The following is a 50,737-nucleotide window of genomic DNA, read 5'->3' as shown; positions in this document are numbered from 1 at the left end:
ATTGCTTGCGGGTTGCTCGGCGGATATCCTTCACCACCCGATCAGCGGGGGCTTTAGAATTTTTCTGTTTTGGTCTCATCTTCGTTCCTTACGTCACTACGATGATACCAAAACACTCACATCCTACATAATCTCAATCTGGCTATCGATCGCTGACGCGGAACAGGCATCTACAACAACTTACGCGCCTCAGTTATTTGGCTCCCGATATCATCACCGCTATTATTGATGGAACTCAGCCGGTTGATCTAACGGGCCGGAAGGTATTGCGCATAGGAAGCATGCCTCTTTGCTGGACTGCCCAACGCGCTATGCTTGGGTTCCAATAGACCCCAAAACCACGTAATTCTAAAAGTGCATCTGGTGCCAGCGTTTCGGCCTATCGAGACAAATGATCATTTCAACCACGTATCGCCGCAGACAAATGATCTCTCGTCATCAGTCGTAAGGGCTTAAGCCAGTTAACCCACGGAAATATACGGATTAAGTTAGCACAATTCGCTGAAACTTGGAGACACCGAAAACTAAGGAAAAAAGTGGTGCCCGAAGGCGGATTCGAACCACCGACACAGCGATTTTCAGTCGCTTGCTCTACCAACTGAGCTATTCGGGCAACAAGCAGGAACGTCGTTCCCGCCAGATTAGAAGCGCCGCTATAGGCGGGGCTTGCATGGCTTGTCTAGCCTAAAAATAGCTGTTTTGTTGCTATCGCTTACGACTCTCCATCACGTCCAGAATCTCCTGCGAAATGATCGGCCAATTCATCCGGGGAAACTGCTGGTCCAGGAACTTTATACCCCTCTCCAAGCCATTGCAGCAAATCCCGGTCTTTGCATCCAGCGCTACAAAATGGCGTGAATTTCGGGTCTTTCGCTTTCTGGCAAATAGGACAGGTCATGGCTTGCGGATTGCGCGCGATCAACCTTGCCCGATCAAGTTAGGGAAAACAGCGAATACAAAGATCATCGCAACCGCCAACGGAGCCAGCCATGCTATCAGAAAACGCCACAGGCCGAACATGGTGCCTTCCAGCCCGGTTTCCTCTTCAACCAGTTTTTTATCCGCTCGCCAACCGATAAAAACCGCTGTCAAAAAGGCGGTAACAGGCAGCAATATTTTAGAGACAAGATCATCAATTGTATCGAAGATATTCTTTCCTTCGAACAGCGGGATAAAGCCCAGCGGGCTGATGCCGCTCCAAATGTTAAGCGATAACGCGCAGGCAACTCCGATGAGAAAGATCACCCCGCCGACCAACCAAGCTGCAAAGCCACGAGTCCATCCAAACCGGCGCATTGCCCAGGCGACAACTCCTTCTAGCAGGGAAATAGAACTGGTCAGCGCGGCAAAAAAGATCAGCACGAAAAACAGCAAACCAACCAGTGAGCCGGCTGGCATGTTGTGAAAGGCAATCGGCAAGGATTGGAAAACCAATGTCGGTCCTTGGGCGACATCGAGGCCGACGGCAAAAACGATTGGGAAAATCATCAGACCCGCCAACAAGGCCACGCCTGTATCGGCAAAAGCAATCATTCCCGCTGTCGGCGCCAATTTTGTTTCGCGCGAGACATATCCGCCATAAGTTATCAGGGCGGCGGAAGCGACACTCATGGAAAACAAGGCCTGCCCTAGTGCATCATTCACTACCGCTGGCGACAATTTAGAAAAATCAGGAGTGAACAAAAAGACCACCGCTTTGGCAAATTCACCGGTAAAGGCACCATAAAGCGTAATGAGTACGAGCAGCACGAAAAAAGTGGGCATCAAATAGGTAGCCGCTTTTTCAATTCCGTCTGTGACCCCGCGCGCAACAATCCAGATCGTGATGATCATGAACAAGCTATGCATGCCCAAAAGCAGCGGAACATTTGCGAATAAATCGGCCATCCGGCCAGGGATGCTATCCGGGTTTTCGCTCGCTAAAGCGCCAGCGAACGGATTGCCGGAGAATATTGCACCCAAGAAATCGGCACTCATCACACCAACATAATAAAGCACCCAGCCCGCTACGACGCTGTAAAAGGTCAAAATGAGAAAGGCATTTAATATGCCGATACCGCCGAATATTCCCCAATTTTTGCTGACTTTGGAATCTTCCGCAACTTTAACGACACTATGATAGGCATCGCTGCGACCATGCCGGCCGATTAAGACTTCAGACAATACCATGGGCAAGCCGATCAAGATGATACAGCCAATATAGACCAACACAAATGCTCCGCCGCCATTTTCGCCAGCCAATGTTGGGAAGCGCCAAATATTTCCGAGGCCAACCGCGGCCCCGACTGCGGCCAATATAAAAGCGGTGCGCGACGACCAACCTTCGGTGGTTGGTGCTGCTGGTCCTGCCATAATGATACTCCCCTCAATACAATCCTGCCGTCTCAGCGGCCCGTTAGCCCTTACCTAGCCTCTCACCAACATGGGGCCAAGTGGTTTTCCAGCAAATATATGAACGTGAAGATGCGGTACTTCCTGGTGCCCATCCTGACCAATATTGACGAGCAATCGATAACCGGGCACAACCCATCCAGCTTCTCGAGCGACATGTCCAACCGCTCTTGTAAATCCTGCAATTTCAGCATCGCTGGCGGTAGCGGAGAAATCATCCCAGCTAACATATTTGCCTTTCGGTATCACCAAAACGTGATGGGGAGCCTGAGGATTTATGTCATGAAAGGCCAATGCATATTCATCTTCATAGACTGTTTTATTGGGAATTTCGCCTCGCAGAATCTTGGCAAAAATATTGTTGTCATCATAGGCTTGAGTCGCATCAACAGCCATAGTTCAATCCTTTCGGGCGGCTTTTTCAGATATTCCGGACAAACCTTCCCGGCGTTGCAGTTCCGCTAATATTTCATCAATGGTCAGGTTCATATCATCCAGCAATACAAGTAAGTGAAACAGGACGTCCGCGGCCTCACCGGTCATTGCTGCCCGATCATCCTGGACAGCGGCAATTACCGCTTCAACAGCCTCTTCTCCCAGTTTTTCAGCCATTTTGGCCCGCCCCTTGGAACGCAATTGGGCGACATAACTATCGTTTGGATCAGCGTCACGGCGGTCGCGGATCGTTTCTTCCAGTTTTTGCAAGATATCGGTCATAGAAGCTCGTTTGCGCGAGCAAGGGGACAGGCGTCAAGCCTTTGCAAGGATCAAGGTCTATTTATCCAGAAGAAAGGGCCGTCTAATCCCCCGATGACGGCCCTTTCATGACACGACAAGATCTACGATCTGCGCGTCAATCCCGAAAAATTCTCACAATTTGTTCTTCTTTTTTCGTGCAACCAACCGTCCGGCAACCAATCCAGCAACACCTAATGCGAGCATGATGACATTGGATGGTTCAGGAATCGAAGTTACCTGCGCAACAAGATTTGGCGCCGGGGTCCCGGCAACGACTGGCGAAACTCTCTTCACGTTAGACTCATGCTTTCCAACTTCCGCGATGGCAGCGGTTTTGCCTTGAACGGACTCTAGTTGGGCTTCTTCTATGGCCATAGCGGCCGTCAAACTGGTTAGAAACAAGCTTAACAACAGCGTTTTTTTCATGAGCATCGTCATATTATTATACTTTAACTCGCATGAAAATCTGTCCCAAAATGAAACAAGTTGGCCAGACTTCCCATTGCAAGGCTGGCTGGCCCGCCTTCTTGAAAGAAGTCCGTTCGATCAAGATCAGGTTCTAAACTTCCGCTTGGTTGGATTTGCGCCGACGCATGATGCGCCGCGCTGCCAATCCACCGGCTCCGAGACCGAACAGAACCAAAACACCCGGCTCCGGCACAGGTGTTCCACCCGTTGAACCCGTCGATCCACCGGTCGAGCCACCAAAGCTCGAAGAGCTGCTCGATGAGCTACTGCTGGAGCTACTGGAGCTACTGGAGCTACTGGAACCCCCAAAGCTCGATGACCCGCCAGTGGAAGTGGAAACACCTCCGGTAGAAGTGGACACGCCGCCAGTGGACGTCGACACACCACCGGTTGAGGTGGATACACCGCCCGTTGAAGTTGAGACACCTCCGGTTGACGAAGAAATCGAGCCAGATGAAGTCGAAGTTGAACCGCCAGTTGATGTGCTCGAAAAACCGCCAGACGACGTGGAGGTCGATCCCCCGTTACCGCCGGAACTGGTGATGCCACCGGTTGATGTCGAGGTTGATCCGCCGGTAACGACACCTCCGCCAGTTGAGGTCGAGGTCGACCCACCGCTGGTGGAAGACCCACCCGAAGAGGTGGAAGAAGACCCCCCGCTGCTGGTGGAGCTCACACCACTCGATCCACCGCTCGTGCTGCCAAAGCTCGAAGAGCCACCTTTGCTGCCCGACGATCCACCGCTGCTAGAGGATCCAAAGCCACCACTGCTCGAAAAACCACCGCTGCTTGAAGAGCCGCCTTTGCCGCCTTGTGATGTCGTGTTCGATTGCGTGGGATAAATGGCGTGCGCGGGCACGGCCGATATTGCCAAAACCGAAATGGTTCCGATCGCAAGTTTTCGCATATTGCTCATATAACCCCTCATTTGCCCTTTGGGCCTTTTCTAATTTTACTGCAGTCCGTTCCTGCAACTCGATCAATTAGTTTATAAAAGGTTAATCGGAAATCGAGGTTAAAATTCTGTAAAATTAAATGGTTAACGGCCTATATTTTGAAACTGTCTCAGTTTGGATCAATTTCAGACAATATGTTAACTATGTTGCCTAGCTGGCAATCCGGCATCACGCAGCGCTGCATGTGCTTCGGCAATGGTATGATGCCCAAAGTGAAAAATCGAAGCGGCCAGAACCGCATTGGCACCGCCTTGCGTTACCCCTTCTATCAAATGATCTAGGTTACCGACACCGCCACTTGCGACAACGGGAATGGACACGGCCTGAGAAATGGCCTGGGTCAAAGCGAGATCATAACCATCGCGCGTTCCATCACGGTCCATTGACGTGACCAGCAGCTCTCCCGCTCCCAATTTCGCCATGCGCTCAGCATGATCCAATGCATCTATTCCGGTCGCGGTACGCCCGCCGTGGGTAAATATTTCCCACCGCCCCTCAGCGACTTGGCGTGCATCAATAGACGCAACCATACATTGACTACCAAATCGTCCAGCAATTTCGCTGACCACTTCCGGCCGCGCCACAGCAGCACTGTTCACTGCCACTTTATCAGCGCCCGCCATGAGCAGCGCTCGGGCATCATCGGCAGTTCGTACGCCGCCTCCAACCGTTACGGGCATGAAACAGACTTCGGCCGTGCGCCGAACAACATCAATTATCGTATCGCGCTTTTCGTGACTGGCTCCGATATCAAGAAAACACAGCTCATCTGCGCCGGCCTGATCATAAGCGCGCGCCTGTTCTACCGGATCTCCGGCATCTTGCAGATCAACAAAATTGACGCCCTTTACAACACGGCCATCAGCGACATCCAAACAGGGTATCACGCGAATTCGAACCGCCATCTAACGCCTCGCCATTGCGATAGCCGTAGCGAGATCCAAGCGCCCATCATAAAGCGCGCGGCCCGTAATCACACCTTCAATTCCATCTTGGGTAAATTGGCTCAACATGTGGACATCATCCAATCCTTTTACACCGCCGCTGGCGATTACGGGGATATCCACGGCACGAGCCAGATCGACTGTAGCGTCAATATTACATCCGGTGAGCATGCCGTCGCGGCCAACATCGGTGAACAATAAAGAAGCAACACCAGCATCTTCGAAACGCCGCGCCATATCGGTCACACTTACTTGGGATACATCAGCCCATCCCTCGGTAGCGACCATACCATCGCGCGCATCCACAGCGACTACTATTCCGCCTTCATATTCTTTAGCCATGTCTTTGACGAAATCCGGATCCTTGAGCGCTGCCGTTCCGATAACAAGTCGAGCAATTCCCAAAGCGAACCATCGTTCTACCGTTTCCCGATTTCGAATCCCGCCGCCCAGTTGCACATAGCCGGAGAAACCGGAGATAATGGCTTCAACAGCTTCAGCATTGCGAGGGGAACCGGCAAAGGCTCCATCCAGATCGACGACATGAATATGTTCGGCGCCTGCTTCCGCAAACAGACCCGCTTGTTCTGCTGGATTGTCCCCATATACTGTTGCGCGATCCATATCGCCTTCAGCAAGACGGACCACTTCTCCAGATTTAAGATCAATGGCAGGGAATACGATCATGGTTTCCACTCCAAAAAGCGTTGCAGGAAAGCCAAGCCATAAGATTGGCTCTTCTCAGGATGAAATTGCACACCGATAATATTCTCATGGCCGATCGCCGCCACCAAGGCCTGGCCATGGTGACTGGTTGCTAGAATATCCTCTGGATCCGTGGCGTTGAAATGATAGCCATGAAGATAATAAGCCTCTCCCGATGAGAGCAATGGATGATCTATCGATGGCGTGACATCATTCCATCCCATATGCGGTATCTTGATATCCGGAGATGGTGCTTCAATTGCGCGAACCGTTCCACCGATCCAACCCAATCCCTTGTGCGTTCCAAATTCAATGCCTTTGTCGGCGAGCAACTGCATGCCTACACAAATACCAAGAAAGGGAACGGATTCCTGCCGTACGCGCAATTCTAACGCCGCAATCATTCCGTCAATCGCTGCCAGCGCTGAACGACAGGCCCCGAATGCACCAACGCCTGGCAATATTATCCTATCTGCTTGAGCAACGATTTGGGGATCAGCAGTAACTTGCACACCCTTTGCTCCCGCAGCGATAAGTGCATTATGCACACTATGCAAATTCCCGGCGCCGAAATCTATAAGCGCGATGGATTCAGCCACCAAGCTGGCCCTTTGTTGACGGGATAGCATCACCCTTACGGGGATCACGCTCCACGGCTTGTCGCATAGCGCGGGCAAAACCCTTGAAAATGCTTTCCGCGATATGATGATTATTTTCACCATAAAGAAGTTCAATATGCAGGGTTATTCCAGCCGCGTCGGCTACGCTATGGAACCAATGTTTGAACAATTCTGTGTCCATTTCACCCAGTCTTTCCTGAGAGAAAGCCGCGCTCCAAACCAGCCAAGGGCGGCCCGAGATATCAAGAGCCACGCGGCTCAAAGTCTCGTCCATTGGCGAATAAGCCGTGCCGTAGCGAACAATTCCTGCCTTGTCCCCCAGCGCGTCCCGGATCGCTTGACCGACGGCAATGGCGCTATCCTCAGTGGTATGATGTTGATCAACATGCAGATCGCCTTTGATTTTCAATTTCAGGTCAATCAAGGAATGGCGTGAAAATTGCTCGATCATATGATCGAGAAAACCAATACCTGTGGCTACTTCATAATGCCCGGTTCCATCGAGATTTAATTCGACGAAAATCTCGGTTTCCTTGGTGTTTCGCTCTATTGTCGCTGTTCTCATAGGCCAAGCCTATAATGGCTGAATTTGATCAAGCAAGAATTTCACTACAAAATCAGAAATATCACAGTCGGTGAAAATTGTGCGAATGCCCTTGACCCTGCCCCGCGTTCGCGCCACCAAGTGCATATGAACGATAGTGCCCCGGACAGCCTGATTCCTTATGATGAAATCGTGCAAGAAGCATTGCGCGCGGTAGTGGGCCGGGTATTGGGCGAAGTGGAAGCCCATGGCCTTCCGGGCGAGCATCATTTCTATATCACATTCAAGACGCGAGCGCCGGGTGTTGATATTCCTGACCATCTCATCGAAAAATTTCCCGATGAAATGACCATCGTTCTACAAAATCGCTATTGGGATTTGTCCGTGAACGAAGATCGTTTTCATGTTGGTCTGAGTTTCAATCAGATTAGTTCAATGCTCCATATTCCATTTGCCGCCATTACGTCTTTTGTTGATCCCGCTGTGGATTTTGCATTGCAATTTCAAGTGGATGAAATTGAAGGCGATCTGGAGCCGCACGAACCGGCGCAAAATGACGGTGATCAAGAAAAAGTCGAAACGGTCGATGATGGATCCAACGTGGTAACGGTGGACTTCGGCAAGAAAAAATGACCGGCTAATGGCCGGCACCCGCACAGAAACCGACAGTATCGGTCCTATTGAAGTGCCCCAGGATGCTTATTGGGGTGCTCAAACCCAACGGAGCATTGAAAATTTTCCCTTTGCGCGGCATGAACGGATGCCGATCCGGCTCATTCATGCTTTGGCCGCGGTGAAACAGGCCGCGGCACGGGTTAATGGAATCCATGGATTGGATCCGGAAATTGCCGGTGCCATTGCCAAAGCGGCCGAGCAAGTGCGTGCCGGAGCATTTGACACCCAGTTTCCATTGACCATTTGGCAAACCGGATCGGGCACACAATCCAATATGAACGTCAACGAGGTCATCGCCGGTATTGCGAATGAAAGTCTAACCGGAACGCGCGGGGGCAAACATCCTGTCCATCCCAATGACCATGTCAATCGCAGTCAATCATCCAATGATAGCTTCCCGACCGCTATGCATGTGGCTGCTGCACGGGCATTGGAAGTGGAGTTATTTCCCGCACTCGAGCAGCTCCACGACGCGCTTGCCGAAAAAGCTCAGCAATGGAAGAAAGTCGTCAAGATCGGACGCACCCATTTGCAAGATGCGACGCCATTGACGCTCGGACAGGAATTTTCCGGCTATGCGGCACAGCTGCTGGTTGCGAGAGATCGGATCGAGGCAGTTCTGCCTCGACTTTATCAACTCGCTCAAGGCGGAACAGCCGTGGGCACAGGCCTCAACGCCCCGCCCAATTTCGGCAAACATATGGCCCGCGAGATTGCGAAGATTACCGGATTGAAGTTCACAACCGCGCCCAACAAATTTGCCGAGATTGCAGCGCATGACACGATGGTCGAGCTATCGGGCGGTTTGAATACCCTGGCAGTATCGCTAACCAAAATTGCCAATGACATTCGGTTGCTCGGTTCAGGGCCCCGCTCCGGCCTTGGGGAACTTAACCTGCCCAGCAATGAACCCGGTAGCTCTATCATGCCAGGTAAAGTCAATCCGACGCAATGCGAAATGCTGACCATGGTGGCCGCACAGGTCATTGGTAACCATCAAGCGGTTACGGTTGGCGGCATGCAAGGCCATTTGGAGTTGAATGTCTTCAAACCATTGATTGCCGCAAATGTGCTGCGTTCGATCGAAATTATTTCGATCGGCATGTCAAGTTTTGCGCTCCGGGGAGTTGATGGCCTCAGCGCCAATATGGACCGCATCGGACAACTGGTCGATAATTCTTTGATGCTCGTCACGGCTCTGGCTCCCGTCATCGGCTATGACCAAGCGACGCAAATTGCCAAACATGCGCATCAGTCCGGTCTCAGCTTACGAGCAGCTGCGCTGGAATTGGGGTTAATTGATGAAGCAACCTTTGATTTGCATGTTAAACCAGAAAATATGATATAGATTTTAGCGATATAGCTTGGTTTCAAACGGAAAGCCGGATGAGGATCTAATGGATAGCTCAATCGATGAATCACTCAACGCGTTCGACATTCTAGTCCGCCAATTGTTGAGCATGTGGGAACAGGCAATATCCTTGTTACCCAGCTTGTTCATTGCCGGGTTTGTGCTCGTTATCACCTGGATCATTGCGCGCTTTGCTACACGGATCGCTGACCGGCTAACCGACAAGACCAATATGCGCGCATCTCTGCAAGAGCTGGTCGAAACATTGGTCAGGCTGGGCATTTGGATTGTCGGTCTCATGGCGACGTTCACGATCCTATTGCCTGGACTAACGCCATCCAGTCTGATCGCTGGCCTCGGCTTTGGCGCCGTTGCCATCGGCTTCGCCTTTCAAGACATATTTGAAAATTTCATGGCAGGCATTTTGATCATGATCCGCGAGAAAATGCGCATCGGGGACTATATCGAATGCGAAGGCGTGGAAGGTATTGTTGAGAGCATTGCCTTGCGGGAAACCCATGTGCGGCGAAACAATATGGAATTGACGATAATTCCCAATTCAATCTTGTTCAAAAACCCTGTGAAAATCCTTACGGATCAAAAAAAGCGGCGCCATGAAATTATAGCAGGTGTTGCCTATGATACAGATCTCGATATCGCTCGGGAAGTCATCTTAAAAGCGGTAGCGTCGGCAGATCAAGTGAACAAAGCCGAGCGCATTGATGTTTTTGCTTGTGAATTTAATGCCAGTTCCATTGATTTTAAAATTCGCTGGTGGTCCGGCTCGAAACCGCGTGCGATGCATGAAAGCCGGGACAATGTCATTCGCGCAATCAAACGCGCTCTGGATGATGCGGGTATCGAAATTCCCTTTCCTTATGTTACACATACTTTCAAGGAACCCATGCCATTGGCGCAAAAGGAATAGAATATGTCATTAATTCGCAACGTTGCTACCGCCCTTGTTGGGAACGAGGCGCGCAAACGCGGAAGAGGCAATGGTTTGCTAGGATTTGGCGTTGGTATGATCGCAGCAAGAATTGCTACACGATCATTACCGGGCGCCTTGCTCGTCGGTGGAGCAATGGTTGCCAAGGCCTTATATGACCGGTCGCAAGAAGAGAATGACGATATTCCCGCAGCGGATCAGGTTATCGATATTCAAGGCACTCCGGCTCCATCGGAACCGGTTAAAGAAAATAGCCAGTGAAGAATATTGGCAATTAGCGCTTAGCCCCTCTTATCGACAGACACAAAAAACCCCGCCTGATTGCACAGACGAGGCTTAATGATAAATTTGGTTGGTTGGTTAAGCGTAGCTAACTTTTACGTTCGCTTTACGCTGACGACGCATTGCACCGCCAATGGCACCAAAGCCAAAAATCATAAATGCCCATGTTGCTGGCTCGGGAACCGCGGCAACTTCAAATGCCAATGTTCCGGAGTAAGAACCGTTGCCGCCGGATGTACCGGAAATTAGCAAAGTTTGGATACCGCCAGAAACAATCGCGTTTTGAATGGTTTGAAATTCAATCATACCAGCTTGAACAATGTCAAAATCTACACCGTTCAACGTGACAGTTGTGAAATCAACGTTCGAAGCAGGATCGCCCGATGCAATAGAAGAAAGCGTTGCTGAGAAAAGGCCGGCATCGACCCCGACATCAATCAGAAACGTGTCAGAAAACGTGCCCGAGGTCACATCGTCATTGCCGAAGACGCCATCCGAGCCGTCAAAAGTCAAAAACGTCGCCGCATTTGCTGCGCTAGGAACACCCAAGGCCAAAACTGAAGCCATGGAAATTGCGCGGATACCAGTAGACAAATTCATCAAAAACATCCTTACTAAACGAATCGAAACGATCCATTGGAAACTCAATTGACTGGGATATAACGCAAAAACGGTAAACCCCATAGTAATTATTTACGAAATTATGAACAGTTCGTCCCAATTTGGGAACGCGAATGGGTTGGACACCAGATTGTCAGCAGAATTCCGGCCTTTTTTAGTCAATTTACAGATTGGCACGAATCAAGAGAATCTTGGTAAACTAGTACGGATATCAGCGATTTCTGCTTGAACGCGTTGATTTCATTGCGGTTAATGCGCTTCATCCCAGGATTGTCCGGTGCCGATGTCCACTTCGAGAGGTACCGATAGTGTAACTGCCGGTTCTGCAGCTCCCGCCATGACCGAACGTATAACTGCCGAAGCGGACTCCACATCGCTATCCGGGACTTCAAACACCAGTTCATCATGAACTTGCATCAACATTTTGACTTGGGACAATCCGGCTGCACCAAGCGCGGGCCCCATTCGGGCCATAGCGCGCTTGATTATATCTGCGCTGGTGCCTTGAATGGGCGCATTAATCGCTGCCCGTTCACTGCCTTGCCGTTCATTCTGATTGGCTGACCGCAAACGTTCAAACCAGGTTTTGCGACCAAAAAGCGTCTGGGTGTAACCGCTTTCCCGCGCCGCTTGCAGCGTTTCGGAAATATAGCGATTTATGCCGGGGAAACGCTCAAAATATGTATCAATCATCTGCTGGGCTTCATCTGCATCCACTTCTAACCGCTTCGCCAGCCCCCAACGGGAAATACCGTATAAAATTGCAAAGTTGATCGTCTTAGCCCGTGCCCTCGTATCGCGTTCCACAACTCCAAATAACTCCTGGGCGGTGCGATTGTGAATATCTTCGCCCGCAGCAAAAGCTTCCTTTAACGTCTCTACATCGGCAATATGCGCTGCCAGCCGCAATTCGATTTGGCTATAGTCCGCAGCCAAAATAACATGGCCGGGAGCAGCCACAAAAGCCTGCCGGATTTGCCGCCCGATATCGGTGCGAATAGGAATATTTTGCAAATTCGGCTCTGTGGAAGATAGGCGACCAGTTTGTGCCCCACTTAACGAATAGCTGGTGTGCACGCGCCCGGTTTTGGGATTTATTTGTTCCTGCAGGGCATCTGTATAAGTTGACTTAAGCTTCGACAACTGCCGCCAGCTCACGACTTTCTGCGCTATCGGCTCGCCGTCTCCCGCCAACCGTTCCAGCACCGTAACATCTGTCGAAAATTGACCGCTCTTGCCTTTTTTGCCGCCCTTTAGTCCAAGTTTGCCAAACAGAATTTCACCCAGTTGCTTGGGACTACCAATTGAGAAGGGTTCACCAGCCAGCGCGTGAATGTCTTTTTCCAGACTTTCAATATTTTCAGCAAAGCTTTGCGACAGGCGCGCCAACTCTTCGCGGTCAACCAAAACCCCGGTTTCTTCCATTTTGGCGATAACGGGAACCAATGGCCGGTCTACCATCTGATACACTCGGCTGGCTTGCTCTGGTGCCATGCGCAAACGCAATATTTCCCAAAGACGCAAGGTAACATCCGCATCTTCTGCTGCATATTCCGTCGCCTTGTCGAGCGGCACTTCTGCAAAACTAATCGCCTTTTTGCCGGTACCGGTCAGCGATTTGAAACTGATGCATTCATGCCCCAAGTGCAGTTTGCTCAATTCATCCATCCCATGACCGTGCAAGCCCGCATCGAGATTGAAGCTCATCACCAATGTATCGTCAAAGGGGGTGATTTTCAGATCATGCTGCGCCAAGACCGTCATGTCATATTTTAGATTTTGTCCAATTTTCAGCACCGCATCATCTTCTAATAGCGGCTTCAAGCGAGCCAACGCATCATCGGTTGCGATCTGCTTAGGCGATTCTGCGAACATATCTCCGCTGCCGTGACCGAGCGGGATATAACATGCTTCGTTGGGCGCGATTGCCAAGCATAAACCGACCACGCGTGCGGTCACGCTTTCCAAACTGTCCGTTTCCACATCCACCGCGATAACCCGTTTGTCGCGCGCGCGTCCGACCCAGCTGTCCAGAGTCTCTAAATCCTGAACACATTCATATTGCGTGCGATCAATAGCTGGAGCAACTGGAGGAACAACGGCTGCAACGGAACTCGAATTTTCACTATCACCCGCAACATCAGGATTTTGGGGTTCCGATTGGCCGCCGCTCAATTTTTTGATCAGCGAATTGAAACCATGATGTTCCAAAAAGCTACGGAGCGGACCATCGGGAATATCCTGCAAAGCAAAACTGTCCAACGGATCGGGTAACGGACAATCCTCTTTCAAGGTCACCAGCACACGCGATAGCCGTGCCTGTTCGATATTGTTGAGAATATTCTCCTTCATCTTGGACTTTTTCATCTCTGGCGCCGCAGCCAATACCGCTTCAATATCACCATATTCATTAATCAGCTTGGACGCAGTTTTGGGGCCTATGCCCGGGACGCCTGGAATATTATCCGCACTATCCCCCATGAGACCAAGCACATCGCCCAATTTTTCAGGACCCACGCCGAATTTCTCTTCAACCGCTATTTTGCCCATGCGCACATTTTTCATAGTATCGAGCATATCGACCCGGCTATCGTCCGATGGTTCGATCAATTGCATGAGATCCTTATCAGACGAAACAATTGTGACCTTCCAGCCTTCCGCAACAGCCGCTTTGGTATAGCTGGCGATCATATCATCCGCTTCCACATTATCTTCTTCAATAAGCGGCAAAGAAAAGGCGCGCGTCGCGTCCCGGATCATGGGAAATTGAGGGCGCAAATCTTCCGGCGGTTCCGGACGATGCGCTTTATACTCGCTATATAATTCGTTGCGAAAGCTTTGCGATGATTTGTCGAGCACCACCGCCAAATGGGTTGGACCATCCGCCTTGCGTAATTCATCCGCCAATTTCCACAACATGGTCGTATAGCCATAGACGGCTCCGACCGGTTCGCCGTGAATATTGGTCAGGGGTGGTAGGCGGTGATAGGCTCGGAATATATAAGCCGATCCATCCACCAGATAGAGATGTTTTTGGTTGTCTGGCGACGCGCCAGTTGATGCTGTTTGAGAAGAATCTGTATCGGTCATGGCCACAGCACTAGCAGCGAGGACCAGCGGCGTCATCGCTAATTTGCTATGCTGATTTCACGAGATTTAGTGCGGTGGTTTCAAGCCCGCATACGAACGGGGCCTTGCACGTTTCCATTTTCATACATGGGTCGCGGCTTCTCGCGCATCCCGGCTGTATATAAAACACATCGATTGCGTCCCCGGCGTTTTGCCTCAAACAAAGCGCTGTCCGCATTGCGCATCGGAACAGCCCGCTCTTCCTGGGGTGAGACACCGGTCAATCCGATGCTGACGGTCATACGATGCGGAACGCCTTCTTGCGGTTCAAACAATGTATTCTCAATTTCGTGACGGATCATCTCTCCGATAATTTCGCCTTCGGCTTCGCTGGTGCTCGGCAATAAAATACCAAATTCTTCGCCCCCGATACGACCAACCAAGTCATCTCTCCGCAAGATGCGTTTGAAGACTGAAGACAATAAGACGAGCGCTTTGTCGCCGACCGGATGGCCATAGCCATCATTGATGTTCTTAAAATGGTCCGCATCTACAATCATCAGAACATTATTCTCAGATTTCATCCGCCGCTCATCAAAAAGCTGGATAAAATGTTCTCGATTAGCCAGTCCGGTGAGACCATCAATATTTGCCCGACGCTGCAGATCAATATTGACTTGCTCAAGCATTTCTTGAGTTTTTTTCAACTCTTCGGCTGTTTCAATATATATTCTACGCTGTTTGGTTACGTAGAGATTGGCCGGCACGCAGATTACCCACGGCACCAGAAATGCCATGGTCATGACATTCCAGAAATTTTCATCAACACCGAAAAAGATCAAATAGACAATGGCGCTCACGGTAAAGGCAATTAAAGCCTCAGCCGCTGACAACATGCCCGCTTGGCGCGTCGGTGACAATTTCCCAATTTCTTCGTACATGCCGATCAGCATAGTCGGATTTAATTGCGCGCCAGTTCAATTTAATGGTTAATGTTCCGATCAAAATTTCGCGTTTTTCTGAGAAAATTTAGCAAATCATGGTTAATATCGGGGGTGCCAGATGCTAGTCCGGTCGTTGGCCCGTCAACATCGCCTGATTATCGCGCAAAACCGTTTCTGCAAAATCCATAAACGCTTTTACCCGCGCCGTGCGCCGCAAATCATCATGAGTGAGAATCCAAATATCGCGCGAAGGCTGGGGCTCTTGTTCGGTTGCCCGCACCAAGGAGGGTTGATTATCCCCCATGATACATGGAATCATGATCAACCCCATACCAGCCTTGGCCATTTCCAACTGCAAGGCGATACTGGCGAAATTCCCCCACACCGGAACGCGTGAAAATTCTGTATCTTGGGTCCAATCGGGAAACCGGCTCTCTTTTTCCGTCCAGCCCAACCAACGCGCTCGTTCTGGATGATTGATAAAGTCTTGCTGTGCGAGATAATCAGGGTGCGCATAAACGGTCGTCGTATATGCAAATAGCCTTTTACCAACGAGTGTATCGGGCGGATTATTGTCCATCCGGATAGCAATATCCGCCTCCCGGCGCGCGACATCGAGCAAGTCGAAGCTGGTCAATATTTCCAGTTCCAAGCCAGGATAAGCCGCACAAAACTCTGGCAATCTTGGTGCAAACATCCCTGTTGCAAACGGTTCCGCCATGGTCACACGAAGGCTCCCGGACAGTTCATTGTCGCGCCCGGCAATATGCCGTTCGACCGTATTGAGTTCATCGGCAAAGGAACTGGCCGCAACGGCCAAATCTTCACCGGCTGATGTTGGAAAATAGCCTTCCGGACGCCGTTCAAACAACGTCACGCCAAGGGCTTGTTCGAGCTGCTCAATCCGGCGGCTCACGGTGCTATGGTGAACCCCTAGGGATTTGGCCGCGGCTCTCACCGTTCCCCCATTCATCACCTCGCGAAATGTTTTAATATCTTCCCAGTCCATCGGATTGTTCCTTTTGTCGCACCGCTTGCAATTAGCGTATTATTGGAAAAGATGCATGGCTCAAATTTGCACCACCAATGTGCAGATACTCTTTTAGACTTTGTATTTTTCCACCGGTAAAAAGAAACAATAAGGCGCAACAATAGCGCTTTTTTCATAAAGATGAACCGGAGGATCCCAAATGACTGTCCCCATTATTTCCGCCTCAGCGGGAGCCATTTTGATCATTTTGCAAGGCATATTGATGGTTCTAACAGGCTTGCACCGCGGCAAAGCCGGTATCAATATTGGTACTGGTGGTGATCTGGCTATGGAACGCAAAATCCGCCGTCATGGCAATCTTGCTGAAAATGCCGGCCTGTTCGTCGCCGTACTGGCTTTGGCTGAAATGACTGTTGTGCCGCATAGCGCGATCTTGATGATCGCCATTGCCTTTGTGGTGGCGCGTTTTTCTCATGCCATTGCTTTGTCTACTGCAGCGGGATCGCATGGTGCTGAAGGCGGAAAAATATTTGTCCTTGCACGGATTATCGGCGCTCTTGGCACGTTGCTCAGCTTTCTTGCGCTCGGCGTGTTAATGCTTATCAAGCTAGTTTGAAATTCAACATTTGTCACAATTTTTGAGGGGATCCCGAAATGTCCATAGAACTTGCCGATATTTTCAAAGGTTCAACCGCCCAAGCCTTTCGCGGTTTGACCACTGTTTTGATCAAAGCCAAAGCCCATGCTGAAGCGACCGGCGCGTCAGAACAGGCTTTTCTCGATAACCGCCTGTTTCCCGACATGAACGATATGAAATGGCAAGTGCAGATGATCACCGAATTTGCAGTGCGCGGAGCAGCGCGGATGACTGGTGTAGCCACCGATGATTTACCGAACTTACCGATGGAAGGCGACACATTTGACGCCTTGATTGCGCGCATTGAGGAATGTGGAGCAACGGTTGCTCAAGCGGATGATGCGACAATTAATAGCAATGCCGAGATGCAAATTTCCATGCCTATAGGCCCGGACCAGGCATTAGATATAGATGGCAAAAGTTATGTCCTGAGCTTCTTCCTACCCAACCTATTCTTCCACGTCACAACCGCTTACAACTTGCTCCGCATGCAAGGCGTAGCCGTCGGCAAGAAAGATTATATGGGGATGTGAGGAAATAGTAGGCCGTTAAACCATCTTCATAGTCCGTTGGATATTGTTTCAATTTGATACAATGCACGGCAGCATTTTTGGTTTGTTGCGAAAATCCGCAAATTCCGTTAATGATTCGTTAGGGTTCGCAAAACTCGGGGATGTCTTTATTCCCGCTGGCATCATGTCCAGTAAATCAAAAGGGCTTATTTCCATGAAAAAATATCTTTTTGCAGGTAGCGCTATCGCGTTACTTTCGGCCGTTCCGGCGCAAGCTGCGGAAGTCATTTTCACCGATCGAACAGCGTTTGATGCAGCCACTGGTGCCGGCCTGACATTTGAAAGTTTCGAAACCGAACAATCGGGCGCTACGGTAAACTATCCTGGTTTTTCGGTAACGGAATCAAACGGATTCGATTTCATTACACATACATCGATCAACAGCTTTTTCACCTCTGCTACATCAGATGGCGCCAATTCCATCTGGTTTGATGACAATGGCAGCAGCTTGGCAACCTTCGTATTTGATGCGCCAATAAATGCATTTGGATTTGACGTTGCGGCGGCGGCGGCTGGCACGATGACTTTTTCAGGCGGTGCGGCAGGATCCTTCGCGCTCGGCGCAGATACACCCACATTCTTTGGTCTCATTTCGGATACAGCGTTTACAACATTGCAATTCGACATGTCTGGCGGACCGGAAGTAGGTTTTGATGCCCTGTCATTCGGAATCGCTAACGTGGCCGCGGTTCCCGAGCCAGCAACATGGGCATTCATGATCTTTGGCTTTGGCGCCATTGGCGGCGCGCTTCGTCGCAACCGCAAAGCCAATGTGAAAGTCAGCTACGCTTAAGCGATTTTGACCGAACAAGTTTAAAAAGCCTCGTTGGTGCCGATCCAGCGGGGTTTTTTATGGCTTTGCTTCAAACGTTTACCGGCGCGCCAAACAGATCATGGGCGTCGGCTTCTTCAATCACCGCGTCGATAATATCGCCAATCACAACATCCGCACTAATATCGCGCAGAAAGACATTGCCATCAATTTCTGGAGCATCAGCCTGCGATCTTGCGGTTGCGCCTATGTCACCATCTTCATCCGGTTCGCCAATTTCATCGATGATGACGGGAAGCGTCCGGCCGACCTTGGCTTGTAATCGCGCAGCGCTAATCGCTGCGGTTTTTTCCATCAGTCGCTGATAGCGTTCTTCTTTGACCTCTTCCGGCACAGCGCCATCCAGGGCGTTAGCAGCAGCCCCTTCGACCGGTTCAAAACGAAAGCCGCCCACCCGGTCAAGTTGCGCTTCGTCCAACCAGTCGAGTAGATATTGAAAGTCTTCTTCGGTTTCACCTGGGAAACCGACCACGAAGGTAGAGCGGATGGTCAGATCTGGGCAGATATCGCGCCAGCTCTTCACCCGCTGCAAAACCTTGGCTTCATTGGCCGGCCGCTTCATGCGCTTTAATACATTAGGAGCGGCATGCTGAAAGGGAATATCGAGATAAGGCGTAATCTTACCCTCGGCCATTAACGGTATGACCTTGTCGACATGCGGATAAGGATACACATAGTGAAGACGCGTCCAAACGCCTAGTTCACCCAGTGCAACGGCCAGATCCGTCATATGTGCGCGGACTTCGCGGCCCTGCCCGATCGGTCCATTCCATATCTGCGGCTGATGCCGGATATCGACGCCATAAGCCGAGGTATCCTGACTGATGACCAGCAATTCCTTGGTGCCATTGGCAACAAGCTTTTCCGCTTCACGGAGAATTGCATCGGGTCGCCGCGACACGAGATCGCCGCGCAAGGATGGAATGATGCAGAAGGAGCAGCGGTGGTTGCAGCCTTCGGAAATTTTCAAATAGCTATAGTGGCGGGGCGTCAGTTTCAGCCCCGCATCGGGGACCAGATCAACAAAAGCGCCGCGAGCAGCGGGAGCCGCCGCATGGACCGCTGTGACAACATCTTCATATTGATGCGCGCCGGTGACGGCCAATACATCAGGAAAGCGATTCATGATCGTGTCGACTTCATTGCCCATACAGCCCGTGACGATCACACGGCCATTTTCGGCCATGGCTTCACCAATGGCTTCCAACGACTCTTCTTTTGCACTGTCGAGAAAGCCGCAGGTATTGACCAAAACCACATCGGCGCCGGCATAGTCAGCCGACATGTCATAGCCATCGGATCGCAACTGCGTCAAAATGCGTTCGCTATCGACAAGCGCCTTGGGACAGCCAAGGGACACCATGCCGACTTTGGGCGGAGAAGGAATTGCGGTTGCCATGATGGCAGCGCCCTTACCTGCTATTTTCCGATGAGTCACGCCTCCAATGCCCCGGTAATTGCCCAGAGCCTTGCGCCGACCAGCCGCCGGCTGGTTTTTTCGGCAGTTTCAGTGTAAAAACAAGCTGTTCACAAAACCAGGGAGGATGGAATGAATTTATTGGATGTAAATTGGATTGCAATTGTCGTTGCGGCCCTAGCGGGATTCTTCGTTGGCGGTATCTGGTATGGTCCAGTGATGGGCAAGAAATGGATGGGTGCCGTTGGCCTTACGGAAGAACAGATAAAGGAAGGCAATATGGGCGTTATCTATGGCGGTGCCTTTGCCTTCAGTCTGGTGGCTTCCTGGACATTGGCCCATACATTTTCAAGCTATGGCACCGACTTAACCGTCACCGTCAAAATATTAACAGCCCTTGGCGTGGCGCTTGGCTTTATTGTACCAGCTATCGGCACCAACTATCTTTTCTCGCAAAAGGGCAAGGCGCTGTTTTTCATCGATGCCGGCTATTGGTTGCTATTCTACACGGCCATGGGCGCGGTTCACGCTTGGTTGCCATAGACGCTTAGACAGACTCACTGGAGCGCTGGCTGACGCTTTTATAAAGATCGTCTCCATCGCTCCAGTCTGTCACTTTTCCGGAAAATAAAAACTCGGGCGGCACCACTTCGGGACTTTCGCCTGGGCCCGTAGGCGGTGTGTAATAGCCAAGCGCATAGCTGCCCATGCAATAGCCGAGCAAGTCCCGCAATTCCGGATCAAAATCTTTGGCAATATGCGGTGGACAGGAAAGATACTGATTCTCCTCTTGCCGCAACCACCCCAATGCATAGGTGATGTTGAGGCCCATTCGGTCATGATCCGCCGTATTGGCACCCCCGCTATGGATGACCGAACCCGAATAGATGAGAACAGATCCGGCTTTCATTTCGGCATATTGGATCTCATCAGGCGTGGCTTCGCGCCCGGATTTCCAGTGATTGGAACCTGGAACAACCTGCGTTGCGCCATTTTCCTGGGTAAAATCGGTTACTGCCCAAATCGTATTAAATTGGGGCTCGATACTTTCCTGCAGAAAGCCTCCCCAAGCGAGCCGGTCGCGATGCAGTGGCTGCTTCACCTGCCCCGGCTGAATACGAATAAGCTGCGTCAGATGAAGTTGGATCCGTTCGCAAAATGGTTTGAGAAAAAGCTTAGCCCCATCCAAAATCAAGCGGTCCATCACCAGATTGCGGCACATTTCTGAACGTGCGACCAAGGCGCCAGTGCGCGTGGTATGACGACCAGTAAAATCATCGCGCCCCAAATCGGTGGCCTCGACATAGGGCATAATTTCAGACTTTAGCTGTGCCAGAGCGGCAGAATCGATCACATTTTCAACAATTGCCGCACCGTCGTCATGTAAGGTTTGCGCCAGTGTTTCCGGTTTTTCTGCGGCAGATAGTCTTTTCAATTCAGCCATATGTCTCTCCTGTTGGAAGGATATGACCAATTTTCTATTGTGACAAGTCTGGCCGACCAGCACCGGTAATGTCAGGCACGTTCGGCTAACGTGTCCGCGATGATGCGCCAGATTTTGGGATTAAAACCCAATCCGAGATGTCCGCCGTCAACTTCAATGTTCCGCGCTTGGGGATTGTAAATATCTTTTGCGATTTCGGGTCCGACAATCCCATCGCGTAAGGAATAAAATACAGTTAGTGGTTGATCAAATCCGATGCTGTTGCGCGCGTGCACTTCCGCTTCGAAACTGTCGAGATCAATTTGCGCGGATTGGGCGTAACGTTGACCCGGCGTGGTATATTTGGGACCGCCGATTATCGGGGTTCCCATTGTGATCACTTCGCGCACGATGTCCGGCGACAAACGGGCCAGTTCACGCGCGATAATCCCGCCCAGGGACCAACCAATTAGCGTGAGCGGCTGTTGATCATTGCGCTCATATTGCGCCCGCGCAATGGCAGTAAACAGTTCGACATCGCGGTCAACCGAACCTGTATTACGGCCTAAACCCCAATCATAGACAGTATAATCAAGCCGATCGAGAAACCCTTTCAGCGGCGCCATTGACAATGCACTGCCGCCATAGCCGGGGATCAGAAAAATGGGCCGACCATCGCCTTTTGGCGCGGTCACGACGCGCGGCCATTGCAAGCCAAATCCCAGAAGATCGAGTGGCAATGCCAATTCACTCAATTGCGTCAGACGATTAGGGGGCCGCAAGCCACGCGGCATTGGGATCGCATTGGCCATCAGACTACTCCTACAAAAATGCTGATTTACGCCCTACACGAAACTTGTTCGCAGGTGCAACATTTCTGCTTAAAAGTTTTCTGTTCCTTCCTTCATGGCACCGTTTCCAGGCATGATTTCCACAATAATATCGCCCGCTTCAAGCTTTTTGGTTTCTTCTTCCCAAAACCCATACATATTATTGTCCCGATAAATGCGCACGCCAAGACCATCTTTGACAATATCTTTCATGGCCATGCCCACTTCCTTGTCTTCCACGGGGCGCTGGACGAGTTTGACGCGGCCCGTTGCCGATGCAAGATCGCTCAAATAGTCCGATATTTTTGCGCCTTCACAGCTTCCCGCCAGCAGCAAGCCAGCAAAGCTGACAGGATTGATCACGGTGGTTGCGCCGGCTTGGCGCGCCAAAAGCTCATTGTCTGATGCGCGAACCGAGACGCTAATAGGCAAATGATAGGCAAGATGGCGCGCGGTCAAAACAATCAAGATACTGGTATCGTCGCGCCCAGCCGACACAATCATCGAGCGCGCGCGCGATATTTTGACGTTCATCAAGGTCACGTCCCGCGTCGCATCGCCGTTTATCACCGCGCAGCCCATTTTCTCGGCCTGCGCCAAGGCTTCGTCCAATGGATCGACAACCACGATTTCTTCGGGATTAGTCCCGCGCTCGATCAGCTCCTGTACGGCTTCTTTGCCGCTGGTTCCGAAACCAGCAATTACAATATGATCGTGCAGATTATTCTGGATGATTTTCATACGCCAATTATCCCAGGTTCTCTTAAATACGAAATTATAGGCTGTGCCGACAAAGATTAGCACAACAAAAATGCGGATCGGCGTCACCACCAACGCATCAAACATCCGCGCGCGTTCGGTGACCGGTGCAATATCGCCATAGCCCGTTGTTGTAATCGAGATCATGGTAAAATAGACCACATCCAGAAAACTGACATCGCCGTCATAGCTGTCTTGCAATCCGTTGCGATCAAACCAATGCACCGCGACAGCCATAGCAATCAGGCCCAATACAAACATCACACGCCAGGTAATGTCCAGCCAAATAGGAAGGCTGGATTGGCGCCGCAGCGTCAAATAGCTAGAAAGATTGCGAGGAGCGCGGCCGGCCATAAATGGATCAGGTCCGTTTCGGCAAATGCGAGACGGGGTTTACCGGCTTTCGATTTTTGCGAATTTCAAAATGCAATTGCGGTTCCTGTACATAGCCGCTGTCTCCAGCCAGGCCGATGATATCACCGGCGGCAATCTTTTGTCCACGCGTAACATGTAATTTGTCGGCATGGCCATAGGCCGTGACCCAGCCATCGCCGTGATTGATCAAGATCAGACCACCAAAAACGCCTATTTCATCACCGCTATAGGCGACAACACCATCAGCAGCAGCCTTGATCGGTGTGCCTTTGACCACGCCAATATTGAGCCCGTCATTGACTTTACCGCCGCCTTTGCTGCCAAAACTGGACAGCAATTTGCCTTCAAGCGGCCAGTTAAAACGCCCCGTAAAAGCCGCAGGTGTGGCAATTGCTTTGGGTGTTTTTTTCTCGGCAATGGCTTTGCGCCAAGCCGATGGTTCTGGCTGGTCACCAGCGGCAGCCATTGCCGGTTGGCTGCCGGTGACAATATCATCAATATCAAGATCAAAGGCCGCGGCGCGTTCTTCTATGGTCATGGCTTGGGGATCAACCGGCGCCGCAGCCGGCAACATGAGATTTTGTCCAACCCGCAAAATAAAGGGTTCTTCTAGGTCATTTAGCGCAACCACATCCCGCCAAGGTACGCCATATGCCCGTGCGATCGCTATCCCGGTTTCGCCGCCATTTACGCGGTGATACCGGCCGCCGGTAATATTTAATTGTTGGCCGGGCTGAATTACATAGGGGGCAATCAGATCATTGTTCGCCGCAATAACTTGTGCGCTCGCGCCGGTTATATTCGCGATCCCACCAAGTGTGTCTCCGGCTTTAACAATATAGGTGCCGCTGTCGATCGTTACGGCATTGGGCGTCACTGGCTGCGCGGTCCAGACGGGCGGCGGCGCTTGAGATGGGCTTTGACCAAAGACCGAGGCATCTGTTTCAAGGGTTGGAACAGGAGCGTTGGCCGCGTCATTTTGGGGCCAGCTATAGTCGCGGCCTGGAGGAATACAGGCAGACAGCGAACATAACAAAATACCAACAAAAATCTTACGCATCTTAGGCCCCATACGCTGACTCTCACCCCTGAAAGACGGCCCTTTCTAGCATCTATTCCGTTGCTGGCTAGCCCTGCCGGCCACAAGTTCCAACAATTGGCCTTTTCTCCTTATGCTCAGAGCGTATGGCATGAGAAGGTCAATTTGATCTCACAAGCCCAGATAAAGATAATATCGCCATCATTTGAAAGATGAACTGCTTGGCGTTCAGGCTTGCGATTTTCGCCGGGATACCATGAAAGGTAGGCCGCAAAGGAGGCTGCGGCGAATTTATCCAATCCAGCGTCGGATTGACGCGCTATCGTCACACATTGCCGGGCAAATCTGTTTCAATTGCGTGGCTATTTTCCTGACTTGAGAGTAGGAACCGGGGCATGACAGCACGCAAATTAGGCAATCCATCGGGCGATCCCGGCGCGAACTCAGCCTTTTTTGAACCGGAACAGACCGTGCGTTCGGATATGGATGATCAACAATATTCTCGTTTTTTGACCTCCTTGTTGGACGCCCGCCGTTATGTCGACGAATTTTTCTACAATAAATATGGATTCCCTGCCTATCCCTATCTCGACATATTGCTCATGGGGTCGAACACCGATGATAAAATAGCGATCGAAACTATTTCCGATAGACTGTCTCTGACGAGCAGCACCACAAAACGCCATTTAGATCTGATGCAAAGTTGCGATCTGTTGGCGCCCAGCGATACAGGTTATTTGCTGACCGATTCAGCCAAGCAATTGCTGGTCGATTTTATCGAAAGCAAATTATCGGTCTCGTTTACCGTAGCAGATTAACGCTTTTTCGCGACTGGTCCTCTTTATCGCTGAGGTGAATGCGATTATGGCGAACTAGAAAAAAATTTTGGCAATCCCCAAAGCGGTCCAGATCCTATCTGACTAAGCAGCGTAAATTCTGCCTGAAGCGGCGGCTTCCCGATCCGCTGGCGCCTTTGCTCCGGATTTCTCAATCTTCATCTCATAAAGGCTCAAGTCTGTCTTCGATATCAGTTCGATGGCTTGCATATCGTCATTAGGGCCAATGCTTTTTAAGCCATAGCTAGCGCCGATCGACAGCTGATTGCTATCAATATGCACGGGTTCTTGCAATTTCTGAACCGCCGCCTCAACCAGCTGATGGCAGACCAGAGGTGGCTGATCGACAAACAGCGCCGCAAATTCATCTCCCCCGAGGCGCGAGATCATGGCAAATTCACCGATGGTTGCCTGAAGGCGCTCTGCAGTAATCTGCAAAATTTGATCGCCTGTCATATGGCCATGGCTGTCATTTATATGTTTAAATTTGTCGAGGTCAAACATCGCCAAGCTTAGACCATGTTCGCTGTGATGTTGCCTCAAGGCATTGTCTAGCTGCTCATGAAACGCCCGCCGATTATACAGATTCGTCAAAGCATCGGTATGCGCCATGTCATGCATTTTGCGCTGCAAATCGATCATTTGCACCATTTGACGATGTTGCCGTCGAACTAGGCCAACCAGGAATAAAGTGGATGCAACCATCGTCGCGCCCAAGGCAATATCAATCATCATGCCTGAGGTTAAAAGCAAAGTACAAATCGGCAGGATACCGATGGAAACATTCAATATCGCAGATCGCGGCATAAGCGAAAAACAATAGGCCGTGGAAAAAGCACCCAGAGCCATGAAGGCTGGGATATAATAACGGAAACTGCTGGTTTCCGATTGCCAGGCCAATACGCTCCAAAATGCACAAAGCGATCCGATAATAGCAGAGGCCACCGCAACGCTGCGCAATAATTTTAGCGCGGTTTCCGGTTCAAAAATGTCATGGCGACGACGCACCCACAAGATCATGCGCCCGATCAAGGCGGTGGTTACCACAATCGGAATGATAACCCGCAGCCAGATGGACGAGGAATCTGTGACGGCATAAATACAGGAAAATATGTCGAAGACCATGACCAGATAGAGCCATGGAATTCCCTTTTTCAAGGCACGGAACTGCACTTCCAACACCTTGTCACCGGCATCACCGGGTTGGTGTACAAGTCCGAATAAATCCCACAATTTATCAGTTTGGCCCATGCCAAACAGGGTTAGGAAAATATACTTAATTTCGGATTAAAATCAACGTCCCCATCTTGTCCGGTCTTGCGGTCTATCCTATCGCTACAATTTACTGTTCTTTCTGAAAGTCCCTGGCGTTCAGCCCGCTTTTGAAGCGGAAGATATCCAGCACCAAGCCTCGCGCCTCGATTCTAATCCGCATTTATCTTAATATCATTTGCAACCGCCCATTTCGGATCTTAGGGACGATAATAATATTCTATTTTCGGAGACAAGTGATGCGCCTGTTCGCGATCTTAACAATGATCCTCACGACCGCCACCCTGGCGGCGTGTTCGGCCGATAATGCTTCAGAGAAATCCGACAACGAAACATCAATCATCTCTCCCATTATTTCCAGTGAGGATGCTAAAGACCCTTATAGCTATGCCCAGCCCGAAATCGCGCGAGTGACCCATGTTGATCTCGATTTGGCGCTCAATTTCGAAAGCAAGAATGTGAGCGGCACGGCGTCGCTGGACATATTGGCAAATGATGGTGTCGATACGGTCATTCTCGACATTTTGGATTTGGAAATTTTCTCTGTTACCGATGCTGACGGCACTGCTCTCTCCTATGCGTTAGGCAAAGCTGAAGAGGGCAAGGGATCGCCGCTCGAAATTGTCATGGGCGACAAGCGGCAGATAGTAATCACCTATAAATCAGGGCCCAATGCAAAAGCGTTGCAATGGCTCGTTCCCGAGCAAACCGCCGGCGGTCAACATCCCTATCTGCTCAGCCAAGGACAACCAACTTTGAATCGTACCTGGATTCCGACACAAGACAGCCCGGGTATTCGGCAAACATGGAAAGCGAAAATTTCCGCACCCGAGCCATTGACCGTGGTCATGTCCGGCCTGTCTAACCAAGAACCGGAAGATGTTGGCGAAGGGCGGCGCGCCTTTCATTTTGAAATGGACAAACCGGTCGCGCCCTATTTGATTGCCATTGCTGCAGGAGACATTGTGTTCAAGGCGCTGGGACCGCGTTCCGGTGTGTGGACAGAGCCTGTCATGCTCGACAAAGCGGCGGCCGAATTGGTCGACACCGAAAAAATGATCGACGCGGCCGAAGAGTTGTACGGTCCTTATCGCTGGGGCCGCTATGATATGATCGTCTTGCCACCGAGCTTTCCATATGGTGGCATGGAAAACCCGGTCATGACATTTTTGACGCCAACTTTTATCGCCGGTGATCGCAGCCTGACGGGCCTCGTGGCGCATGAATTGGCGCATAGCTGGTCGGGCAATTTGGTAACCAATGCCAATTGGTCGGACAGTTGGTTGAATGAAGGCACGACCAGCTATTTCGAGAACAGGATTATTGAAAAGTTATATGGCGAGAAACGCGCCAACCAAGAGCGCGCGCTAAATTTTGCCGGAATGGAAGAAACAATTGCCGAAAACGGTTCGGATTCTAACATAACCGCCTTGCATCTGACCGGCGAAAACGCGAGCCCTGAAGGCGGTGTAAGCGGCGTCATTTATGACAAAGGCGCGAGTTTCCTACACACCGTCGAAGCGATAGTCGGGCGAGAAAAATTTGATATATGGTTGGAAAGCTGGTTCGATCGACATGCTTTTCAACCGGCGACATCGGCCTTGTTTCTTGCTGATATGCGCAAAAACCTGGTCAAGGGTGATGCAAAATTGGAAGCAAAACTCATGCTTGATGCCTGGATCTATCAGCCCGGTCTGCCATCCAATGCGTTACGCCCTGATCCTGCGGCTTTTGCCGAGGTGGATGCTGCTGCTAAAGACTATGCCAGCCGCCGTTCACTGGACAAAAATTTGTGGCGCAATTGGACCAGCGCTGAACGCCTGCGATTGCTGAATAAATTACCGGAAAAATTGTCAGCGAAAGAGTTGGCCCAGCTGGATAATGATCTTGGTTTGACAAATTCAACCAATAACGAGATTCTCTTTGCCTGGCTTAATCTGGCACTGCAGAACCGCTATGCCCCTGCCGTACCTTCAGCAGAAAAATTCCTTGCGACCGTAGGCCGCCGCAAATTTGTGGCACCATTGTTTGAAACACTGATGGAACAGGACAATTGGGGCACACCCATTGCCAAACGCATTTACGCCCAAACCCGCGGCGGATATCATTCTGTAACGACAGGAACCGTTGACGAGCTGGTGCTCGCTGACCGTTAAAATTTCTGCCCGCGCAAAAGCTTATCCGTTATCACGGTGCGATACGCGTGGCACTGATGCGCGCTTTGGATCAGGCCAGGAAGGATTTAGAGCAACCAATTTTGACTGCGGTTCCGAGAAGCTATCGTCCAGCCGCTGTTCTTCTGCATTTTCAACACGGTCCCGGCCTCTCGACTTTGCCCGATATAATGCTTCATCGGCTCGCGCGAACAGTTGCTTATAGGTCTCGCCTTCGCGCGCCGTGGCGAGGCCAAAACTTGCCGTCAATCGGATATCTTCACCGAGATCAGAATGCTGCAAGCTAGCAAAGCCTTGTCGGATCCGTTCGGCTAGTCGATGAGCAGGATCATTTTCGCAATTCCAAACCGCGATACAAAATTCTTCTCCGCCGATGCGACCAGCTTTGTCGCACCCGCGCACCATCTTGCTAATCAGCGCACCAAAATTACCAAGCGCTTGATCGCCAGCTTGATGCCCCCAAATATCATTAACCTGCTTGAAGTGATCGATATCAGCCACGACCAAACTCAGCGCCCGTCCTTCCGTCTGCGCACGCGGCAGAAGATTGCGCATGGATTGTTCAAAAGAACCGCGGTTGTACAAACCAGTTAAACCGTCGCGCTCGCTGCTTTCTCTCAATGCCGTAGTCCATTCGGCGATGGAAGCACCGATCAGGACCATGGCGGTAACCACGCCTTTCACACCAAGCACCAACCCGATCAGCGAATAATAGATCGATTCTCGATACGCCTCGGCCGGAATTGAGCGCTCAAACATCAAGGTTATACTGGGCCTGACCAGAAAGTCTGCCGCCTGAAAGGCGATGACAGCAATGATGGCGACATCAATCACGTTACGACGGCGGGCGGTAAGAAGCGCGGTCATTCCAATAATGAACATGACACCATAGCCCATATTTACAATCACCAGTCGTGGGCCGACATCATTGGAGAGATTGACGGCCAAGGCCAATACCAGCGCGCTAACGACATAAACTGCGGCAAAGCTTGTAAGATGTAGCTTTTGTCCAGCCCGCTCGCAAACCGAAGCCAATAAAGCGATAGACCCCATCGTGTAGAATAGCTGGGTCATATGGAAGAGATAAAAACCGTCAGCTGGAAAAAAGTGGGTGATCAGAAATCCGATGGCAGAAAAGGCATAGGCCAAACCAAAGCCCAGCACATGTCGCTTTAGTCGGCCTACGCGCCAAAGCACAACAAATGTCGCCGCGAAAAACAGCGCCATAATTGGTGTCACCAGTCCAAGAATCTGAGTTTGCATCTACCCCCACGCGCTTCTGCCCTTTCGGGTTAGGTCAATAAGGTTAAAGGCGTCTTAAGGAATTGCTTAGCGTTGCCCGCTTATTTTTCGTTTTTCATCTGGATGATGGCGGCAAAGATTCCGTTGGACATCAGGCCATCGGAGAATAGTACCAAAGAAAGACATCCAATCGCGAATATGAGCAAGCAAAATATGGCGAAGCAATCCAAAAAAAACGTTCATAAATTGGTTGCCAGACTTGGGCCCTATTGGAAAATGGAAGCATCCGCAGTGATCTTAATCCCGGCGACAATGGCTTTGATAACCAAGGCCAATCTTGGTTGGGCGACAATTATTTCCAGTTTACCCATGATGCTGATGCTGGGGATTGGTGCCCTTTATTGGCGAGGCAAGCTGCTCCGCCTGGTGAGGTCCGATTATGATTTTGCAAGCTTAATTCATGCCATTGCAAGAATAAGAACTCCGGTCCAGATACTGACCCTTATCGCAATCATATCAACCGCCTTCGCTTGGATAATACCAGGCTTTGCAGTAGGACAACCCGATAAAATATGTGCCACCATTGCCGCTGTGCTGGCAGTTCTGGAATATATAAATTACTATCACCGGCAATTACAACATTTCGACAATGTCGCAGATTTTCAAAGGCTACTGACCGGAAAAGGGTTTCGCCAATCCCAAATGGCGCGCGATATCAGAGCAATTAGCTTCAATCGGAAATAATGAGCATATTGCGCATCCAGCGGAACGTTGGGCATTTGCAGATAATCGCTCAACAGAATGGAAAAACCAACCAGAATCGTAAGCGTGAATTCTTACTTATAGAGCTTGCCGAGCATATCCATGGATTCATAATGGGTCAGGTCGAGATGCAAAGGTGTGATCGAAACATAACCATCGGCAATGGCTTCCAAATCTGTACTATGAGCCGGGGTTTCAACCATCGGGCCGAGACCGAACCAATGATATTCAAACCCGCGGGGATCGCGATTGGTGACAATTTGTAGACGTCCATAATCACGGATGCCTTGGGAAACCACGCGAATGCCTTTTACATCACTGGCCGGCACGGCAGGAAAATTGATATTGATTAATGTGCGATGGTCCATACTTTTCTTGATCAACGGCCGCAATACCCGTTCGCCCCATTGCAATGCTGCTTCGAAGGGCACATCGTCGGCCATGTCACCGCGCGCATAACTTTGACTCAAGGCGATAGACGGGATCCCGGCGAGAGCACCTTCCATCGCCGCAGACACCGTCCCGGAATAAGTGACATCCTCACCCAGATTTGCACCGCGATTCACGCCAGAGAGAATAAGATCCGGCGGCCCGTCTTTCATAATTTTGGCAACGGCGAGCATCACGCTATCGGTTGGCGTACCGTCGACCGAATATTGCTGATCCCCGCGTTGGCGGATCCGCAAAGGCCGCGTCAGCGTCAAGGAATGGCCGGCTCCTGAATTTTCATCCGAAGGGGCGACAATCCATATATCGTTCGAAAAATGCTGTGCAATATCGAGCAGCACCTTCATCCCCGGGGCATCAAATCCATCGTCATTGGTCAGCAAAATACGCATCAGTTTGCAGGCTCCAACTTTTCAACCCCGCCCATATAGGGCTTGAGTATGTCAGGGATAAGAACGCTCCCATCTTGTTGCTGATAATTTTCCAATATCGCAACCAACGTCCGGCCTACGGCGAGGCCAGAACCGTTCAGGGTGTGAATAAAATCCGTACCCTTGGTTTCGCCCTCGGCCCGGAACCGTGCATTCATCCGGCGGGCCTGGTAACTGCCGCATGTAGAAACGCTGGAAATCTCACGATAAGCACCTTGACCGGGTAGCCAGACTTCCAGATCGATGGTCTTGCGAACCGTCGCACCAAGATCACCCGCACACAACATCAGGTTACGATAGGGCAGCTCCAACGCTTCCAATATCGATTCAGCCGAATGCAGCATATGCTCAAATTCGCTTTCGTCTTGATCCGGTTGTGCAACCGTAACCATCTCAACCTTTTCAAACTGATGCTGACGAATATAGCCTTTTGTATCTCGGCCTGCAGAGCCAGCCTCAGATCGAAAACACGGCGTCAACGCCGTCATCCGCAACGGTAAATCAGCACCATCCAAAATTTGCTCCCGCACACTATTGGCAAGACTGGTCTCGGCGGTGGGAATCAGCCAACGGCCATCAGTGGTCTGGAAAAGATCTTCGGCAAATTTGGGCAATTGCCCGGTGCCAAATACAGCTTGTTCGCGAACCAATAGCGGCGGCGCGCATTCGGTATACCCGTTTTCCATTGTCTGTTTGTCAATCATGAATTGACCAATGGCGCGTTGTAACCGCGCCATTTGACCGCGAAGAAAGGCAAAGCGCGCGCCAGACATCCGGGCGGCTGTTTCAAAATCCAGACCAAGAGCGGGTCCAATATCGCTATGTTCGCGTGGCTCGAAATTAAACTCTCGCGGTGCGCCCCAGCGCTTAATTTCAACATTATCGTCTTCATCAGCGCCATCTGGCGTTTCTGCGCTAGGAATATTCGGCAAAGCATTGACCACATTTTGTAGCTTTTCCGTTGCAGCCCGCGCCTGCTCCTCTAGCGCCGGCAGGCTAGTTTTGAGTTCAGAAACCTCGGCCATGAGCGCCTGGGCGGTTTCTTCATCCCCCTGGCCTTTTGCCTTACCAATGGCTTTGGAAGCTTCGTTGCGCCGCGCCTGGCCTTCTTGCAATCGGGTTGCGAGACTCCGATTCTCTTCATCCAGCGCCAAAATCGTAGCTGCCACCGGTTCAATCCCTCGGCGGGCCAAGGCGGCATCAAATCCAGCCGCATCTTCTCTTATCATTCTCAGATCATGCATGGCAAGACGCTATGCCGAGACACGCGCTCCGGTTCAAGTGCTGAGCGGAGCAAGTGTCACAAAAAAAGCGACCCAAATTAACGGGCCGCTCTTTTTATTCGATAAAGACCGTGGCTATTTAAGCGGCGACAGCTTTCTTAGCTTTGCGGCTTCGCGCGAACAAAGCCGCTGCGGCTGCGCCGAAGAGCAAGACGACTGGTGGCGCGGGAACCGGAGTTCCGCCCGTTGATCCACCGGTTGATCCGCCGCTGCTCGCGCCAGAAGATGTACTCGAACTGCTGCTCGAGGACGTCGAACTGGAGGAGCTGTTGCCACCAAAGCTCGAAGACGTGCTGCTGGCCCCGGATGAGGTTGAAGTCGAGCTAGACGATCCGCTGCTACCAGTCGAACCGGTGCTGCCGTTTGAACCACCGTTGCTGGACGAACTGGAGGAGCTAGAAGAACTCGAACTGGATGATGAGCCGCCGGATGATCCGCTGCTGCCGGTTGAACCAGTGCTTCCGGTTGAGCCCGTGCTGCCGGTTGAACCTGAGCTGCCGTTCGATCCACCACTACTGGAACTGCTCGAGCTGCTTGATGAGCTAGAGCTGCTCGATGAACCGCCGGAAGAACCCGAGCTACCGGAACTGCCTGAGCTACCCGAGCTACCGGAAGAACCGGTGCTTCCTGTGCTGGTGTTTCCGCTACTGGTCGACGTACCGGGATGACCACTTGACGTGTTGCCGCTAGAGGTCATGCCACTGGACGTATTGCCGCTCGAGCTCGACGAACTGGAACTGCTCGAAGAGGACGAACTGGAGCTGCTCGATGAACTCGAAGAACTGCTGCCTCCGGTTGAGGTGCTGACACCGCCGGTGGACGTGCTAACGCCGCCGGTAGAGGTACTGACACCACCTGTCGATGTACTCACTCCACCGGTCGAGGTGCTGACACCGCCGGTGGACGTGCTGATATTGCCAGAAGAGGTGCTGGTCGAACCGCCGGTCGAGGTGCTGGAAAAGCCGCCCGTGGACGTGCTGGACGAGCCGCCCGTACTGGTTAACCCACCGGTTGATGTGCTGGTTGAACCGCCAGTGCTTGAAAAACCGCCGGTTGATGTACTGGTCGAACCACCGCTGGTCGAGCTACCACCCGAAGATGTGCTGGTCGAACCGCCACTGCTGGTGGACGAAATGACAACGGAACCGCCGCCTGATCCGCCGCCGCCGCCGAAAAAGCCGCCAAAGAAGCCGCCGCCAAAGCCGCCGCCGAAACCGCCGCTGCTACCGCCGATGACAACTGGGACTGATCCACCGCCGCTTTCCAAAACTGGAATCTCAGGCAGAGGAGGCGGGATGTAAGCAGGAGCCGGAAGAGGTATAGGCTGTTGAGGAGCCTGCGCAATGGTGACCACCGATGGCGCACAGGCTGTCACGGTCTTCGTCACCGTCCGCCGGATGCGTTTCACCTTACGTGCCGACTGGCCGCGTTTCAGAACACGCGCTCGAACGTTCTTTTTCTTGGTGACCTTTTTGATATAAGGAGCCGCTGGTGCTTCTGAAACATGCACCGCACCGCCTCCAATTAACGCTCCGCCGCAAGTGCAGGCGCATAATTTTGCTAAAGCCATCCGTACCGACATAGTATTCACTCTCTTCCGCTTTGGAACCGTTGCTAGGGGCCAGCAATTATCTGCAAGGTCTCTGTTCGGGGTTCCGACAGACACCAAAAGCGCAGAAGACAATGATCATCACAATTGCGTTAACCTTGATTCCAGAAGAAAAAGCACAAAAATCCTTACCAACCTCTCTTCAAGCAGAGTTAATGTCCCGAATTGGAACCCTTTACACAGCATATATTATATTGGCGGCGGCAAATTTGCGGAAAAAGCCCTTCTTTTCAATGGGAGTGAGTCGCAGGGATTCGCGCCATGATAGCGGCGAAAAGGCTCTTTTTTTCTCTAGATCGCTAGAAAAGGGGAATTTGTTCAGCTGCGACAAATTGCATCTTGTCTAAGGTGAAAGCCGAGTTTATAGGCCCGATTCATGACCGCGCTTTCGGCGCCCCATATTGGGCCGCCGGGCGAAAGTTGGAGAGTATATTTGGCGTCCACAGCGAACAAGAAATCCGCCTCCGACGGTGGTTCCAAAAACGACATAGTGCTCGATGATGGCTATCGTCCTAGTGCGGACGAAGAATTTATGAACGAGCGTCAACAAGCCTATTTCAAGCGTGCATTGGAACGCTGGAAGCAAGATATTATTGAAGAATCCAAAGAAACATTGGCGCATTTGCAAGACGGGCCGATCCAAGAAGCGGATTTAAACGATCGCGCGTCCAGTGAAACCGATTGGGGCCTGGAATTGCGCACACGGGACCGGCAGCGCAAGCTCACCTCCAAAATTGATGCGGCCTTGCGGCGACTGGAAGAAGGCGAATATGGTTATTGTCAGGTTACTGGCGAACCCATTTCCCTCGAACGGCTCGAGGCTCGCCCCATCGCAACCATGAGCGTCGAAGCGCAAGAAGCGCATGAGCGGAATGAGAAAATCTCGCGAGATCAATAGCTTTCGCTAATTTGCTATACGCCTGATATGTCTGTTGGCTTCATCCCCGGTTGCGTCGAACAGCGTTAACAAGCGCGATAGGGCCTTTATCCTATCAGCCACATTGTTTGCGAGCGATGGCATCTCCTGCGCAAACAAGTCGAACTATATTAACCAATTTTCCACCTTTTCTGCTCTATTATCCGTGGCGAGCTACAGAATTTTACATTTAACCCGCGGGATTCACATGAGAGAACCTTTTGACGATAATTTGGGAAAAAACAGCCAAACCAGTGGCCAACCCAAACGTGAACTCGATCGTGATAGCCTGTTTCTCAAGGCGGTTCTTCGCTTTGTAAACGGGGACGATTGCGGTGAAGTTCGCATTCGTAATTTGTCGGCAGGCGGGTTAATGGCAGAGGCTCCTGTCATTGCGAAGCGAGGCGACAAAGTCCAGTTGGAACTGCGCAATATTGGCCGTGTATCCGGTTATGTCGCTTGGGTTGCACAAGGCCGTCTCGGCATTGCCTTTGATCATCCGATCGATCCAAAATTAGCCCGCAAACCTGTCGGACAAACCAAGGTAGAATTGCCGCATTATTTAAAGCAGCATAACAAACAGACGCCCCTCCGCCATGGGCAGCGTCCACGCTAAGACATAGCATAATCTGCTTGATTAGAATCTGGCACCTGCATAGGACTGTTTAATCGTTTGATTAAATAGGAGCAGAACATGGCCGGACCTCTGGCAGGTATTAATATCATTGAATTTGCAGGTATTGGCCCCGGTCCTTTTTGCGGGATGATGCTAGCAGACCAAGGCGCGACGGTGACGGTGCTCCATCGCCCCGGCGGCGCACCGGATGGACGGCTGGCCTTGTCACGTTCACGCAAGCTGGTAGAGATAGACCTGAAATCTCCAGAAGGTATCGCGCAGGCCCGGCAATTGGTGCAACAAGCCGATGGCTTGATTGAAGGCTTTCGACCCGGTGTCATGGAACGCTTGGGCCTGGGACCAGATGTGCTTTTGAACGATAATCCCAAATTGGTGTACGGACGGATGACCGGTTGGGGGCAATATGGTCCGCTGGCTCATGCTGCTGGCCATGACATAAATTATATTTCCATTTCTGGCGCATTACATGGCTATGGCCGAGCGGGCGATAAACCAACACCGCCAATAAATATGGTGGGAGATTTTGGTGGTGGTGGGATGATGCTGGCCCTCGGCATGGTATCCGCTTTGCTGCACGCCAAAACCGGAGGCGTGGGGCAAGTTGTTGACTGCGCCATGACCGACGGATCCGCGGCATTAATGGCGATGATATTTGACTTCCACAATATCGGTCAATGGCGAGATGACCGCGGCGTCAATTTGCTCGATACCGGCGCGCATTTTTATGACAGCTATGAAACGTCGGATGGAAAATATATCTCAATTGGTTCCATCGAACCCCAGTTTTATGCCCAATTGCGTGATGTTGCCGGGCTCAAGGACGATGCTGACTTTGATGCTCAAATGGATCCGAAATCTTGGGGGCCATTGAAGGATAAACTGACCAGTTTGTTCAAAACCAAAACTAGGGAAGAATGGTGTGGATTGATGGAAGGAACGGATATTTGTTTCGCTCCAGTATTGTCATTGGCAGAAGCAAAACAGCATCCGCATAATATGGAACGGGAGACATTTGTGGATGTAGGTGGGCATTTACAGCCCGCTCCGGCGCCGCGCTATTCCGTCACCCAATCGGACAAGCCCAAGCCCCCGGCTTAGCCGGGCGCGGCGGGTTAACATGCGTTCGGTCACCCGCTAATCGCGCCCATCACAGTGGGAACATAGCTTGGGCCGATGGTCAGTTCGGTATCATCTTGCAAAATTACATATTTGCGGCGGCCTCTGCGGCGAATATCGCGGATAAAATCCCGGCGCACCGCCGCCGAACGATGGATGCGCAGAAACATTGCCGGCGGCAATCGCTCCAACAAAGATTGCATGGCTTCATGCACCATGTAATTTCTGTCTGCTAAACATAAGCGCATATAGTCACGGTCGGCAGCGATCCATTCAATATCAGCGCTGCTGATCTGGACCGTTCCGCGGCCGTCTTGTACCCAGATCCGATGCTCGGCCTTTGCTCGGCGTCCGCTATGCATTTGCCGCTTCAAACTTACCCGGTCAAACGCTTCGATCAATTCGCATTCTTTGACCGGTTTCAGCAAATAATCGGCGGCGTTGAACCGAAATGCATCCGCAGCATATTTGCTATGGGCTGTGGTGAAAATAATTTCTGGCGGCTGGCTAAACTGTCGGCATTGATCGGCGACCTCCATGCCAGACAAATCCGGCATATCAATATCGAGCAGCATGATTTCAGGCCGATCGCGCGCAACTATGTCCAACGCCTCCCGTCCACCGCCTGCAAGATCAATATGATTGACATTGGGCAACCGTCCACAAAGCGATTGAATCCGGGTGCGGGCCAGCGGCTCATCATCGACAATCAGAACGTTAAATTTTTCTTCCGCAATCATAAGCAATAATCTCGGAAAATCTGATTTTCATCGGGAATGATGATGGTGGCAACAACTTTCTTATTCTTGTCATTGCCAGCAAATAATGCCGCTGCCGGACCATAAAGCGCTGCGAGCCGTTCCTTGATATTCGCCAGCCCTGTTCCGGTACTGCCATTCTGTTGATAATCCGCCCGCATTTTTCCTTCATTGGCCACGGATAGTTTCAAATGGTCACCATCGCGAGCCGCAACAATGCGGATACAGACGGGTTCACACGACCGCGCCACCCCGTGTTTAATGGCATTTTCGATCAAGGGTTGGATGATCAAAGCCGGGATTTTCCATTTGCGCACATCCGGATCGATTTTCACATCGATACTCAATCTATCGGGAAAGCGGACCTGTTCAATCTCAAGATAGCGAATTTGCTGCGCAATTTCCTGCTCGACGGTGATCATGTCAGCGCCATAATCATTTAGCACCGCACGCATATATTCAGCGAGACCATCGACCAGATTTTCAGCTGGGCCATTTTTCTTATCGATGATCAAACTGCTAACCGAATTGAGTGCGTTAAATACAAAATGCGGATTAAGTTGGTAGCGCAGCGCCCGCATTTCACTCTCGCGCGTGGCCCTTTCAAGATTGCGGCTGTGGATCAATGCCACCTGGCTTTTTCGGCTATTGGCCAGAGCCAAGTAAATGCCGCCCCAACCCACCAACATGAGATAATCGACAAAGGCCGTATCGAAGAAATGCGACAAAGCCTGATGTTCTGAAACCCCATGTACGGTTCCAATATATTCCAGAATCGGTCGCGGATAGGCCAAGAAAAGATCGGTTAAATACGCTATTCCCAGGGCGAGAAATATTGTTGGGATGGTCAAAATGAACACCATCGAGGCGGTTCGCTCACCGACCATGATCAACAATCGATAGAGCGCCCAGGTCACCGTCACGGCGATAATCGCGGTCACCATATGTACGATTAAATCATGACTATGATCGGGCGCGCCCCACAAGAGCGCTCGGATCGCATTGACGATAAAATAAGCGCTCCAGACGCCCAAAATGGTCTTTACTGCCAAATCTATATTGACCGGAAAAATCTTGTGCCAGAACGGCGATACGGTGGGAGCCAAATTTTCCGGAACAGGAAGAGAGCGGGCAGCCATTTTTTATTCCGTTGCCGGTTTCTTTTCAGTCAGTTCAGCTGACGCCGGATCGGTTGCTTTAGCCGATTCCTGAGAAGCGGTTGGACGGTTTAAGCCGCGTTCGGTTCGCCAATAGGTCGCGAAACTGGCCAGCCAATGGCTTCCTGCATAATGCGGCGTCCGCACCGATTTTTCTCCCGCATCGCCATGCGCTTTGGCCGCCGCCAGCAAGGCCGATTTCCGTGCATCTCCCGCGGGCAAAGCCGTTGCTATGCCTTCCAACGCCCAAGCCCGGGACAGATTAACCCCGTCCAGATGAACCAACTTTCCATCCGTGGGGTCGTTAACAATGCCGATAGACAACCACTCATCGCTGCCATCTTCTGGAATTTGCGGCAAAAACCGTGTGAGCCAATCGGCAAATTCGGCATCCGTCATCACCCGCCGTATCAAGTCTGCTTCCATCAAACATGGCGACAGAAAATCTTCCCCGGAAGGCTCATAAGCCAATGGGCAATTCCGATCCTGTTGATGAAAAGCGAGGCTTTTATCGGTGATTAATCGTTCCATTTGCGTGTCTTCTTGGGTCCGCGCCCAATCCAAAATCAAACCAAACGCGAAAGCCGATTGGTTATGCGTTCCCAAGCGAATGGGATAAGCCAGTTTCGGAACCCAAGTCTTGATCCGGTTCGCGATTATCGTTTCTAGCGGCGTCAAACGATCAAGCCAGATTTGCGCTTGGACTGCCTTGTCGTCCTCACGCTGCGCGATTTCTGTAAGCTCGGCGGTGAGTTGCAAAAACCAGGCAAGACCATAAGGCCGTTCAAAGGAGGCGCGTCCCTCCTGATTAAAATAGGCCAATTCACCAGCTATTTTCTCTGTTGTGAAATTATTGTCGAGCGCAGCTTTAATTTCTGCATCCATTTCTGGAACAGCATCCTGTCCCCACAGCCGCGTCAGCAACCAATGGCCGTGCACCGCGCTGTGCCAGTCAAAGCAACCATAGAAAACCGGAGTGAGTTCCACGGGCTGCTGAACATCATTAGCGCTGTTCATCACATGACTGATTTTGTTGGGAAATTGTTTGTTGATACAATCCAATGCGATGCGGGCATAAGCATGTTCGGGTTTTCGGGGGGCCTGAACATTGTCCGCTGGATCCGGCGCAATATTTTTCCTTTCAAAATATCCTTGCTCAGACCGATCTGATTGTCCTTCCTCTTCATTGACGGAACAGGCCGATAAAATTGTTATCGTCAAGAAAAACGCGAATAGACGTGCAGGCATAGAGGGCTCCTAAATGTTCGCATGGAACATAGAGGGGATTTGACCTTATGGCAAAACGCTATAGGGCAAATAGCGCAAAGAATTTGGTCGATTCCGGCCAAGATATTCATTTTTCAGGATCATATTATTTCTAGCTCATCCGCTCTTTTTCTAACTGGTAGCCCTATGCGCCATATTACCGTGATGACATTGACCGCCAGCATTGGTCTTTTGACCATGTTTGTCGTGGATTTTGTGGATCTGCTTTACATCGCGCAATTGGGGGACAATGCGCTCACCGCCGCGATGGGCTTTGCGGCGACAATTTTATTCTTCGGAACCGCCTTCAACATTGGTTTGATGATTGCCGCAAGCGCTCTATCGGCGCGAAAAATTGGTCAAGGCGATACCGATTATGCACGCCGTTACCTGACGAATATTTTGGCGCTGAGCATGATACTCATCATCCCGCTTGCAATCATCTTCTTTGTCTTCGCGCCCGAGATACTGGAGCTTGTAGGCGCTAAAGGGACTACGAAAGAAGCCGCGACCGGCTATATCCGAATAGTTGCGCCGTTCATGCCCTTCAGCGTGACAGCGATGGTTTGTTCAGGGTTCCTGCGCGCCCATGGCGCGGCGCGACGCGCAATGAATGTGACGTTGAGCATGGGCATCGCCAATGCGATTTTGGATCCCATTTTCATCTTCGGATTGGGTCTCGGCGTCAATGGCGCCGCGATGGCGACAGCCTGTGCGGCGATTGTCTCCTCTTTGCTGGCGACCATTCCGATCATCCGTTTTTATGGCGGCTTTCAAAAATTGTCCGTGCCTTTTTTCAAGCAGGACTTGAAACCGGTTCTGGCAATTTTGCTGCCGGCAATCATGACCAATGTTGCCACTCCGGTCGGCGGTTTTATCTCTTACCGGTTCATCGCGAGCTATCCCGACGAAGTGATTGCGGGATTTGCGGTAATGGGCCGCGTTGTGCCTGTCGCATTTTGCTTGCTCTTTTCTCTTTCTGGCGCGGTTGGTCCGATCATCGGTCAAAATTTTGGTGCGCTGCAATTTGAACGGATTCGTCTGACCATCAATCAAGCAACCGGCTTTGCGCTGGGTTATACATTGTTGATCTGGCCGCTGCTGGTCTTGTTTCATGGTCCGATTAGCGACGTGTTTCAATTGCAGGGAGAAGGCCGCGATGTTTTCTGGATCTTCGCGGTTTATCTAACCCCCCTATTCTTCTTCAACGGTATTTTGTTCATCGCCAATGCTGCCTGCAATAATCTCGAACGCCCGTCCTGGTCGATGATCATGAATTGGCTTCGCAACACGCTCGGCATATTGCCCTTTCTGTGGATTGGCGGAGCGCTTTATGGTTTGGAGGGCATTGTCATCGGTCCCGCTATCGGCGGTGTCTTGTTCGGACTGATTGGCTTTTACATCGCTAGCCGGCTGGTTACGATGCAAGAATCGAATCACTAATCGCAAAGCTAAACCGGCCGAAATAGCCAGTTTCAAGCCTTGGCAATGTCCTGCCCACCAATTGATTTTAGGGGTTTATCACGGGGTTTAAGCAATTTACCGCAGAATTACGACGTTAACCAATTAACCCTAGATAGCGCCCCGTCCCATCTTGAAACAATCGCGAATTGATCCGCATCTTGCGCCCAAAAGCCTGTATTTCTCAGCGTTCCAGCCCAGAAGGGCAGCTACAGGTGTATTGATCAATTTCCGTTCGTGTTCCTCCCCCCTATGTGCCGCAACTTGGCAGCGGCGGTTCGGCTCTTGTCGGACCGGCAGGCTATGCGGTTACGCCGTCTCCCAATTACCAAAATGAGCAGCAATCCGAACATCGAAAAGACAATCCAAAACCGCAACGGCAAGCCCCTGCTGTTGCCCAGCCGAAAACAGTTGTCAGCGCGTCGATTCCAAATCCTAGCGAGAAAAAATCGGCTTGGACAATACCATCCTGGTTGGTCCTCAACATCCGAGAAAGAATATTGCTCGGGCTACTGATCTTCAGCCTGCTGATGGTTCCGGCAACTATGCCGCAAGCCAGCCTGGATGCGCAGCAATATAATCCCAGCGACCCCAATTTACAGCCTGTGGAACGCGCCGAAGAAAATTTTGCTGGATCAGCTTTTTACTTTATTGATCCAGGCTATGCCATTCCGCAAAATTATGCGGACTTGGCGATCGATCCGTTAGCAGAGCAAGGTGATAACGGGTTAGACGGTTTGCTGACATCCGGTGGAAGCGACCCAACCGCTGGCCGAGACCGGACTGCCTCCGCCCATTTGATCCAGCCTGTCGCCTTTCGTGCATCACTGACGGATAATAGCCGGGCGCTACAATGCCTGACCTCTGCCATTTATTATGAGGCCGGCCTTGAACCTGATGCCGGACAACGGGCTGTGGCGCAGGTCGTGCTCAACCGCGTGCGCCATCCCAGCTATCCGCGCACCGTTTGCGGCGTGGTTTTTCAGGGCAGTGAACGCAGCACCGGTTGCCAATTTTCCTATACATGTGACGGGTCACTTCGCCGGAAGCCGTCCAATTTCCATTGGAATCGCGCCAAGAAAGTTGCCGCCTTAGCGCTATCCGGAAAAATTGCTTCACCGGTCGGCACCGCTACCCATTATCACACGACTGAAATTTACCCCTATTGGGCGCCCAGCTTGCGTTTCCTGGGCACTATCGGCGCTCATCGATTTTACAGCTGGAAAGGCCGGGCAGGTCAAGCCAAAGCGTTTAGTCAAAATTACCGGGGCGGCGAACCATTGCCAGCACCCAAGCCGCGTAAATATAACCCGGTTCCTGCTTCTGCGTTGGATCCGATTGCTTTAGAAAAAGCCTATGAGGCCGGACGGCGCAAAGCGCAGGAAGAAGCCGTTAAGGCTGAAAAAGCAGCGGCTCTGGCCGCCGACAATGCACGGCGCCACAGTCTCCCAACGCCAGCGATTAACACAGGCGCACCCAAGAGCTACCAAGCCCCCAGCTATAGCAAAGAGGCGATTAAAAAAGGCGGTGAAAAAGCTTTTGCAGGACAGAAATTACCGGATGTTGGGCGCATCAAACCGGAATACCGCAATGCCGGCACGTGGAAAAACAAACCGGGAAGTTGACGGTTCCAAATTTACCTCGGTTAGTTTCGGACGCAACCAATACGTGCTTTTGCTTGCCATTGCCCTTGAATCGAGCCTAAAGCCACCCGATTTTAAATGAAGAACCCAAAATATTGGAGTATGCTCATGGCGACAAATTGGACGCCGAACGGTTGGAGAAATTTTGAAGGGCTGCAAATGCCCGACTATCCCGATGCTGGAAAGCTAGCGAAAACGGAAGAGCTGCTTGGTACCTATCCGCCCCTCGTCTTTGCCGGTGAGGCCCGCAGCCTGAAACAGGATCTCGCAGAAGTTGCCAAAGGCAAAGGGTTTTTGCTGCAAGGCGGTGATTGCGCAGAAAGTTTCGCCGAATTTCATCCTAATAATATCCGCGACACGTTCCGGGTCATTTTGCAAATGGCCGTGGTCCTTACTTATGCCTCCAAAATGCCGATCGTGAAACTGGGCCGGATGGCTGGGCAATTTGCCAAGCCGCGATCTGCACCAACGGAATCGCAAAATGGGATTGAAATGCCCAGTTATCGCGGGGATATTATCAACGGTATTGAGTTTGAAGAGACCGGCCGTCAGCCTGATCCCGATCGGATGGTGCGCGCCTATAATCAAGCCGCCGCCACTTTAAACTTGCTGCGAGCATTCTCCACCGGCGGCTACGCCAATTTGCAACAAGTTCATGGATGGACACATGATTTCATGAATCGCAGCCCTTGGGCAAAAAAATATGAAGAAATGGCTGACCGCATCGGTGAAGCGCTATCTTTCATGGAAGCCTGCGGGATCAACCCGGACACTGTGCCGCAATTGAAAGCAACTTCATTTTATACCAGTCATGAGGCGCTATTACTGCCTTATGAGGAGGCATTGACCCGGCAAGATAGTTTGACCGGAGAATGGTATGACACAAGCGCTCATTTCTTGTGGATTGGTGATCGCACCCGTTTTGAAGGCTCGGCCCATGTTGAATTTTTGAGAGGCATTGGCAATCCGATCGGGATGAAATGCGGCCCATCGTTAAAAGCAGATGACCTTTTGAAAATGCTGGATCTGTTAAATCCAGCCCGCGAAGCTGGCCGAATTACCCTGATTTCCCGCTTTGGGCATGATAAGGTGGAAAGCGGCCTCGCGCCTCTCGTCCGGGCTGTAAAGCAAGAAGGACATCCCGTGATCTGGTCCTGTGACCCGATGCATGGCAATGTCATCAAATCCGACAGCGGCTACAAGACGCGGCCCTTTGAACGGATCTTAGCTGAAGTGCGCGGTTTCTTTGCAGTTCACCGCGCCGAAGGCACTTTTGCCGGCGGCATACATTGCGAGATGACCGGGCAAAATGTAACGGAATGCACGGGCGGTGCCGTCGCGATTACCGATGCCGCGCTCGGAGACCGTTATCATACCCATTGTGATCCGCGACTAAATGCAGCGCAATCGTTGGAATTGGCTTTTCTCTTAGCGGAAATGCTCAATCAGGAATTGTCCGACCGCGCGCAGGAAGCCGCTTGATCCATGGCTGAAAAAATCAGACCCGAACGCATGCGACCGGAAGATTATGCCCAAGGAGAATCACCAATGAGCCGGGGTGCCACTTATGTACGCAAGGAAATTGTCAGCAAAGGCGTAGGCTTTGGCAGTGCGCTCGCTATTGCTATTAGTTTTACGACGCACAAGTCTATAATCTGGGCGATTATTCATGGCTTTCTATCCTGGCTCTATGTCATTTATTACGCGTTGACCCGATAGGCGCTAAATCCCAAAATAGACGAATTGATTCCCTATTGTCGTGACATTTCAAACGGATGTTACTATTGTAACATCCGGTCAATAAAATGCTCGGGGATAGCTATGCGCCGCCTTTCTATCATGATGATACCGATTGTCGCGCTATGCACCAGTTGCAGCGGCCCGATTGAGACCCGCATCAAGACCCAGTCCGGCGCGACCTTGCCCGCACAAAAACAGTATAATTTTACCGCCAAGCCGGAACAAGACAGCGCCATTTACCAGACCGCACGCAAAGCCGTTGCCGCCGCATTGGCCGAGAAAAACTTTTCCATGGCAGATGATGCCCCGATTTTGGTCCATATTGCACTGGCCAGTCGCCCGGCTTCGATCGCATTGACCAAAGGATCGGAAGATAATCTGAAAACCATTGCTGCTCCAAAAAAACGCAAGCCGTTGCAATCATGCGACGATGTTGAGCATCGCTTGATCATCAACATGGTCAACAGCGCGGATGGCGCCACCGTTTATTTCGGCAGCGCCGCCGAATATCATTGCAAGGGCACAATGAGCCAATCCTTGCCGCATCTGGTCAACGGCGCTTTGTCCAATCTGGGTCGAAGCGATTCCGTCAATGAGGAAAAAACGCGCACCCGTGCTGGCATTGAATGATATGTTCAGTCGCTCTCGTCCGGTTCCGGCGCGAGCGGTAATAAAATTGTAAACCGGGCCCCTCCATCACGAATATTTTCGGCTCGAATAGTGCCGCCATGGCGCTCGATCACGGCAGCAACGAAATTCAATCCCAAACCAGCGCCGCGCACCGTGCCTTTAGAATCTGCATCATTGCTGACGAAACGATCGAACAGCTGATCTAGCATATCATCGGATATCCCTTCTCCTTGATCGGTAATGGTAAGAGAAACAAACGGGTCCTGGTCGAGCAGAATATCACGAATGACAATCGCGATTTTGCCTTTGTCAGGACTGTATTTAATCGCGTTATCAATCAAATTTGCGAAGGACCGATAAAGACTGGACGGCTCACCGACAATAAACGCACCATCCGACTGATCTTGAACGGTTGATTTTATACCGCGCTGTTTAGCCAAAGGCCAAAGGCTATCATTGGCTTCAATCACCAGATCCGATAGTAAAATATCTTCGCCGGAAAATTCACTGGATTTGATCCGCGCCAATCCCACGAAATTATCCGCCAAGGCCAATGTGCGCCGCGCATGGCTTTCGATGCGCTTGTGATTATCGGTGGGCTTCTCGCCATCCAACAAGGCCAATATCGCCGCTTGCGGGGCGCGCATGTCATGCGACAAGAGCTGCAAAACTTCTTCCCGTTCTTGTGCCGCATTGGCAACAGCCGTGATGTCGGCCAGATAGTGAATATGCCCCCGCAATTGACCTTCATCAGACAATACTCGGGCTCTGCGCATTGCAAAGACTTCATCATTTAGCGAAATGAAATCAACATATTCATTTTCGCGCATTTGCTGATCAAGCGCCAGATATTCTTGCACCTCGGTCAGATCTTCAGGCACCACAAACCGATGGAGCATATCCACCAAGGCCAGATCTTGGGCGCCATCTTCGATACCCGCTTGGGCCAACTTGTTCACAAATTTCACTTTGCCATCAAGATCCGTCACAAACATGGGATCCGGCAAATTGGTAAGCGCGTCGGAAATAAATCGCCGCAAATCCCTCACATGCTGAATTGCATGTGCGAGCTCTTCTGCTTGCTCGGTGACGATATCAACCGGACCCAGCGGGGTTTGTAAGACCGGTATATCCGGTGTTTCCAGTTGATAGTTGCGCAGCTGATCATCCATGAAATCACTGGTCGCTTGCAAGCGCCGCCAGCCCCAAACCGGATAAACCAGCGCCAGCCCTACCAAAGCCGCACCGGGAGCAAACCAGATTTGGAAGGATAATAATAATGCGCTGGAAAATAATATGAACACCACCAATCCCACCGAAACAAATATGATTGTCCGCGGACGCCAGCGCCAAAACCCGATTAGCAAGATCCACGTGGGAACCAAGGAGAGCAATAGCTGGGTGCCCCATGACACCGGCGCTCGAAAATTATCTGCGGTAATATTGCCAAGCATATTGGCCATGATTTCTACGCCAGCCATGGTTCCGCCATCACCCAGCGGGACCGGATGCTGATCACCCAAGCCTTGCGCGGTGGCGCCAACCAATATGGTTTTATCGGTCAAAAAGGCTGCCGGAATTTCTCCGTTCAAGACCGCTGCATAGGAAATTTGGGCAAAGGAACCCCGGTTCGTGTAAGACATAAGCAACGAGCGCTGGCAATCATCCTGACGGTCAAAGACTGGCGAGTTTACGCCATGCACACCGCGATAAACCTGTTCCATGAGATGTGGCCAAATTGTCATGCTTTCGGAAATGGGTGTAGTATCTCCAAAACACAGCGCAGTGCGGCGCACCACCCCATCCCGATCAAATTGCAGGTTTACATGACCAACCGCCTGGGCCGCTTGCTTAAACGGTAAAATAGGCTCTTTCACGTCAAAGGCTTGGCCATTGCTGCCGGGAAAAACAAAATGCAATGGAAGGTAGAGATTGTTATTTTTTGCCGCAGCATCCGCCAAGGCTTGATCCGCCTCGGCCTCGCCGGGTTCGCTCAATAAAATATCAAAGGCGATGGCTTTTGGCCGAGCATCAGCAAGGATATTGAGTAATTGGGCATGGCGATTCCGTGACCATGGCCATTTTCCAAATGCGGCAAGGCTATCCTCATCAACCGCAATGATAAGAATATCTTCCGATGCTTCTGGCCGATCATATTCGGACAGTTGATCATATAGCAGATTATCAAAATCGGAGAGGCTGTCCCAATATATAAGCGCTGTGACAATTAACGAGGCGATAATCGCAACACCAGCCCATTCAATCCCCAGGCGACGGCGCAGTTTCATGAACAGTCAGGTCTCCTAAAGATGATTAGGTCCGATTTCAAACCGGGCCATTAAGCCTCTAACCGGCCACCGTCAATTTTTCAAAATCTGTCCATTTCTGGAATATCTCTTTGTCGCTCGGATCCGAGGAATATTGAGTCACGCCAATGCGCCAGAAATATTCGCCATCGGGTAAATCCGACAGGGTGATAACATCTTCCGTCAATCCGGCTTCATCGACAACGGGAAGAGATTTTTTGTCACCCGATAACAGTTGGAAACGATAGAGCCGCTTGCCTTTTCCAGCGCCTGACCATTTGAAGCGATATCCAAAATCGCCTTGGCCAGCTCCGCCGCTTAAGGTGCTCAACTGCCGTTTGAAAGAATAGGCCGCGGGCATGCCTTCAAAACCATCCTTGCTCACCGCCGTCGCTTTGGCGAAATAGCGACCATCTTCAATAGCCGGCAAATCAATGACCGGGCTATCGACCAATTTCTCGGCCACAATATCCACAAAACCGGCGTCAGACGAGATTATTATACGATGCGCCGATGCCGCATCACGCGGAGCGACCGCGAAAGACAGCGTCTCTTCCGATTGTACTTTTGCTGGATCCAAAATCTCTGGCGGCGCGAGCAATTCAGCCGTTTCCAACGCTCCTGTTGTCGTCGCAGCAGCACCGGTACCAGCTGGAACGGCAACAACCTGTGCATCATCAATAGAATCTCCGGCTGCTACATCAACCGCGCCTTCGACGGTTTCGGAAAATGCGGTGCCGGTTTCGCCGTCCACCCGGGTCCGATAATCAGTCCCGCGCACTGCAGAGACAGCAACCGGTGTACGCACACGGTAACGGTCATGTTTCTTGTCAAAAGGCGTTACTTTCGAACGCATACGGCCGCTGTCGACGGCCAGTTCATAGTCAACGCTATCGGTCAGCAATATATGGCGCAATCTCGTGATCCGCATCTTACTATTGGACGGCATGGAGATTCGAGAACCATCTTCCAACTGCAATGTCAGGAAACTCCCCGCGGCAGTTGCCAAACGGCTGCCCTCGGATATTTCGAGACCTTTTGCGGGTTTCAGCGTTTGCCCGCGGCGCGCGATCGAAACATTGCCGCGAAAAGCGCTTAAGCTGGCTTCGCTAGACCTATATTTCAACAACCGAAAGGGGATTGAGACCGTTTTACCCACGGGAATTAGCCGGGGGTTAGAAATGCGGTTCAAGCGTTGAACGGTGACATAGTCAGATTGCTTGCGCATATATTTCTCGGCAAGCGCAACCAATGTATCGCCCCGCTTAAACACATATTCTACACGCGCATTATCCGCAGAAGTTTGCGCCTGCGCAGCAAAGGGAGCAATGGTGACAGGGGCCATCAAGACAAACGAAAATACCCGTAAGGTACGGAATGAAAACGTTTTATTTTTGCCACCGGTCATATTCATACCCCGTTGCTTAAAGTCTCCAACCTATAGCCATAGCCGAAAACGGTGAAAATCCGAAACCCGTTCTCAGGCGTTAGCGACAATTTGGAGCGAATGCGTGAGACATGCATATCCAATGTCCGCGTCGCCAAATGCGCATTGGTCCGCCAAACGGTCTCCATAATATAGCGCCGCGACAATGTACGGTCGCGATTGCGAAACATCAGGTCGGTTAGTTCAAATTCCTTGGCGGTCAGCGATACTTCAGTATCATTATGCCGTACCTTTTGCTCAATCCGGTCTAATATATAGTCACCATATTGCGCGGTTGTTTCCATCGCCGTAGCTCCGCCACCGCGCCTCAGGATTGCGTTGATCCGTGCTGCAATGACATTACGGTCTTCAGGCTTGGTTATATAATCATCTGCACCGGCATTGAGCGCATCGCTAATATCTTGTTTTGCGGTGCGACTGGTCATCATGATGACAGGTGGACGATCATCAACCGCGCCTTCCATCCATTCCAGAATCTCAATTCCGGTTTTGCCTGGCATGTTCCAGTCCAGAATGACCAAATCAAAAGTGTCTCGTAGCAGAGCGTTGGTCAAACTATTGCCATCGCCATATCCGACGAAAACATGCCCCTGACCTTCTACAATTTTGCCTAAGAATTCGATGATTTCATTATCATCATCCGCAATTGCTACTCGCATACAGTTTCCCCGGTGGCGAATAGCAATATTTCACTGCTTTCGCCTTATTAAATTTCCCTACCCGAAGTTTGTTTACCCCTATTTTTGTGGACTTTACCAGAACTACAGTTTGTATTTTACATTCATTTACACAAATCAGGATGAATTCTGTAAAATCGGGGATAAAATCGGCTTTTCCGCTTGAAAATTGTAGCGATGCGCCATGGAAACCGCCCGCTGCGCCACGAGACACTACCTGCGGATATTCGATTTCGATTCGTTTTTTGATAAAATTTGGTTGGGGTGGCAGGATTCGAACCTGCGCATGGCGGCATCAAAAGCCGCTGCCTTACCACTTGGCGACACCCCAATATAGGCTGCTTCGATCATCAGCGAAGGGGCCTAATATCCAACTTACCCCCATGGGGCAAGAGCCAGTTACAGCTATTTTGCAAACAATGTTCGAGATTGGCTTTTTAGAATAGCCGCTTCACCCACCCATGCTGATCTTCAACAAGGCCGCGCTGGATATCAACGAGCCGCATCCGAAGCTTTTCGGTCAATTGTCCAGGCCCACCAGTGCCAATGGTAAACGCGCCTTGTTGGGATCGAACGGTACCAACAGCCGTGACCACAGCCGCGGTTCCACAGGCAAATGTTTCCCGCAACTTGCCGCTCGCTGCATCGGCGCGCCACTGATCAATCGCATAAGCTTCTTCGCTCACGACCAAACCTTCTTCGCGCGCCAATATCATGATGGATTCGCGTGTTATCCCGGGCAATATCGTGCCATTGAGCGGTGGTGTGATCAGCCGCCCATCGTCCATCACAAAG

51 protein-coding genes and 2 tRNA genes (1 of these 53 running past the window's edge) are annotated in these 50,737 nt (G+C 51.2%); 21 read left to right on the top strand and 32 right to left on the bottom strand.

Annotated features, from left to right (window positions below; all coding sequences use genetic code 11):
• Positions 1-537: 537 nt before the first annotated feature.
• From ABJU74_RS04875 to hisB, 11 genes are all read right to left on the bottom strand, one after another.
• Positions 538-613: transfer RNA gene (locus tag ABJU74_RS04875), tRNA-Phe, on the bottom strand.
• 99 nt (positions 614-712) lie between these two features.
• Positions 713-898: a DNA gyrase inhibitor YacG gene (yacG, locus tag ABJU74_RS04870; protein WP_348385150.1), complete on the bottom strand. Its 186-nt coding sequence runs from the start codon at positions 896-898 to the stop codon at positions 713-715.
• A gap of 20 nt (positions 899-918) precedes the next feature.
• The gene (locus ABJU74_RS04865; RefSeq protein WP_348385149.1) at positions 919-2,352 is read right to left on the bottom strand and encodes a sodium-dependent transporter; all 1,434 of its coding nucleotides are present in this window, start codon (positions 2,350-2,352) and stop codon (positions 919-921) included.
• A gap of 54 nt (positions 2,353-2,406) precedes the next feature.
• Positions 2,407-2,787 (bottom strand): histidine triad nucleotide-binding protein, encoded by a 381-nt coding sequence (locus tag ABJU74_RS04860; protein ID WP_348385148.1) that lies wholly within the window; start codon positions 2,785-2,787, stop codon positions 2,407-2,409.
• A 3-nt stretch (positions 2,788-2,790) separates the two neighbouring features.
• Positions 2,791-3,108: a phosphoribosyl-ATP diphosphatase gene (locus ABJU74_RS04855; RefSeq protein WP_348385147.1), complete on the bottom strand. Its 318-nt coding sequence runs from the start codon at positions 3,106-3,108 to the stop codon at positions 2,791-2,793.
• Positions 3,109-3,261: 153 nt separating this feature from the next.
• Positions 3,262-3,555 (bottom strand): hypothetical protein, encoded by a 294-nt coding sequence (locus ABJU74_RS04850; protein ID WP_348385146.1) that lies wholly within the window; start codon positions 3,553-3,555, stop codon positions 3,262-3,264.
• 133 nt (positions 3,556-3,688) lie between these two features.
• Entirely contained in the window at positions 3,689-4,504 is an 816-nt protein-coding gene (locus ABJU74_RS04845; RefSeq protein ID WP_348385158.1) for a PEP-CTERM sorting domain-containing protein, read from the bottom strand.
• Between the two features lie 186 nt (positions 4,505-4,690).
• Complete coding sequence (gene hisF, locus ABJU74_RS04840) at positions 4,691-5,458, bottom strand: imidazole glycerol phosphate synthase subunit HisF (protein WP_348385145.1); 768 nt, start codon at positions 5,456-5,458, stop codon at positions 4,691-4,693.
• A complete protein-coding gene (gene hisA, locus ABJU74_RS04835) occupies positions 5,459-6,184 on the bottom strand; it encodes a 1-(5-phosphoribosyl)-5-[(5-phosphoribosylamino)methylideneamino]imidazole-4-carboxamide isomerase (RefSeq protein WP_348385144.1) in 726 nt (241 codons plus the stop codon).
• The gene (gene hisH / locus ABJU74_RS04830) at positions 6,181-6,801 is read right to left on the bottom strand and encodes an imidazole glycerol phosphate synthase subunit HisH (RefSeq protein WP_348385143.1); all 621 of its coding nucleotides are present in this window, start codon (positions 6,799-6,801) and stop codon (positions 6,181-6,183) included. Before hisH ends, hisA begins: the two co-directional genes overlap by 4 nt.
• On the bottom strand, positions 6,794-7,387 hold the full coding sequence (gene hisB, locus ABJU74_RS04825; RefSeq protein WP_348385142.1) for an imidazoleglycerol-phosphate dehydratase HisB: 594 nt from the start codon (positions 7,385-7,387) through the stop codon (positions 6,794-6,796). Before hisB ends, hisH begins: the two co-directional genes overlap by 8 nt.
• Positions 7,388-7,513: 126 nt before the next feature.
• On the opposite strand from hisB, the gene ABJU74_RS04820 reads away from it, so the two are divergent.
• From ABJU74_RS04820 to ABJU74_RS04805, 4 genes are read left to right on the top strand one after another with little or no spacing between them, the layout of a single operon-like run.
• On the top strand, positions 7,514-7,999 hold the full coding sequence (locus ABJU74_RS04820; protein WP_348385141.1) for a ClpXP protease specificity-enhancing factor SspB: 486 nt from the start codon (positions 7,514-7,516) through the stop codon (positions 7,997-7,999).
• Positions 8,000-8,006: 7 nt separating this feature from the next.
• On the top strand, positions 8,007-9,389 hold the full coding sequence (fumC, locus tag ABJU74_RS04815; protein ID WP_348385140.1) for a class II fumarate hydratase: 1,383 nt from the start codon (positions 8,007-8,009) through the stop codon (positions 9,387-9,389).
• Positions 9,390-9,438: 49 nt separating this feature from the next.
• The gene (locus tag ABJU74_RS04810) at positions 9,439-10,320 is read left to right on the top strand and encodes a mechanosensitive ion channel (protein WP_348385139.1); all 882 of its coding nucleotides are present in this window, start codon (positions 9,439-9,441) and stop codon (positions 10,318-10,320) included.
• Positions 10,321-10,323: 3 nt separating this feature from the next.
• Positions 10,324-10,602, top strand: coding sequence for a hypothetical protein (locus ABJU74_RS04805; protein WP_348385138.1), 279 nt, complete (start codon positions 10,324-10,326; stop codon positions 10,600-10,602).
• Between the two features lie 99 nt (positions 10,603-10,701).
• On the opposite strand, the gene ABJU74_RS04800 is transcribed toward ABJU74_RS04805, so the two are convergent.
• From ABJU74_RS04800 to ABJU74_RS04785, 4 genes are all read right to left on the bottom strand, one after another.
• Complete coding sequence (locus ABJU74_RS04800) at positions 10,702-11,223, bottom strand: FxDxF family PEP-CTERM protein (RefSeq protein WP_348385137.1); 522 nt, start codon at positions 11,221-11,223, stop codon at positions 10,702-10,704.
• Positions 11,224-11,493: 270 nt separating this feature from the next.
• On the bottom strand, positions 11,494-14,334 hold the full coding sequence (gene polA / locus ABJU74_RS04795) for a DNA polymerase I (protein WP_348385157.1): 2,841 nt from the start codon (positions 14,332-14,334) through the stop codon (positions 11,494-11,496).
• An 80-nt stretch (positions 14,335-14,414) separates the two neighbouring features.
• Entirely contained in the window at positions 14,415-15,254 is an 840-nt protein-coding gene (locus ABJU74_RS04790) for a GGDEF domain-containing protein (RefSeq protein WP_348385136.1), read from the bottom strand.
• A 124-nt stretch (positions 15,255-15,378) separates the two neighbouring features.
• Positions 15,379-16,266 carry a LysR family transcriptional regulator gene (locus tag ABJU74_RS04785; RefSeq protein ID WP_348385135.1) on the bottom strand — a complete coding sequence of 296 codons (888 nt, stop codon included), beginning with the start codon at positions 16,264-16,266 and terminating at the stop codon, positions 15,379-15,381.
• A 181-nt stretch (positions 16,267-16,447) separates the two neighbouring features.
• Between ABJU74_RS04785 and ABJU74_RS04780 the strand changes: the two genes are divergently transcribed.
• The 3 genes from ABJU74_RS04780 to ABJU74_RS04770 all read left to right on the top strand — a co-directional run bounded on the left by ABJU74_RS04780 (position 16,448) and on the right by ABJU74_RS04770 (position 18,250).
• Complete coding sequence (locus tag ABJU74_RS04780) at positions 16,448-16,864, top strand: MAPEG family protein (RefSeq protein WP_348385134.1); 417 nt, start codon at positions 16,448-16,450, stop codon at positions 16,862-16,864.
• A gap of 38 nt (positions 16,865-16,902) precedes the next feature.
• On the top strand, positions 16,903-17,418 hold the full coding sequence (locus ABJU74_RS04775) for a DUF1993 domain-containing protein (protein ID WP_348385133.1): 516 nt from the start codon (positions 16,903-16,905) through the stop codon (positions 17,416-17,418).
• A gap of 193 nt (positions 17,419-17,611) precedes the next feature.
• Positions 17,612-18,250, top strand: coding sequence for a PEPxxWA-CTERM sorting domain-containing protein (locus tag ABJU74_RS04770; protein ID WP_348385132.1), 639 nt, complete (start codon positions 17,612-17,614; stop codon positions 18,248-18,250).
• Between the two features lie 70 nt (positions 18,251-18,320).
• Here ABJU74_RS04770 and rimO read toward each other — a convergent pair whose 3' ends face one another.
• Positions 18,321-19,688, bottom strand: a complete 1,368-nt coding sequence (gene rimO / locus ABJU74_RS04765) for a 30S ribosomal protein S12 methylthiotransferase RimO (protein WP_348385156.1) — start codon at positions 19,686-19,688, stop codon at positions 18,321-18,323.
• Between the two features lie 150 nt (positions 19,689-19,838).
• On the opposite strand from rimO, the gene ABJU74_RS04760 reads away from it, so the two are divergent.
• Complete coding sequence (locus ABJU74_RS04760; protein ID WP_348385131.1) at positions 19,839-20,249, top strand: DUF1761 domain-containing protein; 411 nt, start codon at positions 19,839-19,841, stop codon at positions 20,247-20,249.
• Between the two features lie 4 nt (positions 20,250-20,253).
• Here the strand turns inward: ABJU74_RS04760 and ABJU74_RS04755 are convergent, their stop codons facing one another.
• From ABJU74_RS04755 to ABJU74_RS04740, 4 genes are all read right to left on the bottom strand, one after another.
• A complete protein-coding gene (locus ABJU74_RS04755; RefSeq protein ID WP_348385130.1) occupies positions 20,254-21,150 on the bottom strand; it encodes a phytanoyl-CoA dioxygenase family protein in 897 nt (298 codons plus the stop codon).
• Positions 21,151-21,221: 71 nt separating this feature from the next.
• Positions 21,222-21,941 (bottom strand): alpha/beta hydrolase, encoded by a 720-nt coding sequence (locus ABJU74_RS04750; protein WP_348385129.1) that lies wholly within the window; start codon positions 21,939-21,941, stop codon positions 21,222-21,224.
• Positions 21,942-22,010: 69 nt separating this feature from the next.
• Complete coding sequence (locus ABJU74_RS04745; protein WP_348385128.1) at positions 22,011-23,072, bottom strand: potassium channel family protein; 1,062 nt, start codon at positions 23,070-23,072, stop codon at positions 22,011-22,013.
• Positions 23,073-23,079: 7 nt separating this feature from the next.
• The gene (locus tag ABJU74_RS04740) at positions 23,080-24,153 is read right to left on the bottom strand and encodes a M23 family metallopeptidase (RefSeq protein ID WP_348385127.1); all 1,074 of its coding nucleotides are present in this window, start codon (positions 24,151-24,153) and stop codon (positions 23,080-23,082) included.
• 374 nt (positions 24,154-24,527) lie between these two features.
• Here ABJU74_RS04740 and ABJU74_RS04735 point away from each other — a divergent pair, with 374 nt between their 5' ends.
• Positions 24,528-24,950, top strand: coding sequence for a hypothetical protein (locus ABJU74_RS04735; protein ID WP_348385126.1), 423 nt, complete (start codon positions 24,528-24,530; stop codon positions 24,948-24,950).
• Between the two features lie 102 nt (positions 24,951-25,052).
• Here ABJU74_RS04735 and ABJU74_RS04730 read toward each other — a convergent pair whose 3' ends face one another.
• Positions 25,053-26,219 carry a diguanylate cyclase gene (locus ABJU74_RS04730; protein WP_348385125.1) on the bottom strand — a complete coding sequence of 389 codons (1,167 nt, stop codon included), beginning with the start codon at positions 26,217-26,219 and terminating at the stop codon, positions 25,053-25,055.
• Between the two features lie 260 nt (positions 26,220-26,479).
• Between ABJU74_RS04730 and ABJU74_RS04725 the strand changes: the two genes are divergently transcribed.
• On the top strand, positions 26,480-28,396 hold the full coding sequence (locus ABJU74_RS04725) for a M1 family metallopeptidase (protein ID WP_348385124.1): 1,917 nt from the start codon (positions 26,480-26,482) through the stop codon (positions 28,394-28,396).
• A gap of 21 nt (positions 28,397-28,417) precedes the next feature.
• Here the strand turns inward: ABJU74_RS04725 and ABJU74_RS04720 are convergent, their stop codons facing one another.
• Positions 28,418-29,677 carry a GGDEF domain-containing protein gene (locus ABJU74_RS04720; protein WP_348385123.1) on the bottom strand — a complete coding sequence of 420 codons (1,260 nt, stop codon included), beginning with the start codon at positions 29,675-29,677 and terminating at the stop codon, positions 28,418-28,420.
• 192 nt (positions 29,678-29,869) lie between these two features.
• Between ABJU74_RS04720 and ABJU74_RS04715 the strand changes: the two genes are divergently transcribed.
• Positions 29,870-30,400, top strand: a complete 531-nt coding sequence (locus ABJU74_RS04715; RefSeq protein ID WP_348385122.1) for a hypothetical protein — start codon at positions 29,870-29,872, stop codon at positions 30,398-30,400.
• Positions 30,401-30,492: 92 nt separating this feature from the next.
• Here the strand turns inward: ABJU74_RS04715 and surE are convergent, their stop codons facing one another.
• Positions 30,493-31,257, bottom strand: coding sequence for a 5'/3'-nucleotidase SurE (gene surE, locus ABJU74_RS04710; RefSeq protein WP_348385121.1), 765 nt, complete (start codon positions 31,255-31,257; stop codon positions 30,493-30,495).
• Positions 31,257-32,540 carry a serine--tRNA ligase gene (gene serS / locus ABJU74_RS04705; RefSeq protein ID WP_348385120.1) on the bottom strand — a complete coding sequence of 428 codons (1,284 nt, stop codon included), beginning with the start codon at positions 32,538-32,540 and terminating at the stop codon, positions 31,257-31,259. The genes surE and serS overlap by 1 nt, the downstream gene beginning before the upstream one ends.
• 143 nt (positions 32,541-32,683) lie before the next feature.
• Here serS and ABJU74_RS04700 point away from each other — a divergent pair, with 143 nt between their 5' ends.
• The 5 genes from ABJU74_RS04700 (at position 32,684) to ABJU74_RS04680 (ending at position 36,839) form a co-directional block, all read left to right on the top strand.
• Positions 32,684-33,247 carry a hypothetical protein gene (locus ABJU74_RS04700; RefSeq protein ID WP_348385119.1) on the top strand — a complete coding sequence of 188 codons (564 nt, stop codon included), beginning with the start codon at positions 32,684-32,686 and terminating at the stop codon, positions 33,245-33,247.
• A 27-nt stretch (positions 33,248-33,274) separates the two neighbouring features.
• Complete coding sequence (locus ABJU74_RS04695) at positions 33,275-33,880, top strand: hypothetical protein (protein WP_348385118.1); 606 nt, start codon at positions 33,275-33,277, stop codon at positions 33,878-33,880.
• Positions 33,881-34,564: 684 nt separating this feature from the next.
• Positions 34,565-35,086, top strand: coding sequence for an RNA polymerase-binding protein DksA (gene dksA / locus ABJU74_RS04690; RefSeq protein WP_348385117.1), 522 nt, complete (start codon positions 34,565-34,567; stop codon positions 35,084-35,086).
• Between the two features lie 226 nt (positions 35,087-35,312).
• Positions 35,313-35,720 carry a PilZ domain-containing protein gene (locus ABJU74_RS04685; protein ID WP_348385116.1) on the top strand — a complete coding sequence of 136 codons (408 nt, stop codon included), beginning with the start codon at positions 35,313-35,315 and terminating at the stop codon, positions 35,718-35,720.
• Between the two features lie 78 nt (positions 35,721-35,798).
• Entirely contained in the window at positions 35,799-36,839 is a 1,041-nt protein-coding gene (locus ABJU74_RS04680; RefSeq protein WP_348385115.1) for a CaiB/BaiF CoA-transferase family protein, read from the top strand.
• A gap of 29 nt (positions 36,840-36,868) precedes the next feature.
• Here the strand turns inward: ABJU74_RS04680 and ABJU74_RS04675 are convergent, their stop codons facing one another.
• Genes ABJU74_RS04675 through ABJU74_RS04665 form a run of 3 tightly spaced genes read right to left on the bottom strand, consistent with a single transcriptional unit; the run spans position 36,869 to position 40,020 of the window.
• Entirely contained in the window at positions 36,869-37,597 is a 729-nt protein-coding gene (locus ABJU74_RS04675) for a LytTR family DNA-binding domain-containing protein (RefSeq protein WP_348385114.1), read from the bottom strand.
• On the bottom strand, positions 37,594-38,754 hold the full coding sequence (locus ABJU74_RS04670) for a histidine kinase (protein ID WP_348385113.1): 1,161 nt from the start codon (positions 38,752-38,754) through the stop codon (positions 37,594-37,596). Before ABJU74_RS04670 ends, ABJU74_RS04675 begins: the two co-directional genes overlap by 4 nt.
• A gap of 3 nt (positions 38,755-38,757) precedes the next feature.
• Positions 38,758-40,020 (bottom strand): DUF2891 domain-containing protein, encoded by a 1,263-nt coding sequence (locus ABJU74_RS04665; RefSeq protein ID WP_348385112.1) that lies wholly within the window; start codon positions 40,018-40,020, stop codon positions 38,758-38,760.
• Positions 40,021-40,185: 165 nt separating this feature from the next.
• On the opposite strand from ABJU74_RS04665, the gene ABJU74_RS04660 reads away from it, so the two are divergent.
• The 5 genes from ABJU74_RS04660 (at position 40,186) to ABJU74_RS04640 (ending at position 45,512) form a co-directional block, all read left to right on the top strand.
• Positions 40,186-41,481, top strand: a complete 1,296-nt coding sequence (locus ABJU74_RS04660; RefSeq protein WP_348385111.1) for an MATE family efflux transporter — start codon at positions 40,186-40,188, stop codon at positions 41,479-41,481.
• A gap of 272 nt (positions 41,482-41,753) precedes the next feature.
• Positions 41,754-43,124 carry a cell wall hydrolase gene (locus ABJU74_RS04655; protein WP_348385110.1) on the top strand — a complete coding sequence of 457 codons (1,371 nt, stop codon included), beginning with the start codon at positions 41,754-41,756 and terminating at the stop codon, positions 43,122-43,124.
• Positions 43,125-43,250: 126 nt separating this feature from the next.
• Positions 43,251-44,624 (top strand): 3-deoxy-7-phosphoheptulonate synthase class II, encoded by a 1,374-nt coding sequence (locus ABJU74_RS04650; protein ID WP_348385109.1) that lies wholly within the window; start codon positions 43,251-43,253, stop codon positions 44,622-44,624.
• Between the two features lie 3 nt (positions 44,625-44,627).
• Positions 44,628-44,861, top strand: a complete 234-nt coding sequence (locus tag ABJU74_RS04645) for a hypothetical protein (protein ID WP_348385159.1) — start codon at positions 44,628-44,630, stop codon at positions 44,859-44,861.
• A 102-nt stretch (positions 44,862-44,963) separates the two neighbouring features.
• Complete coding sequence (locus ABJU74_RS04640; RefSeq protein ID WP_348385108.1) at positions 44,964-45,512, top strand: hypothetical protein; 549 nt, start codon at positions 44,964-44,966, stop codon at positions 45,510-45,512.
• Positions 45,513-45,517: 5 nt separating this feature from the next.
• Here the strand turns inward: ABJU74_RS04640 and ABJU74_RS04635 are convergent, their stop codons facing one another.
• The 5 genes from ABJU74_RS04635 to ABJU74_RS04615 all read right to left on the bottom strand — a co-directional run.
• Positions 45,518-47,800 carry a CHASE2 domain-containing protein gene (locus ABJU74_RS04635; RefSeq protein WP_348385107.1) on the bottom strand — a complete coding sequence of 761 codons (2,283 nt, stop codon included), beginning with the start codon at positions 47,798-47,800 and terminating at the stop codon, positions 45,518-45,520.
• A gap of 58 nt (positions 47,801-47,858) precedes the next feature.
• A complete protein-coding gene (locus ABJU74_RS04630) occupies positions 47,859-49,226 on the bottom strand; it encodes a FecR domain-containing protein (protein WP_348385106.1) in 1,368 nt (455 codons plus the stop codon).
• A gap of 2 nt (positions 49,227-49,228) precedes the next feature.
• Entirely contained in the window at positions 49,229-49,924 is a 696-nt protein-coding gene (locus tag ABJU74_RS04625) for a response regulator transcription factor (protein ID WP_348385105.1), read from the bottom strand.
• Positions 49,925-50,198: 274 nt separating this feature from the next.
• Positions 50,199-50,273 (bottom strand) — tRNA-Gln (locus ABJU74_RS04620).
• A 106-nt stretch (positions 50,274-50,379) separates the two neighbouring features.
• Positions 50,380-50,737, bottom strand: the 3' portion of a protein-coding gene (locus ABJU74_RS04615) for a branched-chain amino acid aminotransferase (RefSeq protein ID WP_348385104.1). 740 nt of this gene lie beyond the right edge of the window; only the last 358 of its 1,098 coding nucleotides appear in the window; its start codon lies beyond the right edge, outside the window — the gene reads right to left on this strand; the stop codon is at positions 50,380-50,382.

This window comes from Parasphingorhabdus sp., assembly GCF_039982415.1.
Classification (GTDB): Bacteria; Pseudomonadota; Alphaproteobacteria; order Sphingomonadales; family Sphingomonadaceae; genus Parasphingorhabdus.
The sequence above is the reverse complement of the archived record's forward strand: the minus strand, read 5'-3'. Positions and strand labels throughout refer to the sequence as shown.

What these genes read in the sequence shown, in the direction of transcription:
- ABJU74_RS04645 (WP_348385159.1), top strand. Translation starts at nt 44,628, where the DNA reads ATGGCTGAAAAAATCAGACCCGAACGCATGCGACCGGAAGATTATGCC.
- ABJU74_RS04730 (WP_348385125.1), bottom strand. Translation starts at nt 26,219, where the DNA reads ATGGGCCAAACTGATAAATTGTGGGATTTATTCGGACTTGTACACCAA.
- ABJU74_RS04850 (WP_348385146.1), bottom strand. Translation starts at nt 3,555, where the DNA reads ATGAAAAAAACGCTGTTGTTAAGCTTGTTTCTAACCAGTTTGACGGCC.
- ABJU74_RS04630 (WP_348385106.1), bottom strand. Translation starts at nt 49,226, where the DNA reads ATGACCGGTGGCAAAAATAAAACGTTTTCATTCCGTACCTTACGGGTA.
- ABJU74_RS04675 (WP_348385114.1), bottom strand. Translation starts at nt 37,597, where the DNA reads ATGATTGCGGAAGAAAAATTTAACGTTCTGATTGTCGATGATGAGCCG.
- ABJU74_RS04755 (WP_348385130.1), bottom strand. Translation starts at nt 21,150, where the DNA reads ATGGCTGAATTGAAAAGACTATCTGCCGCAGAAAAACCGGAAACACTG.
- ABJU74_RS04695 (WP_348385118.1), top strand. Translation starts at nt 33,275, where the DNA reads ATGCCACTGGACGTATTGCCGCTCGAGCTCGACGAACTGGAACTGCTC.
- ABJU74_RS04725 (WP_348385124.1), top strand. Translation starts at nt 26,480, where the DNA reads ATGCGCCTGTTCGCGATCTTAACAATGATCCTCACGACCGCCACCCTG.
- ABJU74_RS04775 (WP_348385133.1), top strand. Translation starts at nt 16,903, where the DNA reads ATGTCCATAGAACTTGCCGATATTTTCAAAGGTTCAACCGCCCAAGCC.
- ABJU74_RS04770 (WP_348385132.1), top strand. Translation starts at nt 17,612, where the DNA reads ATGAAAAAATATCTTTTTGCAGGTAGCGCTATCGCGTTACTTTCGGCC.
- fumC (WP_348385140.1), top strand. Translation starts at nt 8,007, where the DNA reads ATGGCCGGCACCCGCACAGAAACCGACAGTATCGGTCCTATTGAAGTG.
- hisF (WP_348385145.1), bottom strand. Translation starts at nt 5,458, where the DNA reads ATGGCGGTTCGAATTCGCGTGATACCCTGTTTGGATGTCGCTGATGGC.
- ABJU74_RS04640 (WP_348385108.1), top strand. Translation starts at nt 44,964, where the DNA reads ATGCGCCGCCTTTCTATCATGATGATACCGATTGTCGCGCTATGCACC.
- ABJU74_RS04635 (WP_348385107.1), bottom strand. Translation starts at nt 47,800, where the DNA reads ATGAAACTGCGCCGTCGCCTGGGGATTGAATGGGCTGGTGTTGCGATT.
- ABJU74_RS04820 (WP_348385141.1), top strand. Translation starts at nt 7,514, where the DNA reads ATGAACGATAGTGCCCCGGACAGCCTGATTCCTTATGATGAAATCGTG.
- ABJU74_RS04860 (WP_348385148.1), bottom strand. Translation starts at nt 2,787, where the DNA reads ATGGCTGTTGATGCGACTCAAGCCTATGATGACAACAATATTTTTGCC.
- ABJU74_RS04760 (WP_348385131.1), top strand. Translation starts at nt 19,839, where the DNA reads ATGAATTTATTGGATGTAAATTGGATTGCAATTGTCGTTGCGGCCCTA.
- ABJU74_RS04845 (WP_348385158.1), bottom strand. Translation starts at nt 4,504, where the DNA reads ATGCGAAAACTTGCGATCGGAACCATTTCGGTTTTGGCAATATCGGCC.
- ABJU74_RS04800 (WP_348385137.1), bottom strand. Translation starts at nt 11,223, where the DNA reads ATGAATTTGTCTACTGGTATCCGCGCAATTTCCATGGCTTCAGTTTTG.
- ABJU74_RS04855 (WP_348385147.1), bottom strand. Translation starts at nt 3,108, where the DNA reads ATGACCGATATCTTGCAAAAACTGGAAGAAACGATCCGCGACCGCCGT.
- ABJU74_RS04750 (WP_348385129.1), bottom strand. Translation starts at nt 21,941, where the DNA reads ATGGCCAATGCGATCCCAATGCCGCGTGGCTTGCGGCCCCCTAATCGT.
- serS (WP_348385120.1), bottom strand. Translation starts at nt 32,540, where the DNA reads ATGCATGATCTGAGAATGATAAGAGAAGATGCGGCTGGATTTGATGCC.
- rimO (WP_348385156.1), bottom strand. Translation starts at nt 19,688, where the DNA reads ATGGCAACCGCAATTCCTTCTCCGCCCAAAGTCGGCATGGTGTCCCTT.
- ABJU74_RS04670 (WP_348385113.1), bottom strand. Translation starts at nt 38,754, where the DNA reads ATGGCTGCCCGCTCTCTTCCTGTTCCGGAAAATTTGGCTCCCACCGTA.
- ABJU74_RS04780 (WP_348385134.1), top strand. Translation starts at nt 16,448, where the DNA reads ATGACTGTCCCCATTATTTCCGCCTCAGCGGGAGCCATTTTGATCATT.
- ABJU74_RS04740 (WP_348385127.1), bottom strand. Translation starts at nt 24,153, where the DNA reads ATGCGTAAGATTTTTGTTGGTATTTTGTTATGTTCGCTGTCTGCCTGT.
- ABJU74_RS04735 (WP_348385126.1), top strand. Translation starts at nt 24,528, where the DNA reads ATGACAGCACGCAAATTAGGCAATCCATCGGGCGATCCCGGCGCGAAC.
- ABJU74_RS04625 (WP_348385105.1), bottom strand. Translation starts at nt 49,924, where the DNA reads ATGCGAGTAGCAATTGCGGATGATGATAATGAAATCATCGAATTCTTA.
- ABJU74_RS04665 (WP_348385112.1), bottom strand. Translation starts at nt 40,020, where the DNA reads ATGCCTGCACGTCTATTCGCGTTTTTCTTGACGATAACAATTTTATCG.
- polA (WP_348385157.1), bottom strand. Translation starts at nt 14,334, where the DNA reads ATGACCGATACAGATTCTTCTCAAACAGCATCAACTGGCGCGTCGCCA.
- hisA (WP_348385144.1), bottom strand. Translation starts at nt 6,184, where the DNA reads ATGATCGTATTCCCTGCCATTGATCTTAAATCTGGAGAAGTGGTCCGT.
- ABJU74_RS04650 (WP_348385109.1), top strand. Translation starts at nt 43,251, where the DNA reads ATGGCGACAAATTGGACGCCGAACGGTTGGAGAAATTTTGAAGGGCTG.
- surE (WP_348385121.1), bottom strand. Translation starts at nt 31,257, where the DNA reads ATGCGTATTTTGCTGACCAATGACGATGGATTTGATGCCCCGGGGATG.
- ABJU74_RS04745 (WP_348385128.1), bottom strand. Translation starts at nt 23,072, where the DNA reads ATGGCCGGCCGCGCTCCTCGCAATCTTTCTAGCTATTTGACGCTGCGG.
- yacG (WP_348385150.1), bottom strand. Translation starts at nt 898, where the DNA reads ATGACCTGTCCTATTTGCCAGAAAGCGAAAGACCCGAAATTCACGCCA.
- ABJU74_RS04790 (WP_348385136.1), bottom strand. Translation starts at nt 15,254, where the DNA reads ATGTACGAAGAAATTGGGAAATTGTCACCGACGCGCCAAGCGGGCATG.
- dksA (WP_348385117.1), top strand. Translation starts at nt 34,565, where the DNA reads ATGACCGCGCTTTCGGCGCCCCATATTGGGCCGCCGGGCGAAAGTTGG.
- ABJU74_RS04685 (WP_348385116.1), top strand. Translation starts at nt 35,313, where the DNA reads ATGAGAGAACCTTTTGACGATAATTTGGGAAAAAACAGCCAAACCAGT.
- ABJU74_RS04660 (WP_348385111.1), top strand. Translation starts at nt 40,186, where the DNA reads ATGCGCCATATTACCGTGATGACATTGACCGCCAGCATTGGTCTTTTG.
- ABJU74_RS04810 (WP_348385139.1), top strand. Translation starts at nt 9,439, where the DNA reads ATGGATAGCTCAATCGATGAATCACTCAACGCGTTCGACATTCTAGTC.
- ABJU74_RS04785 (WP_348385135.1), bottom strand. Translation starts at nt 16,266, where the DNA reads ATGGACTGGGAAGATATTAAAACATTTCGCGAGGTGATGAATGGGGGA.
- ABJU74_RS04715 (WP_348385122.1), top strand. Translation starts at nt 29,870, where the DNA reads ATGGCGAAGCAATCCAAAAAAAACGTTCATAAATTGGTTGCCAGACTT.
- ABJU74_RS04805 (WP_348385138.1), top strand. Translation starts at nt 10,324, where the DNA reads ATGTCATTAATTCGCAACGTTGCTACCGCCCTTGTTGGGAACGAGGCG.
- ABJU74_RS04865 (WP_348385149.1), bottom strand. Translation starts at nt 2,352, where the DNA reads ATGGCAGGACCAGCAGCACCAACCACCGAAGGTTGGTCGTCGCGCACC.
- hisB (WP_348385142.1), bottom strand. Translation starts at nt 7,387, where the DNA reads ATGAGAACAGCGACAATAGAGCGAAACACCAAGGAAACCGAGATTTTC.
- ABJU74_RS04680 (WP_348385115.1), top strand. Translation starts at nt 35,799, where the DNA reads ATGGCCGGACCTCTGGCAGGTATTAATATCATTGAATTTGCAGGTATT.
- ABJU74_RS04720 (WP_348385123.1), bottom strand. Translation starts at nt 29,677, where the DNA reads ATGCAAACTCAGATTCTTGGACTGGTGACACCAATTATGGCGCTGTTT.